We start from the raw sequence: 56,375 nt of genomic DNA on the forward strand, positions 1-56,375 counted from the left end.
GATCCGAAGCCCGCCTACGGCACACCTCCGGGCTATGGACCGCCATCCGGATACGGACCTGCGCCGGGCTACGGATCGCCGCAGCGCTTCGGTGGTTACGGACCCGTCAAACCAGGGATAATCCCGCTGCGGCCGCTGACCTTGGGCGACATTTTCAACGGCGCGGTCGGCTACGTCCGGGCGAACCCGAAAGCGACGCTCGGCCTGACCGCCATCGTCGTGGTGCTCATGCAGATCGTCACCAAGGTCGCATTCTTCGGACCTTTGGCCGCGGCCGACAGATTCTCCGGCGATCGACCCGGCGAACTGAGCTCGGCAGTCCTGGGTGCCTGGTCCGCGTCATTGATCGGCGGCATCCTGGTCAGCTGGCTGGGCGGCATGCTGCTGTCGGGAATGCTCACCGTCATCATCGGGCGGGCGGTTTTCGGGTCACCCATCACCATCGGCGAAACCTGGATCAAGATCCGCGGGCGCCTGCTGGCCCTGCTCGGCCTGGCGCTGCTGGAAGCCGTCGTTGTGGCGGCCGTTGCCGGCTTGGTCGCGGTGATCATCGGCGTGCTGGCGGCGATCGGCAGCGCCGCGGCGGCCGTAGTGCTGGGCATCCCGCTGGCGCTGACCGTCCTGGCGTTGGTGGTCTACCTGTACACGGTGGTGATATTCGCCCCGGTGCTGATCGTGCTGGAGCGGCTGCCGGTCATGGACGCGGTGACCCGATCGTTCAAGCTGGTTCGCAACGGCTTCTGGCGGGTGCTGGGAATCCGGGTGCTCGCGTTACTGGTGACATCCGTCGTCGCCAGCGCAGTCGCGGTGCCGTTCAGCATCGCCGGCCAATTCGTCCAAATCAGCTCGTCCGCCACGGCGTTCGTGGTCAGCACGGCGATTCTCTCGGTGGGGGCGGCGATCGGCGAGATCATCACCGCGCCGTTCAACGCGGGGGTCATCGTCCTGCTGTACACCGACCGCCGCATGCGTGCCGAGGCATTCGACCTGGTGCTGCAAAGCGGCGCCGCCCAGGGCCCCTACGCGGCCGCGTCCACCGACAACCTCTGGCTGACACGGCCCCTGTAAGGGCCGAGCGAGGACTAGCTGAGGATGCCTTCCATCGACATCGACCGCGATGCCGCGCATCGCGTCGCGCAGGACGAGCTCAACAAACCCATCTATTCGAAGGGCTCGCCCGGGCAACAATTCATCGACTGGGTCTTCGACGTGATTTACCGGCTGTTGCAGAAGATCTCCTCGGTTCCGGGCGGATGGTTCACCGCGACAGTGCTTTTCACCCTGCTCGCCATCGCAGTGATCGTCGGCATCCATATTCTGCGACGCACCATGCGCACCCGCCGCGGCGGTGACCACTCGCTGTTCGACACCGCCCAGCTGACCGCGGCCCAACATCGCGCGACCGCCGAAAGCTGCGCGGCCGAGGGCAATTGGGCCTCGGCGATTCGTCATCGGCTGCGCGCCGTCGCCCGCCAGCTCGAAGAAACCAAAGTGCTGACGCCCGCCCCCGGCCGGACGGCCAACGAGCTGGCCCGCGACGCCGGTGCCGCGTTGCCGCACCTGGTCAGCGAATTGAGGCAAGCGGCAATGGCGTTCAACGATGTCACCTACGGAGAACAACCCGGCACCCAGGCCGCCTACCAAATGGTCGCCGACCTGGACGACCACCTGCTGACCCGCTGGCAGGGCGGTCCGCTCGAGCCGGGCCGGCCCGCCGCAACCGAGTCGTGGGCGCAGGTGCGGTGATGTCGACGATGACCGGTGCGGGTCCCGAAGCCACGCCGCGGCGCTGGCGCTCCTGGCGCTGGGCGCTCGTCACGCTCCTGGTGCTCGCCGTCATCGCCGGCATCGACGCGTATCTGAACGCACCGCGACCCGGTCCCCGCATGGACCCGGCGTCAACCAACCCTGAGGGTGCGCACGCGCTGGTGGAGTTGCTGCGCGGCGCCGGAGTCGACGTCGTCGTGGCCCACAACATCGCTGACGTCGAAAATGCGGCACGCCCGGACGCGTTGATACTCGTGGCCGAGAGCCAAAACCTCACCGACACGCTCCTAGACCGGCTGGACAATGTCCATTCGGACCTGCTGCTGGTGCAACCGACGGCACGGACCCGCGGGGCCCTGCTGCCCGGCGTGCGGATATCGCACGCCAAAGGTTTTGACCTCGAACCGAATTGCACGATGCGCGAGGCTGTCCGGTCCGGGCCGGTCCGGTTCGGGCTGAGCAACACGTACGAGTCCGAAGACGGCCGCGCGATGACTCGCTGCTATGACGGCGCGCTGATCCGCTTCCGCAACGACGGACGCACCGTCACAGCCGTCGGCAACACCGACTTCATGACCAACGGCAGCCTGCTGCAATCGGGTAACGCCGCGCTGGCGATGAACCTCGCGGGCGACCGGCCCCGGCTCGTCTGGTACGCACCGCACGACGTCGAGGGTGAATCCTCGCCCAAGTCAACGCTTTTAGAGCTGCTTCCGTCCAAAGTGTTCTGGCTCGTCGGGCAATTGGCGCTGGTGGTGCTGCTGGTCGCCGCGTGGAAGGCCCGCCGCCCGGGCCCGCTGGTGGCCGAGGAGTTACCGGTGGTGGTGCGCGCATCGGAGACCGTCGAGGGCCGCGGCCGGTTGTACCGGTCCCGACGGGCACGCGATCGCGCGGCCGCCGCATTGCGCGCAGCCACGCTGGCGCGGCTGCTGCCGCGGCTCGGCCTCGGTGCGGGCGCTTCGCCGTCGGCGGTGGTGACCACCTCGGCCGGGCGCATCGGATCGGATCCGGCGTTCGTCTCCTACCATCTGTTCGGTCCGCCCCCGACGACCGACAACGACCTGTTACAACTTGCCCGTGCGCTCGACGACATCGAAAGGCAGGTCGCACGCCAGTGACACAACCCACTACCGCCCAATCCCCCACCGCTGAATCGGCGCGCGAGGCGCTGCTGGAGTTGCGCGGCGAGCTGGCCAAGGCCGTCGTCGGACAGGAGGGCGTGGTCAGCGGCTTGGTGATCGCGCTGCTGTGTCGCGGCCACGTGCTGTTGGAAGGCGTTCCGGGAGTGGCCAAGACGCTACTGGTCCGGGCACTGTCCGCGGCGCTGCAGTTGGAGTTCAAGCGGGTGCAGTTCACCCCCGACCTGATGCCCGGCGACGTGACGGGTTCGCTGGTGTACGACGCGCGCACCGCCGCGTTCGTGTTCCGGGCCGGTCCGGTGTTCACCAATCTGTTGCTGGCCGACGAGATCAACCGGACCCCGCCCAAGACCCAGGCCGCGCTGCTCGAGGCGATGGAAGAGCGTCAGGTCAGCGTCGATGGCGAACCGCAGCCGCTGCCCGACCCCTTCATCGTGGCCGCGACCCAGAACCCGGTGGAATACGAGGGCACTTACCAGTTGCCCGAGGCCCAGCTGGACCGCTTTCTACTCAAACTGAATGTGACACTCCCGCCCCGGGACGCCGAAATCGCCATCCTGCATCGGCACGCGCACGGCTTCGACCCGCGCGATCTGTCGGCGATCAAGCCGGTGGCCGGACCCGCCGACCTGGCGGCCGGCCGCGACGCCGTACGAAGCGTGCTGGTTGCCGACGAGGTGCTGGGCTACATCGTCGACATCGTCGGGGCCACCCGCTCCTCCCCCGCGCTGCAACTCGGCGTGTCGCCCCGCGGGGCGACCGCCCTGCTGGCGACGGCGCGCTCCTGGTCCTGGTTGTCGGGACGCAACTACGTCACTCCCGACGACGTGAAGGCGATGGCCCGCCCGACGCTGCGGCACCGGGTGATGTTGCGGCCCGAGGCCGAACTCGAAGGGGCCACGCCCGACGGCGTGCTCGACGGGATCTTGGCGTCGGTTCCGGTGCCCCGCTAGTGGTCCTGACCGGACGCACCGGGTTGGTCGCACTGATCTGCGTCCTGCCCATCGCGTTGTCTCCTTGGCCGGCAACGGCTTTCGTGGTCCTGTTGCTAGTGCTGGCGATCGCGGTGGCCGTCGACGCCGTTCTGGCGGCCAGCACCGCCAAGTTGCGCTACGTGCGTTCCCCGGACCGCTCGGCCCGCCTCGGGCAGCAGGTGGACTGCGACCTACTGATCCACAATGACGGACCTCGCCGGTTCCGCGGCCAGATCCGCGACGCCTGGCCGCCCAGCGCCCAGGCGCAACCGCGCATCCACCCCATCGACCTCCCCGCCGGGCAAGACCAGCACGTCCAAACCCGGCTCCAACCGGTTCGCCGCGGCGACCAGCGGGCAACGCTGGTGACCGCCCGATCCATCGGCCCGCTGGGGCTGGCGGGACGGCAGAGTTCGCGACCGGTGCCGGGGCAGCTGCGGGTGCTGCCCCCGTTTCTGGCCCGCAAGCACCTGCCGTCGCGGCTGGCCAAGCTACGTGAGATCGACGGCCTGCTGCCCACGCTGGTCCGCGGTCAGGGAACCGAATTCGACTCGCTGCGAGAATATGTCGTCGGCGACGACGTGCGCTCCATCGACTGGCGCGCCACCGCGCGTCGCGCCGATGTGGTGGTGCGCACCTGGCGGCCCGAACGCGACCGGCGGGTGGTGATCGTGCTCGACACGGGCCGCACGGCAGCGGGCCGGGTCGGCGTAGATCCGACCGCGTCGGATCCCGCGGGCTGGCCGCGGCTGGATTGGTCGATGGACGCCGCACTGCTGTTGGCGGCGCTGGCATCGCGCGCGGGGGACCACGTCGACTTCCTCGCCCACGATCAGGTGAGCCGCGCCGGTGTGTTCGGCGCCTCGCGCACCGAGCTGCTCGCCCAGCTGGTCGACGCGATGGCGCCCCTGCAACCGACACTTGTCGAATCCGACTGGCGGGCGATGGTTTCCACCATCGCGCTGCGCGCCCGCCGGCGGTCCTTGGTGGTGCTGTTGACCGACCTCAATGCGGCCGCCCTCGAAGAGGGCCTGTTGCCCGTGTTGCCGCAGCTGTCGGCCAAACATCGTCTGCTGCTGGCCGCGGTCGCCGACCCGCGCGTCGACCAGATGGCCGGGGGGCGCGCGGATGCCGCGGCGGTGTACGACGCGGCGGCCGCCGAACGCTCCCGCAATGACCGCGGCGCGATCGCCACGCGGCTGCGTCGCGGCGGGGTGGAAGTCGTCGACGCCCCGCCCACCGAATTGGCGCCCGCCCTTGCCGATCACTACCTGGCGATGAAAGCGACCGGGCGCCTGTAGGTGCCGGTCATCGGGCGGCCCCAGGCCGTTGACACGGCCGCTCAGCGAGTCGGAACGACGTCGGGCGACTCTTCTATATCACCGCTTTCACCTGCCTTCACAGCGCGGCGGCCGAAGTAGACGATGTAGGACAAGAACGCCACCTCGGCGATGACGCCGATGCCGACCCGCACGGACGTCGGAAGCGGGGACGGCGTCACCACTGCTTCGATCAACCCCGAGACCAGGAGCACCGCGACCAGACCGACCGCGACCGAGACGACGGCGCGGCCCTGTTCGGCGAGTACCTGACCGCGAGGCCGGTCGCCAGGGGAGATCACCGACCATCCGAGCCGCATTCCCGTTGCGCCCGAGAGGAATACCGCCGTGAGTTCCAGCAGGCCATGCGGGGCGAGCAGACCTAGCAGCAGGGCGCCCTTCCCGGCGGGAAACATCAAGCCGGCAGTGACGCCCAGGTTGGCGGCATTCTCCAACAACACCAGGGGAATCGGCAGTCCCAACACCACCGACATTGCGATGCATTGAGCGGACACCCACGAGTTGTTCACCCAGATCTGCAGCGCGAACGCCGCGGCGGGATGTTCGCTGTAGTACGACTCGACGTCGTGGTTGATCAATTGCTCGATGTCCGTGGGTGTTCCGATCAAGGACTGCACGTCCGGGCTGCCGGCGACCCACAGCGCGACGATCACGACCACGGCAAAGAACGCCGCCGCCGTACCCACCCACCAACGCCAGGTGCGGTAGGCAACTACCGGGAACGACACCGTCCAGAACCTCTTGATCGTACTGCTCAGGGGCGCATGAGCACCGGTCACCGCGGAACGGGCCCGCGCCACCAGGCTCGAGAGCCGACCGATCAACACCGAATCCGACGAAGCCGAACGCAGCATCGACAGGTGGGTGGAGACCCGCTGGTACAGGTCGACGAGTTCGTCGATCTCCGCACCGGATAGCGACCGGCGCCGCCCGATCAATTGGTCCAGGCGGTCCCAGGTAGGGCGATGGGCCAGCACGAACGCGTCGACATCCACCCTCGGCAGCCTAATCGCACCGCAGGCACAGCTCAGTGCGGCGGGCCACACACAACCCAACCTGTACCGTTCGGAGTTATGTCGGAGGTGGTGACCGGGGACGCTGTGGTGCTCGATGTGCAGATCGCCCAGCTGCCGGTGCGGGCGTTGAGCGCGCTGATCGATATCGCGGTCATGGTCATCGGTTACCTGCTCGGCCTGATGTTGTGGGCTGCCACCCTGACTCAATTCGATACCGCGCTGTCCCAAGCGATCCTGCTGATCTTCACGGTGCTGGTGGTGGTTGGTTATCCGCTGATTCTCGAAACAGCAACGCGGGGACGCTCGGTGGGCAAAATCGCGATGGGCCTGCGTGTCGTGTCCGACGACGGCGGCCCAGAACGCTTCCGCCAGGCGTTGTTTCGCGCCCTGGCATCGTTGGTGGAGATCTGGATGTTGTTCGGGAGCCCCGCCGTCATCTGCAGCATCTTGTCCCCCAAAGCCAAAAGGATCGGCGACATCTTCGCCGGCACGGTGGTGGTCAACGAACGCGGACCTCGCCTCGGGCCGCCGCCGATGATGCCGCCCTCGCTGGCGTGGTGGGCATCGTCGCTGCAGTTGTCGGGGTTGTCCGCCGGTCAGGCCGAGGTTGCGCGTCAATTCCTCTCCAGGGCAACACAACTCGACCGTCAGCTGCGCATACAGATGGGATACCGGATCGCCGGCGACGTGGTGGCCCGCATCGCGCCGCCGCCTCCTCCCGGCGCTCCGCCGGAACTCGTGCTCGCCGCGGTTCTCGCCGAGCGCCACCGCCGCGAACTGGCCCGGCTGCGGCCGGTCATGCCCGCGCCGGGGCAACCGCCGACAGGTTCGGCGCCGTGGCCACCGCCTGGCCCCGCATACCAGGGCCCCCCGGCTTGGCCAAGCCCGCCGTCGGGTGCGGTACCGCAACCGCCAGCACCGGCCACGGGGTGGCCGGGACGGCAACCCGGCCCCTCCGGCCCGCAAGAATCCGATGCGCCCGCCGGTTTCTCCCCGCCGAGCTAGCGCTAGCCGGCCACACTCGCCGCCATCAGCAGGACGTCGGCCACCAGCAGCGCCCAGCCGCACAGCGGAACCGCGATACCGCCCCGGCGTTTGGCGGTGAAGAACGAGATGACGATGACGACGACGGCGACCGCGGGCGCGCCGTAGAACGCGACGCCGAAGTTGATCCCGCCGTGGCCCAGGTTGGGACAGCTGCGATCGCTGCAGCCGTCGGTGCTCATTACAGCGCCGAGCGCGAAGAGCATCACGAGCGCGGCGGCGGGCACCGTCGCCAGCGCCAGCCCCCAGTTGATCCACGGCCAGGTGCTCCGGGTCCGGGCGCCATCGGGTCGCCCAGCTGCGGCCGAGCCGCCGCTACCCCTATCGACCTGCAAGTTGTTGTCGGGATCCATCCCGATAGTTCCTACCCGCCGTTCGGCGCATGCAAACCGCCCTGGCGGCCCGGATGGGGTCAGGAGTTCTCCAGTTCAGGCGCTCCCACCGAGATTGTTCCGACGTTCACCGTTGCATCGCGTTAGTTTTCGATATATCGTGATATTTCGTAGCGCACGACCGGTGCGCAACACACAAGCGTAAGGACAGAACAATGACAAACCCATTCACTCCCCCCGAGGGCCCCTTCGCCGGCCGACCCGGCTTCGGCTTCGGCTCCGGCCCGGTCGACCGGCGTGCCCTGCACGAGGCACGGCGCCAGGCCCGACGGCACTTCCGCGAGCATCTGCGCGATCATGCCGGTGGCCACGACGGCCCACTCGGATTCGGACCCGGTTTCGGACCGGGATTCGGTCCAGGCTTTGGTCCCGGCTTCGGCCCCGGTGGCCGGCGCGGCGGATGGCGCCGCGGCGGGCCGGGTCGCGGCAAGCGCGGCGACGTGCGAGCGGCCATCCTCAAGCTGCTCGTTGAGCGGCCGATGCACGGCTACGAGATGATCCAGCAGATCGCCGAACGGAGCAACGGACTCTGGAAGCCAAGCCCCGGCTCGGTGTACCCGACCCTGCAACTGCTCGACGACGAAGGTCTGATCAACGCGAGCGAAACCGAAGGCAGCAAAAAGCTTTTCGAGTTGACCGAACAGGGCCGCGCCGCGGCCGAAAAGATCGAGACCCCGCCGTGGGACGAGATCACCGAAGGGGCCGACCCCGGTCACATGAACCTGCGGGCCGCCGTGGGTCAATTGTTCGGCGCGGTCGGGCAGTCCGCCCACACCGCTTCGGCCGAGCAGCAGCAGCGCATCGTCGACATCCTCAACAATGCGCGGCGTGAAATCTACGGCATTCTCGGCGAAGACTGAGTGCCTCCGGCGGGCCCTGGATGAGGCGACGTCACGTCACGTCGACCCAATCCAGGGTCCGCTGCACGGCTTTTCGCCAGCCCGCGTAACCTGCGGCGCGCTGCTCGTCGTTCCAGGTGGGCGACCATCGCCTGCCCTCTTGCCAGTTGGCACGCAGGTCCGCCGGATCGGCCCAGAACCCCACCGCGAGACCGGCCGCATAGGCCGCGCCGAGCGCGGTCGTCTCGGCGACGACCGGCCGGACCACGTCCACCCCCAGCACGTCAGCCTGAATCTGCATGCACAGGTCATTGCCGGTGATACCACCATCGACCTTCAAGACCTCAAGGCGCACACCGGAATCCGCCGCCATGGCGTCGACCACGTCGCGACTTTGATAGCAGATCGCTTCCAGCGTCGCGCGCGCCAGATGCGCGTTCGTGTTGAACCGCGACAGCCCGACGATCGCGCCGCGCGCATCCGATCGCCAGTAGGGCGCGAACAACCCGGAAAACGCGGGGACGAAATAGACGCCCCCGTTGTCGTCGACCTGGCGCGCCAGCGATTCGCTTTGGGCGGCCCCGCTGATGATGCCCAGCTGATCGCGCAGCCACTGCACGGCCGCGCCGGTCACCGCGATCGAACCCTCTAGCGCGTACACGGGTTTGGTGTCACCGAACTGATAGCAGACGGTGGTGAGCAACCCGTTGTCGGACCGCACGATCGTCTCACCGGTGTTGAGCAGCAGGAAATTCCCGGTGCCGTAGGTGTTTTTGGCTTCCCCTTCGGACAGACACACCTGACCCACCATCGCCGCGTGTTGATCACCAAGAATCCCGGTGATCGATACCTCGCCACCGGCCGGCCCCGCGTCCGAGGTCACGCCGTAGGGCTGCGGCGACGACGACGGGCCGATCATCGGCAGCATCGCGCGAGGAATGGAGAAGATCGACAGCAGCTCGTCGTCCCAGTCCAACGTCTCCAGGTTCATCAGCATGGTCCGGCTGGCGTTGGTCACGTCGGTGGCGTGTACGCCGCCCCGGGGCCCCCCGGTCAGGTTCCACAGCACCCAGGTGTCGGGGGTGCCGAACAACGCATCGCCGCTTTCGGCTGCCGGACGCACGCCATCAACGTTCTCCAGAATCCATTGCAGCTTGGCGCCGGAAAAGTAGGTGGCCGGGGGCAGGCCGGCCTTGCGGCGGATTACGTCGCCGCGACCGTCGCGTTCCAGCGCCGAGGCGATCCGGTCGGTGCGGGTGTCCTGCCAGACGATCGCGTTGTAGTAGGGCCGTCCGGTCTTGCGGTTCCATACCAGCGTGGTCTCGCGCTGGTTCGTAATACCCAGCGCGGCAATGTTTTCCGAACTCAGATTGGCCCGGTTCAACACCGACATCAGCACCGAGGAGGTGCGCTCCCAGATCTCGACCGGGTCGTGCTCCACCCAGCCGGCCCGGGGCAGGATCTGTTCGTGCTCGAGTTGATGGCGGGCGACTTCGGCACCACCGTGATCGAAGATCATGCAGCGAGTGCTGGTGGTCCCCTGGTCGATGGCTGCGACGTATTCGGCGAACTCGGCCAACTGTTCTCCTCCACCCGTGAGCTCGGACACGTTTAGCGGCAAAAGTCCATCATGGTCTACCCGCGGGACGGACGATGCGGCGACTGCGACTCATGAGAGCTTGCGTTACCGGCGGTAACCCTGTTGCATCTGCGTTGTGGGCGAAGAGGTCAAGCGCACCACGTACGACAGCGCGCATCGGCGGGAATACCGCCGCAAGGTACAGCTGTGCCTGGACGCCTTTAAAACAATGCTGGCCCGCTCATGCTTTGAGTCCGAGCAACCGCTGACCGGCATGGAGATCGAGTGCAATCTTGTCGACGCCGACTACCAGCCGGCGATGTCGAACCGCCATGTTCTCGACGCCATCGGCGACCCTGCGTATCAGACCGAATTAGGCGCCTACAACATCGAATTCAACGTTCCACCGCACGCGCTGCCCGGGCACACCACATTGGATCTCGAGGCAGAGGTGCGGGCCAGCCTGAACGAGGCCGAAACCAAGGCCAGCGCCGCCGGCGGCGCCCACATCGTCATGATCGGCATCCTGCCCACGCTGATGTCCGAACACCTCGACCACGGCTGGATGAGCGAGTCGACGCGATACGCCGCCCTCAACGACTCGATCTTCACCGCCCGTGGCGAAGACATTCCCATCGACATCTCCGGTCCCGAACCGCTGAGTTGGCACACAGCCACGATCGCACCCGAATCCGCCTGCACCAGCATGCAATTGCACCTGCAGTTGGCGCCCGAGACGTTCGCCGCCAACTGGAATGCGGCGCAGATCGTGGCCGGCCCGCAGCTGGCGCTGGGCGCCAATTCGCCCTTCTTCTTCGGGCACCTGCTCTGGGCCGAAACCCGCATCGAGCTGTTCACCCAGTCCACCGATACGCGGCCCGAGGAGCTGAAAACCCAAGGCGTACGTCCGCGGGTGTGGTTCGGTGAGCAGTGGATCGGCTCGGTCCTGGACCTCTACCAAGAGAACGTCCGATACTTCCCGTCGCTGCTGCCCGAGGTGTCCGACGAGGACCCGGTCGCCGAGCTGGCGGCCGGGCGCATCCCGCAGCTTGCCGAACTGCGCCTGCACAACGGGACCGTCTACCGGTGGAATCGCCCGGTGTACGACGTGGTCGATGGCCGCCCCCATCTGCGACTGGAGAACCGGGTGTTGCCGGCCGGACCGACCGTCATCGACATGCTGGCGAACTCGGCCTTCTTCTACGGCGTGCTGCGCAGCCTGTCCGAAGCCGACAATCCGCTATGGGACAGCATGGATTTCGGTGTGGCAGAAGGCAATTTCCTGGCGGCGGCGCGCTACGGCATCGACGCCCGGCAGCACTGGCCGGGGACGGGTGAGCTAAGCGCCCGCGAACTCGTGCTCGACACGCTGCTGCCGGTCGCCGACGAAGGCCTGCAGCGCTGGGGCGTCGACCCCGAGGTGCGCGACCGGTTCCTCGGGGTCATCGAGGGCCGGGCCCGAGCCGGGCGCAACGGTGCCAGCTGGCAGGTGTCGACCGTGCGGGCATTGCAGGACGGCGGCATGAGCAGGCCTGCGGCGCTGGCGGAGATGCTTCGCCGGTACTGCGACCACATGCATGCCAACGAACCGGTGCACACCTGGGAGTAGCTTGGAAACCATGGCTGATCAAGTGATGGACTGGGACGGCGCGTATCGCGAGCAGGCCCACTTCGAGGGCCCACCGCCGTGGAACATCGGTGAGCCACAACCCGAACTCGCGGCGCTCGTCGCGGCCGGTAAGTTTCGCAGCGACGTGCTGGACGCCGGATGCGGGTTCGCCGAGCTGTCGCTGACACTGGCCGACCAGGGTTACACCGTGGTGGGCGTCGACCTGACACCGACGGCCATCGCGGCGGCTACCCAGGCCGCCCAAGACCGCGGCCTGACCACGGCCACCTTCGTGCAGGCGGACATCACGTCGCTCACCGGCTATGACGGACGGTTCTCCACCGTGGCCGACAGCACGCTGTTTCACTCGTTGCCGATCGAGGGGCGCGACGGCTACCTGAGGTCGGTACACCGGGCAGCCGCCCCGGGGGCCAACTACTACGTGCTGGTCTTCGCCAAGGGTGCCTTCCCGGCGGAGATGGAGACCAAGCCCAACGAGGTCGACGAGGACGAACTGCGCGACGCGGTGAGCAAGTACTGGGAGATCGACGAGATCCGGCCGGCCTTCATCCACGCGAACATCCCGCCGGTAGTTCCTGCCGACGCTCCCTTCGAATTTCCGCAGCACGATCGTGACGACAAGGGCCGGATGATGATGCCTGCCTACCTGTTAACCGCACACAAAGCCGGCTAACCGGTCGCGGTCGCCGCGGTGGCGGCGATGAGCGCCTCGGCGAAAGTTTCCAGGTCTTCGGCCGTGGCGTCCACGTGCGGCGAGATCCGCAGCACCGGTTGCGTCAGCTCCAGCGGCGCCCGCTGCACCCCGGCGAACGTGGTCAGGATCCGCCGCTCGGCGAGCAACCAGGCCCGCACCGCCTTCGGGTCGGCGCCGTCCTTTGGCGCCAAAGTGGTGATGGCACTGGGTTCTTCGACCTCCTCGACCACCGTCCAGCCGGTCACATCGGCCAGCACTGTGCGGCTCAGGCTGCCCACCTCGGCCAGACGCGCGCAAACCGCCTGTGGCCCGTACGCCAGATGCTCGCCCATTGCGAGCGAAAAACCCACGCGCGCGGCGACATTCGCCTCGCCGAACTCCAGCTGTTCGGCCACGGTCGGCGAGCCGCCCTTGCGAGCCCACTGCGGCGCGGCCAGCCGTGGGCGCAGGCTTTGCATCAGCTCGCGGCGCACCCCGAGCATCCCGACACCGCGCGGCCCGGCGATCCATTTGCGCGACGAGGAGTAGGTCACGTCGGCGTCCGCCGCGACGTCGACCTGGCCCAGTGCCTGCGCCGCGTCGACCACGAGCGGCAGCCCCAACTCCCGGCAGAGTTGGGCGACCATCGAAACCGGTTGCACCACACCGCAATGGCTGGCCACCGCGGTCAGGTGCACCAGGGCCGGCGGATCGGCGTCCAACGCCAGTGCCGCGTCGTCCAGCGCGATCCGACCGTCGTCCATGGCCGGCAACAGCTGCCGGTCGAACCCGTGCGCGGCCAGCAGGGCAAGGTTGGGCCCGTACTCGCCGGGCAGGCAAGCCACCGTAGCGCGCTCCGCCGGCCAGCTGCCCAGCAGCAGATCCAATGCGTTCAGCGAGCCGGTGGTGAAAACCATTTCGGCATCCGGCATTCCGGTCAGCGCGGCGAATGCGACGCGTCCTGCATCGAGCACCGGTGCCGCCGCCTCCGCCGCGACATAGCCACCGACCTCGGACTCATTGCGGGCGTGCTGCGCGGTGGCCTCGATCACTGCCAGGCTCTGCCGGGAGCACGCCGCGTTGTCCAGGTGCAGCCCCGCCATCGGCGGGCGGGCTGACCGCCATCGCTCGGCCAGCGCGTTGGCGCCGGTCACTTCACGGCCAACGACAACCCGAAGTCGCCCGCCTCGTCGGTCCACCACCGGGTCCGACGCAGTCCCGCCGCGGCCAATTCGCCGGTCACCTTGTCGGAGCGGAACTTACACGACACCTCGGTGAGCATCTCCTCGCCGGCCTCGAAGTCGACGATCAGCTCGAGCGCACCGACCCGCACCCGCTGGCGCCGGTCGGACCGCAGCCACATCTCGATGCGTTCTTCCGCGCCGTTCCACCGGGCCACGTGCCGATAGGCGTCGACGTCGAAGTCGGCATCGAGTTCACGGTTCACCACCGCGAGTACGTTGCGGTTGAACGCCGCCGTCACCCCGGCGGCGTCGTCGTAGGCGCGCACCAACCGCTCGGTGTCCTTGACCAGGTCCGTGCCCAGCAGCAGGCTGTCGCCGGGTCGCATCTGCGCGGACAGCGCGGCAAGAAACTCCGCGCGCGGTCCGGGCGTGAGGTTGCCGATCGTCGAACCCAGGAACACGAACAGCCGCTGCCCGCCTTGGGGGATCTCGGTCAGGTGCTCTTCGAAATCGCCGCATACAGCCTTGATTTCGACTCCCTCGTACTCCTGCTGGATGGCCGCGGCGGCGGTCGACAGGATGCTGGCGTCGACGTCGAACGGGACGAACCTGCGCAGCGAATCCCGCGCTCGCAGCGCGTCGAGCAGCACCCGCGTTTTCTCCGACGTGCCGCTGCCCAATTCCACCAGGGTGTCGGCCGCGCTGGCCGATGCGACTTCGGCCGCCCGGGCGCGCAAGATCTCGGCTTCGGCGCGCGTCGGGTAGTACTCCGGCAGCCGGGTGATCTGATCGAACAGATCACTGCCGACCGCATCGTAGAACCATTTGGGCGGCAATGCCTTCGGCGTCTTCTGCAGGCCGTCCAGCACGTCGCGGCGCAACGCGTGGTACGCGGAGTCGGCGGCCAGGTGGTTCGACAGCGACAGCGTCATCAAGATCCTCTCGACTGGTCCAGCGGCGTCAGCGCGACACCGTCGGAAGAGACTTCGACAAGGTGGCGGTCGGGCACGTCCTCCCAGTCGGAGTCGTTGTCATAGGGTTCACTGGCCAGGACCACACCGTCCGGGCGGCGCAGGATGGACAGCGTGTCACCCCAGGCCGTCGCCAGCATGCGAGAGCCGTTGGCGGCCAAGATGTTCAGCCGGGCGTTGGGGTCGGCGGTGGCTACCTCGGCGAGGGTGTCCCCCAATGCGTCGAGGCCGCGCTCGAAGATGGTGGCCGCCAATATCGCGCTGTCACAGACCGATTCCGCGGGCGCCGTCGTCGGTAACACGGCCCGGTCGACGATTCCGTTGTGCGACAACAACCACTGCCCGTCGGTGAACGGCGCACACGCGCTGGCCTCGATCGGCATGCCGACGGTGGCCGAACGCACCGCCGCCACCACGCAGTGACTGCGCAGCGCGGGCGCGACGGAATCGAACGACACGTCGCCCCACAGCGGCGCCTGACTGCGCCAGCGGCGCGGCACTCCGCCTCGCGCAAAGCCATGCGAGGAGGTGTCGAAAAACCCGACGCCCCAACCGTCGGCGTTGAGCAGGCAGTGTTTTTGCCGGCGCGGCGCATAGGACTGCACGCGCAGTCCGAACGGCGGGTCGAGCACCAACGAGGAAACCGTGACGTCCCTGCCCAGCCAGCCCAGGTGCCGGCACATCAGGCGCGATCCCCGGCGTCGGAAACGTCCCACGCCAATCGGACGCCGTTGAAGATCTGGCGCCGGTAGGGGTGATCCCAGTTGCGGAAGCTCGGCCGCATGATCCCTGCCTCCACGGCCCACGAGCCGCCGCGCAACACCCGGTAATCACCGTCGAAGAAGGGCTGCGAATACCGCTCGTAGAGCATCGGAGCGAACCCCGGCCAAGGCCGCAGCGGTGAGCTGGTCCACTCCCACACCTCGCCGAGCATCTGCTCGGCCCCGTACGCCGATGCGCCGCCGGGGTAGGCGCCGACGGGCGCCGGACGCAACGCGGTGCCGCCCAGGTTGGCCAGCGCCTCGTTCGGTTTGCTCTCGCCCCAGGGGTACCGGCGCCGCGTGTTGGTGGACGGATCCCAGGCGCAGGCCTTCTCCCACTCCATCTCGGTGGGCAGCCGCGCCCCGGCCCAGGCCGCGTACGCCTCGGCCTCGAAATAGCTGACGTGCTGGACGGGTTCGTCGGCGGGGATGTCCTCGACGTGGCCGAACCGGGTGCGGGTCGTGCCGTCGGAGCTCCAGAACTGCGGCGCGGTCAGGCCGGCGGCCTTTCGGTGCTGCCAGCCACGCTCCGACCACCAGCGCGGCTGGTCGTAGCCGCCGTCGTCGACGAACCCGCGCCATTCGCCGTTGGTGACCGGAACCCGCCCGATCCGGAACGCGGGCAGGTCGACGACGTGGGCTGGCCGCTCGTTGTCCAGCGAATGCGGTTCGCTCGTGGCGTCCACGCCGAGCACGAATTCGCCGCCGGGCACCAGCACCGACGTGCCGGCCAACCCCGCTCGACCGGCCGGCAGCACGGAGGCGTCCCGCAAAAGCGGTGCGCCGCTGCGCAAATTCAGTGCCTGCAGCATGGTTTCGTCATGCTGGTTTTCGTGGCTGACCACCATCGCGTACACGAACGCCGCCTCGTCGCCGGCGGGATCGTCGGGCAGCATGTCAAGCGCGTCGAGCACGGCGGACCGCACGGTTCGGCAATATGCCCGCGCCTCCTTCGGCGAAAGCAGCGGCAGCTCGACGCGGCTGGCGCGGGAATGCACGAAGGCGTCGTAGAGCCCCTCGACCGCCGGCGGCAGCATCCCGGGCCGCGCGGGATCACCACCGCGCAACAGCCACAGTTCCTCCTGCTGACCGATGTGCGCGAGGTCCCACACCAGCGGGCTCATCAACGGGTCGTACTGCCGGCAGAGTTCGGCGTCGTCGAAATCGACCAGCCGTAGCGTCCGCGCCCGCGTCCGGGCCAAGTCGTCGGCGATGCCCTCCCGTGACGTCACAGCTCCCCTTGAGCCAGTCGCGCCACCGTCGGCGCGAGGCCGTACTCGATCACCTGGTCGGAGAACTCGTCGCCGGGGCAGCGGCCCTGGTCGACAAGGCGGACCAACCGCTGCATCGAATCGCCCAGCTCGGCCGGGGCTTTCGCGGCGGCGACGGCCAGGCACGCGTTGGCCGCCGCGTACAGCCGCCGATCCCGCAGCCCCACTCGGGCCGCGGTGTCCCATGCGGTGGCAACCGGTTCGACCGCCTCGGCCGCGGTGTCGGCGGCGGCCGCGTCATCGAGCAGGACCGCCAGGGTGAACGCCACGGCGGGCCACAACGCGTCCGGCACGCTGTCCAAATAACGGATCTCCAGCCACTGCCTGGGCCGCACCGGCGGGAACAACGTGGTCAGGTGGTACTCGAGGTCAGCGACGCTGGGTCGGCGATCCGAAAGCAGCTCGCGGCCGTCGACCCAGTCGGCGAACGGCACCCAATGCGTGACGGCCTCGGCGTCGGGGTTGTGCACCAGCATCACCGGTGCCTTGAGCGCATACCGGGCCCAGTCGGTGCCCGGGTCGTCGCCGCTGGCCCCCAGGATGGGTCCGCAGCGCGCTGAGTCCATCCGGCCCCACACTCGCTGCCGGCTCGACACCCAGCCCGTGAATTCACCGCCCAGCATCGGCGAGTTCGCCGTTACCGCGATCATGGTGGGCCCCAACGCATGTGCCAGGCGCACCCGCGCCGCCCAGCCTTCCCGCGGCCCAGCGTCCACGTTGACTTGAATCGATGCGGTGGACGTCATCATCGCGGCACCCGCTTCCCCCGACTCGCTGGCCGCGAAGAACCGTTCCATGGCGCGATACCGGGCGCCGGGGTTGATGCGTTTGGGCGGCCGCAGCGGGTCGGCGCCGAGGAAGACCAGTCCCAGCCCGGCCTGAGCGAACGCCGGCTGCAGCACGGCCTGATCCCGGCGCATGGCGTCGATGGCGGGCAGCACGCCGTCGGCCGGCGGCCCGGACAGTTCGACGGCGCCACCCGGCTCCACGGTGACCCTGCTGCCCCCGGGTAACGCGGGGAGCGCATCGAGCACGCCGGCGATCTCGTTCCAGCTCGGTCTGCGGTGCGGATCGGCCGGGTCGTGGCAATGGGCTTCCAACTCCAGACCGATGCGGCCCAGCGGGGCGTCCACCAGACATCCCTCGGCGATGTACTGCGCGACGGCCGCGGAGTCGGCCAGCTCGGCGATGTCCAGCCCCGGGGCGGGGTCGGCACCGGCCACCCGCGACTCCGACTGCGAAGCCGCGGAGGTGATCGGCGCGAACGTCATATCACGATCCCTTCGGGTCCGGGCAAGCCTGTGCATGGACTTGCGGACCGCTTCCCTGCGGCAGCTAATCGAACGATAATCGGCACGATTTCGTCTAGTGCTTCATCTATCAGATGCCCCCGACATATTCCCTTCCCCGGGCCTCCGAATGCACGGGGAAGACGGATACACAGAACGCCCGATTACTGCCCCAGGGCGTTCTGCATCGCCCCGGCCAGCACGTTCACCGCGGGCCCGGCGTTGCCGGATTGGCACACTTTCGCTTGCAGCAACACATTTTCGCGCAGCCTGGTTTGATTGAAGCACCGGCGATCGGTGCCCGCCTCCTGCTTGGTCCAGTTCTCGTCGGCGGGGCCGGCCGGGCCGCCGTCGAACGACCAAACCTGGGTGCTGCCGTTGTCCAGGTGGAGCGCGGTCGTCTGTCCCGAACAGCCCACCGTTCGATCCACCACCCGATGAAATGCCCGGCCCGCGGCGTCATTGGTGGCGAACACCCCGACGGCCTGTTTGACCAGATGGGTCTGGTCGGTGGCCGACGTCTGGGTGAGGGCCCCGTTGAACGACGCCAGGTCCGGATCGTTGTACACCTCGGGCAAACCGATGTCGGCCCAGTTGTTGCACTCCGGGAGGTCCACCCAGTCGCCCTGCCCGGGCTGGGTGAACACCGACTCCCAGCCCATGGGTCCGCCGACGATGTTGCCGACCGAGCCTTTGCCCAGCACGGCGTAGTTCACCACGCCCGGCTCCGACGGGTGCGCGGCCGCGGTCGCCGCCACGGTGGTCGCGGCCAAGGCCAAGCCGACGGCCAACACGGCCCCTTCTATTTGGGCAACCTGCGAAACCCGCATGGGCATGCAGCGATCATGCCAGGCCCGCGGACGTGCGGTCAGCCCCCGCTGCCCCGGACGCCTTCCTCGACCTTCTTCCCGAGGTCGGGATCGACGTTGCGCCAGTACTCGAACACCCGGGAGAGCACCGGCTCCTTCACGCCCTGGGACACGTGGCCAATGATGTTGTCCGCCAAGCGTTCCCGGGCCGCGTCGTCGAGGACTTCGCGGACCATGGTGCCGGCTTGGCCCCAGTCGTCGTCCTCGGGGTGCAGCGTGTACGCCGACCGGACCATGTCACCGTCGGCATGCCAGCGGATCTCGGCGGCGCGTGCCGGCTCGGCGTGCGGCCCACCGTAGGAGTTGGGCGCATACACCGGGTCGGAGACGTTGTTGATCCGCATGGCCCCGTCTTTGGAGTAGCTGTTCACCTCGAATCTGGGGGTGTTGACCGGGATCTGGCGGTAGTTGGTCCCTAGCCGGGCGCGATGCGCGTCGGAGTACGAGAAGCCCCGGGCCTGAAGCATCTTGTCCGGGCTCAAGCCGGTGCCGGGCACGGTGTTGTTCGGCTCGAACGCGGCTTGCTCGATCTCGGCGTGGTAGTCGGTGACGTTGCGGTTCAGCGTCATCCTGCCGACGTCGATCAACGGGTAATCGCCGTGCGGCCACACCTTGGTCAGGTCGAAGGGGTTGAACCGGTAGTTCTTGGCTTCTTCGTACGGCATGATCTGCATCTTCAGCGTCCAGCTCGGGTGATCCCCGCGTTCGATCGAATCGAACAGGTCGCGCTGGTGGTAGTCGCCGTCCTCGCCGGCCAACCGGTCAGCGTCCTCCTGCGTCAGGAACTCGATGCCCTGATCGGTGATGAAGTGGTACTTCACCCAGAAGATCTCGCCGGCCGCGTTGATCCAGCTGTAGGTGTGGCTGCTGTAGCCGTTCATATTCCGCCAGGTCTTGGGGATTCCCCGGTCGCCCATCAACCAGGTCACCTGATGCGCCGACTCCGGGGAGAGACTCCAGAAGTCCCACTGCATGTTGTGGTCGCGAACATTGCTTGCCTGCAAGCGCTTCTGGGACCGGATGAAGTGCTGGAATTTCAACGGATCGCGCATGAAGAAAACCGGTGTGTTGTTGCCGACGAGGTCGAAGTTGCCTTCGCTCGTGTAGAACTTGAGGGCGAAGCCGCGCGGGTCGCGCCAGGTGTCTGGGCTGCCCCGCTCGCCGGCGACGGTGGAAAACCTGGCCAACATGTCGGTTTTGGTGCCGGGTTGGAAAACCGCGGCCCTGGTGTACCGGCTGACGTCATTGGTCACTTCGAAATGACCGAACGCGCCACCACCTTTGGCGTGCGGCTGACGCTCCGGGATGCGCTCGCGATTGAACATCGCCATCTGTTCGATCAGGTAATGGTCCTGCAACAGAATCGGCCCGTCTGGGCCGATCGTCAGCGACTGATCGTCGCTCGGCGCAGCAATACCGGCGTCATTGGTCGTGAAACGCTCCGTCATTACGCTCTCTCCTCGTCACCGGGCTGAAGGCCGAAGCACCGAGATCGCACCACCTCGCCGAAGCCGCCTAAACAGCAAGCATTTTCGGCACGTCGGTGAAAGTCCCGGATCTTCCGACCCGCAATCGAGTACCCCTCGTCTTGAGCTGGTCAAGAAAATGCGGGCACTCTAGATCGATTGCCCACTACGGGTTAGTACCCATTCCTGGCAGGACTTAAGTGAGCGCAATCAGGGACGCGGCGCGGGCGCACCGGGGGGCGGGGGCTGCCCGGGGCCGCTGACACCCGGGCCGGCATGCGGTCCGCCGGGACCGCCCGGACCGCTCGGGGGCATCGGAACGATCAACCCGGGTCCGCCGGGCCCATATCCCCCCGGTCCGTTGTCGGGTCCCGGACCACCGGGTCCGCCGTAATACGGTCCGTAGCCGCCGCCGGGGCCGCCATACTGCCCAGGCCCGTTACTCGGCCCGGGGCCGCCAGGTCCCCAGGGCCCATTGCCCGGTCCGGGATTGCCGGCGCCGCCGGGGTGGAACATGCCGTGATGATGCTGGCAGGGGTGCTGGTGCTTCCAGATGTAGGCACCGACAAAGAACAGCGACGTGAGGATGAAGACGACGCCGGCGACGATCACCACCCAGGCCGCCGCGGTGTACAGCCGCGGCGTTTCCACCCGGTGCGGGTGTGGTTGCGACGGCGGCTCAGCGACTTGTGTGGCGGGCGTCGGCGCGGTGGTCGGCTCAACTGGTGGTTCGGGTGTCTCGCTCATGCCTTGCATATTGCCCCGCATACCTGTGCCCTAACAGGTCTCGGCTACGAAAATGTTGTGAATCGAGACGCGTCGGTTAGGCCGCGGTGACCGCACCGAAAAGGGGCCCGGCGCTCGCGAGGAGCGCCGGGCCACTGGTTGATGAGGGTTTTTCAGTTGGTCAGCACGATGACGCTCGGGACCTGTCCCGGCGCGCCGTGGGCCGTGGCTGCCGAGTGGAAGACCGACGGCGGGAGCTGACCCGGGGCCATGCCGCTGGGACGCACGCCCGAGGTAGTCGGAGGAGCGGTCGTGGCACCCGGACCGTTCTGTCCGCCCTGTCCGCCCTGACCGCCGGGTGCGCCCGGGCCACCGAAGTTGCCGGGTCCACCAGGACCGCGGTGGTGAACCATCGCGTGGTGGTGCTTGTGGTGGTGGCCGTGATGGCCGCCGCGGTGGCCGAGGATGAAGCCGGTGAAGAAGATGACCGCGAGGATGAACACGATCCCGGCGACGATGGCGACCCACGCGGCGATTTGGAAGACCCGCGGGGCCCGGTAGGCCGCTACCGCTTCCGCGGCGGCCGGTGCAGTTGCGGTGGAGTGCCGCACAGTGGGGGTTTCAGATGTTTCACTCATGAGACAAATGATGAAGCCGTTAACAGTAGTGGCCGCTATGCGCTACTTATGTAGGAGCTGTGAACTAAAGCGCCCGGTCAGCGGGTGAAAACGCGCTATTCGGGCCGCAGCGGGTTGACCGCGAACTGGATCACGCGGTACGGCGCGGCGACCCGCGCCCGAGTGTCCCACTGGCTCACGAAAATTCGCAGCTCGTCGAGCGTCGAACCCGGCGAGATGTAGCCGCCATACGGTTGAGCGAGCCGGTTGTCGTAGGGCGGCGGCAGGCTCTCCGCCGGCTCGGGCCACTCGTCGTGCTGCACCACCGTGGTGACCGGCGCGTCGCCCAGCGACGTCGGATCGTCGGCCACCCGGACCTCCATGTTGCCGGTGACGGCGTTGAAATAGGACAGTACCGCCTTGCCGTCGATCTGCCGGATGCACAACTCTCCCACCGCGTCCGGCCACAGCGGTGTCGGCGGCTTGCCCCAGCCCCCGCCCGGGCCCGCCGCCCAACCCTGCCATCGCGACCGGTCGGTGAAAGTCTGCGGCGTGGCCCGATACAACAGCACCGGATCCCTGCGAGTGAAACTGTCGGCGACTATGTACACCCACCCGCTGGGTGACGCCGAGGTGGGAATCGGGTCGTAGTAGCCGCTGATCTGCGTCTGCGAGCCGCCCTGGTACGACGCGGGTCGCTTGGATCCAGGGATCGTCTGCCAGCCCGCGCGCGCCGGTTCGGCGGTCACCAGCCGGGATGTCTGCGGCTCGAGGTTCTTGGTCGTCGTCACCAACAGGTAGTTGCGCCGGTTGATCTGCACCACCCCGGCAGGTAGCTGCGAGGCGCCGGGCGGCGCGGGCTCGGCCAGGAGCGGATTGCTGATGCCGGTGACCCCGGTGTAGCGGACCCCGCCAGGGTCGTCGACGGACGAGGTGTCGACGCGCAACGCGACCGGCGCGTACCAACCGCCGAATCCGACCCCTTGCCCGGCGAAGCTGTCGCCGCAGACCTGGAGCAATTCGGCGGGAAACTCGACGAACTCGCACAGGTCGGTCGCGCCGATGCCGTAGTCCACGGTCGGCGTGCCGGTTCCGGCGCTGGGACCGATGCGCAACACCTGGCCGGGCGCCAGCGGTTGCAGCACGGGCTCAGGGGCGGGCGCCGCCGGGTCGGCGCGCGCGACGCTCATCCATTGCGGCAGAACCAATATTGCCGACGCGGCGAACAGTGAGCACCGCGCGGCCAAGCGAATGTGGGCGGTGCTCACCCGCTTGTCACCGCTGGGCGGCCAGCAGCTCGGCGATCTGAATGGTGTTCAGCGCCGCCCCCTTGCGCAGATTGTCACCGGAGATGAACAGTGCCAGACCGCGGCCCTCGGGCACCCCGGGGTCGTGCCGAATCCTGCCGACCAGGGATTCGTCGACGCCGGCGGCCGCCAACGGGGTCGGCACGTCGACGACCTTGACGCCGGGGGCGGTGTCGAGCAGCTCGCGGGCCCGCTGGGGTGACAGCGGCCGGGCGAATTCGGCGTTGATGGACAGCGAGTGTCCGGTGAACACCGGTACCCGCACACAGGTGCCGCTGACGGCCAGGTCGGGGATGCCGAGGATCTTGCGGCTCTCGTGGCGTAGCTTCTGGTCCTCGTCTGTCTCCCCGGAGTCGTCGGCCACCAGCGATCCGGCCAGCGGCACCACATTGAAGGCGATTGGCGCCACGTAGGTCTTTGGCGGCGGGAACTGCACCGCGCTGCCGTCGTGCACCAGCTCCTCGGCCCCGTCGATGACCGCACGCGCCTGCGACGCCAACTCCTCGACCCCGGCGATCCCGCTGCCGGACACCGCCTGATAGCTGGACACCACCAGGCGCTGCAGCCCGGCTTCCTCGTGCAGCACCTTGAGCACCGGCATGGCGGCCATCGTGGTGCAGTTCGGGTTGGCGATGATGCCCTTGGCCAGCGAGCGCGCGTCCCGGACGTCCCGGTCGAAGTTCACCTCGGATACCACCAACGGCACTTCCGGGTCCTTGCGCCAGGCCGACGAATTGTCGATCACTGTCACCCCGGCCGCGGCGAAGCGCGGCGCCTGCACCAGCGACATCGTCTTGCCTGCCGAGAACAACGCGATGTCGAGGCCGCTGGGGTCCGCCGTCGCGGCGTCCTCGACCTCGATCTCCTGGCCGCGGAATCCCAACTTGCGGCCCTGCGAGCGTGACGACGCGAAGAAACGCACCGACGTCGCGGGGAAGTCCCGCTCGTCGAGCAACCGGCGCATCACCTGACCGACCTGGCCGGTGGCGCCCACAACTCCGATGGCAACCATTTATCTACCCGTCCCCGCGTACACGGTCGCCGACTCCTCGCCGCCGAGCCCGAACGCCTCGTGCAACGCCACGACGGCCTTGTCTAGTTCGGTGTCGCGGCACAGCACCGAGATGCGGATCTCGGACGTGGAGATCAGCTCGATGTTGACGCCCACCTCGGCCAGGGACTCACAGAAGGTGGCGGTGACCCCGGGGTGGCTGCGCATGCCCGCTCCGATCAGCGACACCTTGCCGACGTGATCGTCGTAGAGCAGCTGGCTGAACCCGATCTCATCCCGAAGTGCGTCCAGTCTGGCCACCGCGGTGGGCCCGCTGTCGCGCGAGCAGGTGAAGGTGATGTCGGTCTTGCCGTCCTCGATCTTGGAGACGTTCTGCAACACCATGTCGATGTTCACGTCGGCGTCGGCGAGCGCCCGGAAGACCCGAGCGGCGTACCCCGGAATGTCGGGAATGCCGACGACGGTCACCTTGGCCTCGCTGCGGTCGTGCGCGACTCCGGTCAGGATGGGGTCTTCCATGGCTATGTCCTTGATCGTTCCGACGACTATGGTGCCTGGGTTTTCCGAATAGGAGGATCGGACGTGCACCGGCATGTTGTAGCGGCGTGCGTACTCGACGCAGCGCAGCATCAAAACTTTGGCGCCGCACGCCGCCATCTCGAGCATTTCCTCGAAGGTGACCGTGTCCAGCTTGCGGGCGTTGTGCACGATCCTCGGGTCGGCGCTGAAAATGCCGTCGACGTCGGTGTAGATCTCGCAGACGTCGGCGTGCAGCGCCGCGGCCAGGGCCACCGCCGTGGTGTCCGAACCCCCGCGTCCCAGCGTGGTCACGTCGCGGGTGTCCTGGCTGACACCCTGGAATCCGGCGACCAGCACGATGCGTCCCTCGTCGAGCGCGGTCTGTAGCCGCCCCGGGGTGACGTCGATGATCTTGGCGTTGCCGTGCGTGCCGGTGGTGATCACCCCGGCCTGCGAACCGGTGAACGAGCGCGCCTGCGCACCCAGCGATTCGATCGCCATTGCGACCAGTGCGTTGGAGATTCGCTCACCGGCGGTCAGCAGCATGTCGAGTTCGCGCGGTGGCGGCGCCGGACAGACCTGGTGGGCCAGATCCATCAAGTCGTCGGTCGTGTCGCCCATCGCGGAGACGACGACTACCACATCGTTGCCCTGCTTCTTGGTAGCGACGATGCGCTCGGCCACTCGCCGGATCCGGTCGGCGTTCGCCACTGAGGATCCGCCGTACTTCTGCACGACGAGCGCCACGTTGTTCCTGCCTCTCCGGCCCGGCATCAGGTTTCGGGTTTAAGTCCACAACAGAATACGTGCCACCGCATGGTGATTTACGTCGCGATACCGCCCCACCTTGTACTGAGCATTCGCTGCGGTCTCGGCGCAATTTCTGCCAACGCGCCAAAAGCGGTAAAGTTTCGGACGTGCAGCGGGTGCTCCTCCTCGGACGCCGCGACGGGGTCTGATCCAGACCGGCTTCCCGTCGCGGGTGTTCGCGATGCGCCGGTCTGAAGTTTCCCTTCTGAATCCCCGGAGCAATATCGTGACTTCCAATCCCGACGCATTCAGCTCGACACGAACCATCATTCAGCCCGCGGGCCCACCAGCGCCCCGACAAGCCGCCTGGAACCCGCAGCGGGGCTCGTCGATGCCGGTCAACCGGTACCGACCGTTCGCCGATGAGGTCGAGCCCATTCGCCTGCCCGACCGCACTTGGCCCGACCGTGTCATCGCTCATGCGCCGCTGTGGTGTGCGGTGGATCTGCGCGACGGTAATCAGGCGTTGATCGACCCCATGAGCCCGGCGCGCAAGCGGCGCATGTTCGATTTGCTGGTTCGCATGGGCTACAAGGAAATCGAAGTGGGATTCCCGTCGGCCAGCCAGACCGACTTCGACTTCGTCCGCGAGATCATCACCGACGGAGCGATTCCCGACGACGTCACCATCCAGGTGCTGACCCAGTGCCGGCCCGAACTGATCGAGCGCACCTTCGAGGCATGCGACGGCGCACCGCAGGCCATCGTGCACTTCTACAACTCGACCTCAATCCTGCAGCGCCGCGTTGTTTTTCGCGCCGACCGGGCCGCCGTACAGACGATCGCGACGGAGGGTGCGCGCAAGTGCGTCGAAGAAGCTACCAAGCGCCCGGGCACCCGGTGGCGGTTCGAGTATTCGCCGGAGTCCTACACCGGCACCGAGCTGGAGTACGCCAGGCAGGTGTGCGACGCCGTCGGCGAAATCATCGCGCCGACACCGGACAACCCGATCATCTTCAACCTGCCCGCCACGGTGGAGATGGCCACACCCAACGTCTACGCCGACTCGATCGAGTGGATGAGCCGCAACCTGGCCAACCGGGAATCGGTCATCCTGAGCCTGCATCCGCACAACGACCGCGGAACCGCGGTTGCCGCAGCCGAATTGGGCTACCAGGCCGGTGCCGACCGCATCGAGGGCTGCCTATTCGGCAACGGCGAGCGCACCGGCAACGTCTGCCTGGTGACGCTGGGGCTGAACCTGTTCTCCCGCGGCGTGGACCCGCAGATCGACTTCTCCAACATCGACGAAATCCGCCGCACCGTCGAGTACTGCAACCAGCTGCCGGTGCACGAGCGTCACCCCTACGGCGGGGACCTGGTCTACACCGCGTTCTCCGGCAGCCACCAGGACGCCATCAACAAGGGCCTGGACCAGATGAAGATCGACGCGGACGCCGCGGACTCCGACGTCGACGACATGCTCTGGCAGGTGCCATATCTGCCGATCGATCCCAAGGATGTCGGGCGCACCTACGAGGCGGTGATCCGGGTCAACTCGCAGTCCGGCAAGGGCGGGGTGGCCTACATCATGAAGGCCGATCACGGTTTGGCGCTGCCGCGGCGGCTGCAGATCGAGTTCTCCCAGGTGGTGCAGAAGCTCAGCGAAGGGGAAGGCGGCGAGGTGAGTCCCAAGGAGATGTGGGACGCCTTCTCCGAGGAGTATCTGGCGCCGATCGTGCCGCTGGAGCGGATGAAGCAGCGCGTCGACGCCTCGGAGGACGACAGCGGCGTCACCCGCCTCATTGCGACCGTCAAGATCAACGGCGCGGAGACCGAGATCAGCGGGGAGGGCAACGGCCCCCTCGCCGCGTTCGTCCACGCGCTGGGCGGTGTCGGTTTCGACGTGGCGGTCCTGGATTATTCCGAGCACGCCATGAGCGCCGGCGACGACGCGCAGGCCGCCGCCTATGTGGAAGCGTCGGTGGACGGTCGCACGGTGTGGGGGGTCGGCATCGCGCCGTCGATCACGTCGGCGTCGCTGCGTGCGGTCGTGTCGGCGGTCAACCGCGCCGCTCGCGGATGACCCCGTGCCGCTAAACCGCGAGCAAGCGCTCGAAGAATTCGCGATAGTGCATCAAGGCCAGGCGGAGGTCTTCAGTGGACGCTTGCTCCCCACGGGCCCACTGCTCCTCGAGTCGCGAGCGCATTGTGTTCTGGTTCCGGTGAGATGCGCCCAGCCCGAGATCGGGCGCGTCTCGATTGCCAGCGTTCAGAAGTAGTGCCGGCGGCCGCCGACGGCGCGTCCGGTGGATCCGAGGATCGCCAGGATCACGCCGGCGATGACGAGGATGATGCCGATGGTCCACAGCACCGCGATCTTGAGCAGAAATCCTGCGATCAGCGCGATGATGCCCAGGATGATCATGGTGGGCCTCCCTTTTGCGGTTGACGACTGGCTAACTGGTTGCGCCAGCGATGAATCCAGTCGATCACCCCAAAGGGGGGTAGCAATACACCCCTAGGGAGGTAATCTCGCCGCCATGCCGCCACCGTCTCCCCGCGCGCCGATCACGGTTGCGCTCGTCGATGACTACGACGTCGTCGTGAAGGGCGTGGCCAACATGCTTGACCCGTACCGCGATCGTGTCGTGATCGCAGAACTCGACTCCACCATGCCCGTCGCTGACCCCGTCGATATCGTCCTGTACGACTCGTTTGCCCAACCCGAATCCGACCACGAGGAGATAGGGGTTTTGGTCGCCAATCCTCGGGCACGCCGAGTCGTGGTCTACACGTGGAACTTTCACCCCGACCTCGTCGAGAGCGCCCGGCGCCACGGGGCCCAGGGATACCTATCGAAGACCCTGCCCGCGCGCGAGCTGGTCGCCGCGCTGGAGGCGGTGCATTCCGGTGAGGTAATCGTCAGCGACACAACCGGCCGGGCGCGCAGTGCTCCCGGGCTCGACTGGCCAGGGCGCGGCGAAGGGCTCAGCGACCGCGAGGCGGAGATCCTGGCGCTGATCACCCAAGGCAAGAGCAATGCCGACGTGGCTCGGCTGACCTACCTGAGCCCAAATACCGTGAAGTCCTACATCCGCAACGTCTACCGCAAGCTCGGAGTCGCAAGCCGCACCCAGGCCGTGCTGTGGGGCGTGCAGCACGGATTCACCCCCGACCACCACCGCATCGAACATTGGCGCGGCGGGCCCTGAAATAGCGAGGACGGCAAGCCGCTCGGGTCTGATCAGAACAGCGCCAGCTGCTGGTCCAGGCTGCTGGCGTCGGTGAATTCGTCCATGCTGGTGCCCCCGATGACGGCGCCGACGTAGTCCATGAACTGCGCGTCGCCGATCACCGGCACGCCCAGCTGCCGGGCGAGGTAGCCCTTGCCCTGCTCCGGGGCGGGATCGTTGCAGACCACCAGCGAGGTCTCCCGGTCGACGGCCTCGGTGTAGGCCAGCCCGGCGTGCAGAATGCGTTCCACGAGTTCCTCGTGGGTGCGTCCCACCTCGGCCGCCAGCGCCACCCGCATGCCCTGCACGAGTGGTCGGCCGCCCACGTACGGGCCCGGGTTGAGATACGGGCAGGGCATCCTGGACGCCAGCACCTTCAGCGGTCGCAGCTCGTCATGGGTGACGCGGCCGTTGGGCCAGCGACGCCGGGTGACGGGATGTATCGGCAACCAGATGTCGCCTGCTCGGGCCAGCTTGAGCGCGGAGGCCAGCACGCCGGTCAGCACCATCGCGTCGTCGAAGGCGTCATGGGGTCGCTCCTGGGTGACCCCCCAGTGCGCCGCGAGAGTCTCCAACCGCAGGTTGTCGATGCCGAGGTCGAGCCGTCGGGCCAGCTCGACGGTGCACATGACGCTGTCGACGGGCAGTTCGGTCTCGGCCAGTTCGGCTTCCGCGGCAAGAAACGCGTAGTCGAACGCCACGTTGTGGGCTACCAATGTGCGGCCGCGCAGCACCTCGGCCACGTCGCCGACGATGTCGGCGAACTGCGGCTGGTCCTCCAACATGGCGGCGGTCAGGCCGTGCACGTGGGTCGGACCTGGGTCCACGCCGGGGTTGAGCAGGCTCACCACCGAATGTTCGACGTTGCCGTCGGCGTCCAGGCCGAGCGCCGCAACGCTGATGATCCGTGCCTGCCCCGGCCGAAAGCCCGAGGTCTCGACGTCTACGACGGCCCATCCCGCGTCCGGCTCGCTGGCCGGCCGACCCCAGGACACCCCGCTCATGCACTGAGGATGGCACGGTCGACCGACATCACCTGTTCGCTGCGGGCCGTGTCGTACGGAATTTGATGACGGCGGCGGCACATCGCGCCCGGCGCCGAACGCCGCGCTTGCGATCGCCCGGAATTCGATGACGGCGGCGGCACGCATTTAAACTCTCCGCGTGGTCACCACCCGTGCCCGTCTGGCCCTCGCCGCAGGAGCGAGCGCGCGCTGGGCGTCGCGGGTGAGCGGGCGTGGGGCCGGGGCGATGATCGGCGGTCTCATCGCGATGACGCTGGACCGCTCGGTTCTCCGGCAACTCGCCGTCGGACGGCGCACCGTCGTCGTCACCGGCACCAACGGCAAATCCACCACCACGAGGATGACGTCGGCCGCGCTGGCGACGCTGGGAACGGTGGCCACCAACGCCGAGGGCGCCAACATGGACGCCGGCCTGGTCGCGGCGCTGGCCGGCAACCGCGGCGCACCCCTAGCCGCGCTCGAAGTCGACGAGATGCACGTCCCGCACGTTTCCGACGCCGTCGAGCCCAGCGTCGTCGTCCTGCTCAACCTGTCGCGCGACCAGCTGGACCGGGTCGGTGAGATCAACGTCATCGAGCGGACCCTGCGCGCGGGCCTGGCCCGGCACCCCACGGCGGTCGTCGTGGCCAACTGTGACGACGTGCTGATGACGTCCGCGGCGTACGACAGCCCCAACGTGGTGTGGGTGGCCGCGGGCGGGTCGTGGTCCAACGACTCGGTCAGCTGCCCGCGCAGCGGCGAGGTCATCGTCCGCGAGCGGGGTCACTGGTATTCCACGGGCGCGGACTTCAAACGGCCCAGCCCGCAATGGTGGTTCGACGACGACACCCTCTACGGCCCCGACGGCCTCGCCCTGCCGATGCGGTTGGCGCTGCCCGGCGCGGTCAACCGGGGCAACGCCGCCCAGGCCGTCGCGGCCGCGGTCGCACTCGGCGCCGATCCCGCCGAAGCGGTGGCGGCCGTCTCGACGGTCGACGAGGTCGCCGGGCGTTATCGGACGGTCCGCGTCGGCGCGCACGAGGTGCGCATCCTGCTGGCCAAGAACCCGGCCGGCTGGCAGGAGGCGCTGTCGATGGTGGATAAGCATGCGGCCGGGGTGGTCATCTCGGTCAACGGCCAGGTGCCCGACGGCGAAGACCTGTCGTGGTTGTGGGATGTGCGATTCGAGCACTTCGAAGAGACGGACGTCGTGGCCGCCGGCGAGCGCGGCACCGATCTGGCGGTGCGTCTCGGGTACGCGGGCGTCGAGCACACCCTGGTGCACGACACCGTGGGCGCGATTGCGTCGTGCCCGCCGGGGCGGGTGGAGGTCGTCGCCAACTACACCGCGTTCCTCCAGCTGCAACGAGCATTGGCACGCCATGGCTGACTCGGTGGTGCGGATCGGGTTGGTACTGCCCGACGTGATGGGCACCTACGGTGACGGCGGCAACGCCCTGGTGTTGCGCCAGCGGCTGCGGCTGCGCGGCATCGCCGCCGAGATCGTCGAGATAACGCTGGCCGACCCGGTGCCCGAATCGTTGGACCTCTACACGCTGGGCGGGGCCGAGGATTACGCGCAGCGCCTGGCCACCCGGCACCTGATCAAGTACCCCGGCCTGCAGCGCGCCGCGGAACGGGGCGCCCCGGTGCTGGCCATCTGCGCGGCCGTTCAGGTGCTCGGGCACTGGTATGAAACCTCGGCCGGGGAACGTGTCGACGGCGTGGGCATGCTGGACGCGACGACGTCACCGCAACAGGCGCGCACCATCGGCGAGCTGGCCACCAAGCCGTTGCTGACGGGCTTGACCGAGCGTCTCACCGGTTTCGAGAACCACCGCGGCGGCACCGTGCTGGGACCGGCGGCGTCGCCGCTGGGCGCCGTGGTCAAGGGCGCGGGAAACGCGGCCGGCAACGGCTTCGACGGCGCGGTACAGGGCAGCGTGATCGCGACCTACATGCACGGGCCTTGCCTTGCCCGCAATCCGCAACTGGCCGACCAGCTGCTGAGCACGGTCGTCGGCGCGCTGCCGCCGCTGCCCATGCCCGAGGTGGACTTGCTGCGCCGCGAACGCCTCGCCGCTCGCTAGGGCCGCTCAAGGCGAAACGTATGGTCGCAAGCACAACCGGTTCCGGGCAGCAAAGTTTTGGGTACGGGACCTGTCAATGAGGATCCGACGCAGGGGCGCGGGCACTGAGCCCCGGGATACCGATGCGGCGATGCGGCGGGACACCCTCGCGACTGCCATCGGCAATTTCATGGAGTGGTACGACTTCGGCGTCTACGGCTATATCGCGACCACCATCGCGCGGGTCTTCTACCCCGGCAATAGCGTCAGCGCGGTCCATCTCATCGCCACCTTTAGCACCCTGGCGGCGGCGTACGTAGTACGTCCGCTCGGCGGGTTCGTCCTCGGCCCCCTCGGTGATCGCGTCGGGCGCAAGCGGGTTTTGGTGATCACGATCGTGCTGATGGCGGTGGGGACCACCATGACCGGCCTACTGCCCGGCTACAGCACCATCGGCATCTGGGCGCCGATCCTGCTGCTGGTCGCCCGCGTCTTTCAAGGCTTGTCCACCGGCGGCGAGTTTGTCGGCGCGATGACCTATCTCGTCGAGCGGGCCCCGGACCGCAAACGCGGCAGGATGGTCGGGTTCCTGCCGCTGGGCAACCTGGTCGGGTTTGTGCTCGCGGGGTTGCTGGTGACCACTTTGCAGGCGTGGCTGCCCAGCCATTCCATGCTGGCGTGGGGGTGGCGGATCCCGCTGTTGCTGGGAGCTCCCTTCGGAGTCCTCGCCCTCTATTTGCGGCTGCGGATCGAGGAGTCACCGGCGTACAAACAGGTGAGCGGCAACACCGATGCGCCGGTTGACCGCGGCTGGCAGCAATTTCGGCACACGGTGGTGCAGCAGTGGAAGCCGATGGTGGTCTGCGCGGCAGTCGTGGTGGCCTCACAGGTCCCCGACTTCATGCTCACCGGCTACCTGCCCACATACCTCAAAGTGGTTGTGCACGTGGGTAACACGGCCGCGCTAGTGATCATCGTGGCAACGTTGGCGATCCTGATGGCCGCGGTGGTGTTCGTGGCCATGTTGTCCGACCGTATCGGCGTCAAGCCGATCATGTGGACCGGCTGCGGATTGCTCGTTGTGGCGTCGGTCCCGGCTTTTTTGCTGATGCGCTTCGGCGGTGCCTTTCCGTTGATCTTCATCGGTGTGCTGCTGGTCGGGCTGATGGAGCTGTGTTTCGACAGCACCACCCCCCAGGCCCTGCCGGCGCTGTTCCCGACCAGGGTGCGCAACGGAGCGCTGGCCATCGCGTACAACATCGCGCTATCGACCGTCGGGGGAACAACTCCGGTAATCGCTCAGGCGCTGATATCCGGCACCGGCAGCGCCATGGTGCCGGCCTACATGCTGGTCTTCGCGGGCCTGGTGGGCACGGTGGCCCTTCGATTCATGCCGGAAGTCGCCGGCAAGCCGCTGCCGGGATCTGGGCCTGCGGCCGAACGCGAGGCCGGCGAGCTGGCCGGCGCGTGAGAGGTCGCCGGCCCGCCGCCTCAGACCATGGCCCGGCGGCCGGCGAGCGCGCGACCGAGCGTCAGCTCGTCGGCGAACTCCAGATCACCGCCCATCGGCAGCCCCGACGCGATCCGCGTCACCGTCAGGCCGGGAATGTCGCGCAGCATCCGCACCAGGTAGGTGGCCGTCGCCTCGCCTTCGGTGTTCGGGTCGGTGGCGATGATCACCTCGGTGATGTCGACGTCATCGACCCGCTCCCCGATCCGGCTCAGCAGTTCGCGGATCCGCAGCTGATCGGGCCCCACGCCGGACAACGGATCGAGCGCACCGCCCAGCACGTGGTAGCGGCCGCGGAATTCGCGGGTGCGTTCGACGGCCTGGACGTCCTTGGGCTCCTCGACCACGCACACCTGCGTGCCGTCGCGGCGGGGATCCGCGCAGATCCGGCAGCGCTCGTTGTCGGAGACGTTGCCGCACACCGCACAGAACCGCACCCCGTCGCGGACCTTCGCCAGTACCGCGGTCAGCCGGTCAATGTCCGGCGGTTCAACCGAAAGCAGGTGGAAGGCGATGCGCTGGGCGCTTTTGGGTCCGATGCCCGGCAGCTTGCCGAGCTCGTCGATCAAATCCTGGACGGGTCCTTCGAACATGTCGGTCGCGGAGTCTAAAGCCCCTGCGCCGGCGCGGGCGGTTGCCCGGGCGGCGGGCCGAAGCCGCCGGCCAGCGAACCCAGCCGTTCCTGGGCCATCCGGGTGACCTGCTTGGAAGCGTCCCCCATGGCGCCGACGATCAGGTCCTGCAAGGTTTCGACGTCAGACGGGTCGACGACGGAAGGATCGATCTTCACCGCGACCACCTCGCCGCTGCCCTTGACGACGACCTCGACCAAGCCCCCACCGGCCTGACCGCGTACCTCGGCGTTCGCCAGTTGTTGCTGCGCCTCCATGAGCTTCTGTTGCATCTGCTGCGCCTGGGCCAGCAGCGCCGACATATCGCCTCCGGGTTGCATGACAATCCCCTCGCATCTTGGTCTCGAGTTGGTTTCGCTCGTGAGTCTCCGGCGATTCGAAACACCCAGCGTAGACCGCACGGCGCTAGCTTTGCGCCGTGGACCTACGAGTGAGCAGGCGTGTCGGCTTCAGGACGATCATCTGCATGATCGTTGCTGCGTCGGCCGTCGTCATCCCGAACGCAGTGGCAGCGCCATCCAGCATCGCCGGCATGGTGGTCTTCATCGATCCGGGCCACAACGGCTCCAATGACGGCTCCATCAACCGTCAGGTGCCGACCGGTCGCGGCGGTACCAAGGACTGCCAGACCAGCGGGACGGCCACCAACTCCGGCTATATGGAGCACACCTTCACCTGGGACACCGCGCTGCGGGTGCGCGCCGAGCTGAACGCCCTGGGGGTGCGGACCGCGCTGTCCCGCGCCAACGACAACGGCCTGGGACCCTGCGTCGACGAACGCGCCAACGCGGCCAACGCGCTGCGACCCAACGCGGTCCTGTCCATCCACGCCGACGGCGGCCCGCCGTCCGGCCGGGGCTTCCACGTCAATTACTCGGCCCCGCCGCTCAACCAGGTGCAGGCCGGCCCGTCGGTGCAGTACGCGCGGATCATGCGCGACCAGATGCAGGCCTCCGGAATCCCGCCGGCGAACTACATCGGCCAGAACGGCCTTTACGGCCGCTCGGACCTGACCGGCCTGAACCTGGCGCAGTACCCGTCGATCCTGGTCGAATGCGGCAACATGAAGAACCCCGCGGACTCGGCGCTGATGGAGTCCGCCGAGGGCCGGCAGAAGTACGCCGACGCACTGGTCCGCGGTGTCGCGGGTTTCCTCGCCTCGCAGGGCCAGGCGCGCTAAACCTGGGACGCTAGCTCAGCTCTCCAGTTCCTTCTTCAGGTTGGCCAACACCTCGCCCTGAATCCTCTTGAGCCCCAACGGCGCAAAGGTCTTCTCGAAGAAGCCCTTCACACCGCCCGCGCCGTCCCAAGTGGTCTTCACAGTGACGCTGGAGCCGGGTCCGGCGGGAGCAACCGTCCAGTTGATCACCATCGACGAGTTCGCGTCCTTCTCGATCACGGTGTGCCCGGCAACGTCGACGTTGGCCTGCACCTCGCGCACCCGCGATTTGGTGGCCTGCAGCTTCCATTTGGCAACCGTGCCGGCCCCCTGCCCACCCTGTAGCACCTGGTAGTCGCTGTACTGCGGGGAGAGAATTTTCGGGCGGACGTTCTGGTAGTCCGCGACGGCGGCCAGGGTTGCCGCGGGCTCCGCGTTGATCAAGATGGTGCTCTCTGCGCTCACCGGTGCCAAAGCGACCCCTCCTCATGATGATTTCCCCGACGCTGCCCTTCCGACGGGTGCACGGGCTGTTGTCGAAGACTAGGGTATATGTGGTGCCTGTCCCTGGATCTGCACTCTCGGCCCACAAGTCTGGCGTTGACCGGATGCTGTCAAGTTATCGATCCATTCCCCCGACGTCCGCCGTCCGGCTGGCCAAGCCGACGTCAAACCTATTCCGCGCCCGCACCAAACGTGATGCGCCCGGTCTGGACACGTCCGGACTGACCGGCGTCCTGAACGTGGATCCCGAAACCCGCACCGCCGATGTGGCCGGCATGTGCACCTACGCGGACCTGGTGACCGCGACGCTGCCGTATGGCCTTTCGCCTCTGGTAGTCCCGCAGCTGAAGACCATCACCCTCGGCGGCGCGGTCAGCGGCCTGGGCATCGAGTCGGCGTCGTTTCGCAACGGTCTGCCGCATGAATCGGTGCTGGAGATGGACATCCTCACGGGCGCTGGTGATTTGCTCACCACCTCGCGCACCCAGCACCCCGAGCTGTTCCGCGCCTTCCCGAATTCGTATGGGACACTTGGTTACTCGACCCGACTCCGGATCGAGCTTGAGCCTGTCGCGCCGTTCGTGGCACTGCGGCACGTCCGATTCCGCTCGCTGCCCGATCTGATCGCGGCCATGGAACGCATCATCGACACCGGCGGGCAGGGCGGGACGCCCGTCGACTACCTGGACGGCGTCGTCTTCAGCGCCGACGAAAGCTACCTTTGCGTGGGCCGGCGGACCACCACTGCCGGCCCGGTCAGTGACTACACCGGCCGGGACATCTACTACCAGTCCATCCGGCACGACGCCCCGGGCGTGGAAGCCACCAAGGATGACCGGCTGACCATAAACGACTACTTCTGGCGCTGGGACACCGATTGGTTCTGGTGCTCACGCGCATTCGGCGTGCAGAACCCGCGGCTGCGCCGCTGGTGGCCGCGGCGTTATCGGCGCAGCAGCGTCTATTCGAAGCTGATCTCCATGGACCGCCGCCTCGGGCTGTCCGACCGCATCGAGGCGCGAAACGGCCGGCCACCCCGGGAGCGGGTGGTGCAAGACGTGGAGGTGCCGGTCGAGCGCACCTGCGACTTCCTGGAGTGGTTCCTCGACAGCGTGCCCATCACGCCAATCTGGTTGTGCCCGTTGCGTCTGCGCGACCACCAAGGCTGGCCGCTGTACCCGATGCGGCCGGATCACACCTATGTGAACGTCGGCTTCTGGTCGTCGGTGCCGGCCGGGGCCACCGAGGGCGCCACCAACCGGACGATCGAAGCCAAGGTGGGCGAGCTCGGCGGTCACAAGTCGCTGTATTCCGAGTCGTTCTACTCCCGTGAGGACTTCGACGAGTTGTACGGCGGCGAGGCCTACAACACCGTCAAGAAAACCTATGACCCCGATTCTCGTTTACTCGACCTCTACGCGAAGGCTGTGCAACGACGATGACGACGACAAAAGAACCGCACCGCTCGCCGACCGGCAAACTGAGCATGGCCGAGATCCTGGAGGTCTTCGCCGCGACGGGGAGACATCCGCTGAAGTTCACCGCCTACGACGGCAGCACGGCCGGAAGCGAAGACGCCGAACTGGGTTTGGATCTCAGGACGCCTCGCGGAGCCACCTACCTGGCCACCGCGCCCGGCGAACTCGGCCTGGCCCGGGCCTATGTGTCGGGCGACCTGCAGGCGTATGGCGTGCATCCGGGTGACCCGTACCAACTGCTCAAGACGCTGACCGATCGGGTCGAATTCAAGCGGCCGCCGGCGCGGGTGCTGGCCAACGTCGTCCGTTCGATGGGCTTCGAGCGGTTGTTGCCGGTGTCACCACCACCCCAGGAAACCCGGCCGCGGTGGCGCCGGGTCACCGAAGGGCTGATGCACAGTAAGACCCGCGACGCCGAGGCCATCCACCACCACTACGACGTCTCCAACACCTTCTACGAACTGGTGTTGGGTCCGTCGATGACCTATACCTGCGCGGTGTATCCCCACGCCGAGGCGACGCTGGAGGACGCGCAGCAAAACAAGTACCGGCTGATTTTCGACAAGTTGCGGCTGCAGCCCGGTGACCGGCTGCTCGACGTCGGCTGCGGTTGGGGCGGCATGGTGCGCTACGCCGCCCGCCGCGGCGTCCGCGCGATCGGCGCCACCCTGTCGGCCGAACAGGCGAAGTGGGCACAGCGCGCGATCGCCGAGGAGGGGCTGGCGGAACTGGCCGAGGTGCGGCACTCCGACTACCGCGACGTCGGCGAGGCGCAGTTCGATGCCGTCTCCTCGATCGGACTGACCGAGCACATCGGCGTCAAGAACTACCCTGCCTACTTCGGGTTCCTGAAGTCGAAGCTGCGCACCGGCGGGCTGCTGCTCAACCACTGCATCACCCGCCACGACAACACCTCCACCTCGTTCGCCGGCGGATTCACCGATCGTTACGTCTTCCCGGACGGGGAGCTGACCGGATCGGGCCGCATCACCAGCGCAATCCAGGACGTGGGCTTCGAAGTGCTGCACGCGGAGAACTTCCGCCACCACTACGCGATGACGCTGCGCGATTGGTGCCACAACCTGGTCGAGCACTGGGACGTCGCGGTCGCCGAGGTCGGCTTGCCGACCGCCAAGGTATGGGGCCTGTACATGGCAGCATCACGGGTGGCGTTCGAGCAGAACAACCTTCAGCTCCATCACGTGCTGGCGGCCAACACCGACGCGGGGGGCGACGACGACCTGCCGCTGCGGCCGTGGTGGACCGCCTGACGCGCTAGCCGTTGTCGATGCGGCGGGCGCCCAGCTCGTTCTGCAACAGTTCGAGCGCGACCTCTTCGGGGTCGCGCCGCGGCGCCGACGGCTCGTCGCGGACCGCCTCGGCGAGCATGTGCTCCTCTTCGTCGCGGCGCGCGGAATCGACGTCGGGCGCGGGCTCGGCCACCGTGGGAGCCGCCGGCCCGGCTTCCCCGCCGGTGAGAGGGGATGACGCCGACGCCGGTGCGCCGGCCTCGCACCGCACCCGCCAATTGACGCCCAGCGCGTCTTTGAGCGCTTCGGCGATGACGTCGGCGTTGCGCTGTTCGCAGAGCCTCTTGGCCAGGGGCGCCGATTCATGGCTCAGCACCAACGTGTTGCCCTCGATGGCCCGTACGGTCGCCCCGGCCAGCATTACCTCGGTGGTACGGCTGCGCTGACGCACTTTTTCCCGCACCGTGGGCCACATGGTGCGCACCGCCGCGGCGTTGAGTTCGCCTGGGGCAGAAGCTGATTCGGCCGCCGGAGCCGGGGCCGGTTCGGGGGGCACCGCCGCAACCGGTGCCGGTTCGGGCTCCGGCTTCGGGTCGGATTTCGCTTCGCGTTTCGGTTCGGACTTGGGAGCGGCCGCCGCGGACGGCCGGGTGAACCGAACGGGTTGCTCCTCGGCCGGCGCCGGCGCGCTGCGAGGCGCCGCGGCGGGTGCTTCGGAGCCGGGGATCGACATGTCCAGCCGGGTCTCGATTCGCTCGACGCGTTGCAGCAGCGCCGATTCGGTGTCGCTGGCCGAGGGCAGCAGCAGCCGCGCACACACGACCTCGAGCAGCAGGCGCGGCGCCGTCGCTCCGCGCATCTCGCCGAGCCCCGCCTGCACCACCTCGGCGTAGCGGGTCAGGGTCGCCGGTCCGATCCGGGTCGCTTGCTCACGCATCCGCTCGAGCACGTCCTCCGGTGCGTCCACCACGCCACGGCTGGCCGCATCCGGGACGGCCTGCAGCAGGATCAGGTCGCGAAACCGTTCCAGCAGATCGGTGGCGAAGCGCCGCGGGTCGTGGCCGGCGTCGATCACCGACTCCACCGCCCCGAACAGCGCCGCGGCATCCGCGGCGGCAAGCGAGTCCACGGCGTCGTCGATCAGCGCCATGTCGGTGGCGCCCAGCAGACCCAGCGCCCGTTGATAGGTCACGTGCGCGCCCTCGGCGCCGGCCACCAGCTGATCGAGCACCGACAGGGTGTCGCGAGGCGAGCCGCCGCCGGCGCGGATCACCAGCGGGTAGACGGCGTCGTCGACGGCGACGCCCTCCTGCTCGCAGATCCGGCCGACCAAGGCCCGCATGGTCTTCGGCGGCAGTAGCCGGAACGGGTAGTGATGGGTGCGCGACCGAATCGTCGGCAGCACCTTCTCCGGTTCGGTGGTGGCGAAGATGAAGATGAGGTGCTCAGGGGGCTCCTCCACGATCTTGAGCAGCGCGTTGAACCCCGCCGTCGTGACCATGTGCGCCTCGTCGACGATGAACACCCGGTACCGCGACTGGGCGGGCGCGTAGAACGCGCGGTCGCGCAGCTCGCGGGTGTCGTCAACGCCCCCGTGGCTGGCGGCGTCGAGCTCCACCACGTCGATGCTGCCGGGCGCGTTGGGCGCCAGCGCCTGGCACGAGTCGCAAACCCCGCACGGGGTGGCCGTCGGGCCCTGAACGCAGTTCAGCGATCGGGCCAGGATGCGCGCCGACGACGTCTTCCCGCACCCGCGCGGACCGGAGAACAGATACGCGTGGTTGATCCGGCCGGCCTCCAGGGCGATCGACAGTGGTTCGGTGACGTGCTCCTGCCCCACCACTTCGGCGAACGTTGCCGGTCGGTACTTGCGGTAGAGGGCCACGGTCAGCAGGCTACCGGCGCCGGGTGACCAGGGCCCGCGGGGCGCCGAGTGTGAACGTAGGGCGCGATTTCGGCGATTTTCTCACCGTCAGTTCACACTCGACGCGGACGACGCCAGCAGCGACTCCGACGCCGCCAGCAGCGCGCAGGTCGCCAGGCCGTCGACGGCGTCGCGCAGGTCCGGCAGCGAAGGGAAGGTCGGCGCGATCCGGATGTTCGTGTCCTTCGGATCTTTCCGGTACGGGAACGACGCACCCGCTTCGGTGACCGCGATGCCGGCGTCTTTGGCCAGCGCGACGGTGCGCTTCGCCGTCCCGGGCAGCACGTCCAGGCTGATGAAGTAGCCGCCCCGGGGGTCGGTCCACGACGCGATCTTGGAGTCGCTGAGCCGCTGATCCAGGATTTCGGCGGCCAGCGCGAATTTCGGCGCCAGGATCTGCTGGTGGCGCAGCATGTGCAGCCGCACCCCGTCGGCGTCACCGAAGAAGCGCAGGTGCCGCAGCTGGTTGACCTTGTCGGGGCCGATCGACTTCTTTGCCGCGTATTGCAGGTACCAGGCGATGTTGCCCAGCGATCCGCCCAAGAAGCTCACGCCGGCGCCGGCGAAGGTGATCTTCGAGGTGGACGCGAGCACGTAGGGCCGATGGGGGTTGCCTGCCGCGGCCGCCAAGCCGAGCACGTCGACCTGCCGGACGAAGTCATGCGTCAGGGTGTGCACCGCATACGCGTTGTCCCAGAACAGCCGGAAGTCGGGCGCCGCGGTGCGCATCTGGACGAGCCGCAGGACCGTGTCCCAGGAGTAGGTGACCCCGGTCGGGTTGCCGAATACCGGCACCGTCCACATGCCCTTGATGGCCGGATCGACGGCAACGAGTTCCTCAATCAGGTCGACGTCCGGCCCGTCGGACAACATCGGGACGGGGATCATCTCGATGCCCATCGTCTCGGTGATGGCGAAGTGCCGGTCGTAGCCGGGAGCCGGGCATAAGAACTTGATGCTCGGTTCGTCCTTCCAGGGCCGCTGCGAGTCCACGCCGCCATACAACATCGAGAAGGCGACGAGGTCGTGCATCAGCTCCAGGCTGGAGTTGTTGCCCGCGATCAGGTTCTGCACCGGGATGCCGAGCAGCTCCCCGAAGATTGCCCGCAGCTCGGGCAGCCCGTGCAAGCCGCCGTAGTTGCGTGTGTCGGTGCCCTCGCTGTCGCGGAAGTCGTCCCCGGGCAGGCTCAGCAGCTGGTTGGACAGGTCGAGCTGGGCGGGCGCCGGTTTGCCGCGGGTCAGGTCCAGGGAGAGCTTCTTGGCCTGCAGGTCCGCGTAGTCCTGCTGGTGACGAGTGTTCGCGGCCGCGAGCTCGGCCGGGGTGAGCGACTCCAGCGACACCATGAACCCTTTCGCTATCGACGGCGGGAAACCAGTGGCGAGCGCAAGCGCGGCAAAGCCGGGCGAAGCGGGTCGGCACTCATGGAGATAGGGGACCCCGCGCACCCGACAGAGCCCATTGACCCTTGCTGCCTTCCGGCCCTGGGGGAGTTCACAGGATAGACGCCGCGCGGGGTCCAGCGAAGAGTCTAATACCTGCCCCGGCGTCGACGACGAGCAACTGGCGAGGGCCATCCGGCCCTCGGTTACCATGGCCACGGAGGATTCGCCTAGTGGCCTATGGCGCTCGCCTGGAACGCGGGTTGGGTTAACAGCCCTCGCGGGTTCAAATCCCGCATCCTCCGCCATTGGTCCGCCAAGCGGACACGGACGAATTGATACTGATTCGGGTCGGCCGCCTTTAGGCTGACGTGGATTCACCAGCACGAGGAGGGGTATGGGGCGCAAGGTCGCCATCCCGTGGCACGCGTTATTCTCGATCGCTGCCGGCTTCCTCTACTTCTTTTTCGTGTTGCCACGCTGGCCTGAGCTGATGGGTGACACCGCGCACTCGTTGGGGACTTCGCTGCGCATTGCGACCGGTGCGCTCATCGCGCTCGCGGCGCTGCCCGTGGTGTTCACGCTGCTGCGCACCCGCAAGCCGGAGTTGGGGACGCCGCAGCTGGCCCTGTCCATCAGGATCTGGTCGATAGTGGCCCACGTGCTGGCCGGAGTGCTCATCATCGGGACGGCGGTCAGCGAGATCTGGCTGAGCCTGGACGCCGCCGGACGGTGGTTGTTCGGCGTCTACGGGGCGGCCGCCGCGATCGCGTTGCTTGGAATTTTCGCGTTCTACCTCTCGTTCGTCGCCGAGCTGCCCCCGCCGCCGCCCAAACCGATCAAGGCGAAGAAGCCCAAGGAGCGCCGCGTGCGGCGTAAGAAGGGCGGCGAGGCCGACACCGAAGAAGCGGAAGAGGCCGAAGCCGACGAAGGCGCGACGGAAGAGGCGGAGACCGCCCCTGCCGAAGCCGAAGAGACCAAGGAAGCCGAGGAAGCCGAGGAAGCCGAGGCGGCGGCGACCCCCAGTGAAGTCACCGCCGAAACCGCCGACTCTGAGGCGGCACCGGAGCCGGCGACCGAGGCAGCGCCGGTCAAAGACAGCACCGAGACGGCCGATGCGACCGCCGACGAGGGCGACGAGTCGACGGCCAAGTTGCGCAACCGGCGCCCGACCGGCAAGGGGTCACACCGGATGCGGCGCAGGCGCACGCGGGCCGGCGTGGCTTTGGACGAAAACACTGACGAGGAATAGTCAGCGCCGTCGCAGCCGCTCCACGTAGGCGGCGATGCGTCGCAGCGTCTCGTCCGTGCCCCACATCTGGCGAACCTCGTCATCGACGCCGCGGGCCTGGTGAATCCGCGTCATCGTCGGGGCGTGCAACTGGGTCTTCGTCTGCCGGTAGGCGTCGGCCGGGATGCTGCCAAGGTCCGACGCTTCCGCCACGGCCGCCCCGACGAGATCGTCGGTGACGACGCGGTGGGCCAGGCCCCGGGCCACGGCCTCCGCACCCCGATAGTTGCGGCCGCCCAGCAGCACCTCATCGGCGTGGATCCCACAGGCGTAGCGCATGACCTCCAACGCCGCGACCGGGAACGGCACTCCGACGCGCACTTCGGCCGCGCCGATCTGCGCCTCGGGACTGATCAAGCGGCGGTCGCAGGCGCAGGCGAGCACGCAGCCGCCCGCGATCGCGGCGCCGTTGATCGCGGCGACGGTCGGCCCCGGATAGCTGAACATCGCATCGAACGCCGCGGACAGCGCGGGGACAAGCCGATCGGTGTAGGCGGTGCCACCCTGCACCACGCGGTTGAGGTCGACGCCGGCGCTGAAAGCGCGCCCGGCACCGGTGACGACCAGCGCGCCGGCGTCGGAACGCGCCAACTCGCGCACCGCCGAGGCCAGTTCTTCGAGCAGCTCGACATCCTGCGCATTGACTGGACCCGACGACAGGGTCAGCACCCGCACCGTCCCGACGGTGCTGATGTCGATCATGATCATTCCTCCGATCAGCGGCTGACGGCCGCGAGAACCACGGGAATGGGCGTGTTCTCGTCGGTGTGATAGCTCGCGCAGACACGGTGGTAGCCGTCGGCGATCTGCAAAGCAACCCCGACGAGGAAGTCGCCGCGCACCAGCAGGATGGGCGACAGGGGTAGGCCCTTTTCGATCTTGGTCAGGTCCGCGGCGACGTGGGGATTGTCCGCCGGGAGCAGGCTCAGCCGCGCGGCCCGCAGAATGTCTTTGGCCTTCCGGTGCGTCACCGTCCCGGATTTGAGCTTTTTGATCACCTTCTTCACGGTCTGCCGGTCCGCAAGCATGGTGAGGTAGTCCGCCGCCGCCGGAAAGTCATGAGAGTCAGGCTTTTCCAGCCATTTCACGCTGAGCATCTCGTTGCTCCCTTCGCCTGCTCGGACATCGACGCAGCCTACCGGTTAGGCCTCGTGAAATTTGGGATCGGTAGCAACCGCAGCGTTCTGTACTTGCGCCAGGACGACGCCATCGGGGCGGCGCACGAAGGAAGGAACCACAAGTGAAACGTCTTCTCGCAGCTGCGATTGGGACCCTGGGCTGTGCCGCGGCTTCGGCAGCTCTGGTGCGGTGCTCGGCGACATCCACCGGGATCGCGATCGCACCGCGATCGAGGTCCTGCATCGATACGTGGCGGATGCCGAGGTCGTTGCCACGCTGGCCAAGCAGCTCGACCGCAGTTGGCGCGACGTGCGGGCGCGCGAGGCCGTCATCGACTCGTTCCGCGCCGAGCTCAACACGGTCTTGGGGGCGGCGGGCAGCCATGGCGCCGCTGCGACGCGTCAGCGCGTCTGGTCGGCCATGATCACCGACCCAACCCCGTACAACATGGGCGCTCTGGCCCGCACCGACACCACGCGACTGCCATGGTCGATCATCGAGCTGGGTTTGAGTTCGATTGCGCCGCAGCGTCCTCCAGCGATTGCCCAGACTGCGGATGGCGACCGTCCGCTGGACCGCAGTGTCGTGGACCGGGTGCGCGCGACCCTGAGGCGCGCCTTGGATCGCGACGCTTTGCCCGAAATCCCCTTGCTTTGCGAGGAAGAAGTCGACCGGGCCTGCGCGCCTTGGGGGCTACTGGCCGAAGACAAACAAGCCACGTTGGTGGCCGGCATCGAGGTCGCGGTGCAGCTGGCTCCGCTGGATCCGTCCGCTTCTTGCCGCTACGAGCTCGCGACCCAGATCCGGGCGCGACCTGGTGCCAGGCTCGGTTGCCCCGCTGCGCAGGTTGGCCACCGGGCATTGGCTGCGCCGGTGGTGGCCGGCCAGGAGTCCGCGGCGTGGGACCACGATTGGTCGATGATGTCGGTGGTCGTCGGCGCCGAAACAGTGGAAGCCCCCGAGACACGGGAGCGGGTGCGGCGGTGGGCGCGGGCGCGGCAGAACCTGCCGCCCCAAGACGCCTTCCTGGCCGAAATATTGGCCGCAGAATCTGCCTATTAGGTCTACTAAGAACCCCGGTTCTTCCCTATGCTGAGCGAGTGCCAAACACCTATCGCGTCGTGCAGTGGAACACCGGAAACGTCGGCAAGAGCTCGCTGAAATCGATCGTCACCAACCCCACCCTGGAATTGGTCGGCTGCTACGCCTGGTCACCGGAGAAGGCCGGGCGCGACGCCGGCGAACTCGTCGGGATCCCACCGCTCGGCATCGCGGCCACCAACGACATCGACGAGCTGCTGGCGCTCAAGCCCGACTGTGTGGTCTACAACCCGATGTGGATCAACGTCGACGAACTGGTCCGCATCCTGTCCGCCGGCGTCAACGTGGTGACCACGGCCTCGTTCATCACCGGACACAACCTGGGCGAGGGCCGCGACCGCATCCTGGCGGCCTGCGAGAAGGGCGGTTCCACCATCTTCGGGTCGGGTGTCAGCCCCGGCTTCGCCGAACTGTTGGCCATCGTGTCGGCCATGGTGTGCAACCGGATCGACAAGGTCACCGTCAACGAGGCCGCCGACACCACCTTCTATGACTCGCCGGAAACCGAGAAGCCCGTCGGCTTCGGCCAGCCGATCGACCACCCCGACCTGCCGGCGATGGCCGCGAAGGGCACGGCCATTTTCGGCGAGGCCGTCCGGCTGGTGGGCGACGCGCTCGGAATCGAGCTGGACGAGGTGAAGTGTGTCGCCGAGTTCGCCCAGACCACCGAAGACCTGGTCATGGCCTCCTGGACCATCCCCGCGGGACATGTCGCGGGGACCTACATCAGTTGGCAGGGCATCGTCAACGGCAAGACGCTGATCGACCTCAACGTCCGGTGGAGAAAGGGGCAGACCCTGGAACCCGACTGGAAGATTGAGCAGGACGGCTGGATCATCCAGGTCGACGGGCAACCGACCGTCACCACCAAGGTCGGCTTCTTGCCGCCGCCGTACTTCGAAGCCACCACGCTCGAGGAATTCATGGACCTCGGACACATCATGACGGCCGTGCCCGCCATCAACGGCATCGCCGCCGTCGTCGCCGCGGCGCCGGGAATCGCCACCTACGCCGATCTTCCGCTGACACTGCCGCGCGGCAACGCCTACGTCGGATAGCCCCGATCAGCCCTCGCCCGCCGCCACGGTGTCGCGGACGCTGGCCCGTCGCCGCGCGGGCTTGGCGTAGCGGGCGCCCAGCGGCGGCACCGCGAGGGGACCTTGGTCACGGACCGCCTCGATGGCGTTGCGCAGCGGACGGGCAAGGCCCGCAAAGGATCCCATGTCGAACAGCAGCGGCGTCAGCAGCCGGTTGTGGACGAACCCGAAGGCGCTGCCGGTCTCGGGGTCGGCCCAGCCGAGCGTTCCGCCCAGGCCGACATGACCGAAGCCGCGGAGTAAACCGGGAACGGGCGACTCGTGGTAACCCAGATGAAAAGGCATGGGCACCACCATGTTCGCGTCGGGCCACTTGCGGCGCGCCTGCCCGGCCAGCCCGCGCACCAGGTCTTCGGACAGGAACTTCTTTCCATCGATGCGGCCGTCGTTGGCAAGGACGGCGAACATCTTGGCGAGCCCCCGGCCGGTGACTACGCCGTTGGCGGCGGGGATTTCACCATCCAGGAACGGGGTGTCACCCTTGATCAGGGAGATGACGCCGGGGAAGTACATCGCACCCAGCGCGCCGGAGAACGGCAGACCGGCCACGCGCGGTGCGATGAAGTTGATCACCGGCGCGCGCAGCCTGCCCTGCGGTATCAGGATTTGGGCCGGCGTCGTCGGTGAGCCTTCCGGTGGGCGGCCCAGATGCAACCCATCGGTGTTGAGCGGACGGGCCACCTCCTGGCGGATCAGCTCGCGCATCCCTTTGCCGGTCACCGCCCTGGCCAAGCCGGACAGCAGCCATCCGTACGTGAGCGCGTGGTAGGCCTGCACACCGCGCAGGTGGTCGACCGGCGCCGCTGCCAGTCGCTCCTCCATGAGCAGGTGGTCCATCAACTCCGTCTTGCTGACGCCGCGCAAGTGCGACAACCCGGACCGGTGCCGCAGGACGTCGCGAACCGTGATCTCGGCCTTCCCATTGGCGGCGAACTCGGGCCAGTAATCGGCTACGGGCGCGTCGTAGGACAGCAGCCCGCGGTCGGCGAGGCGGTGGATCACCGTCGACGCGACCCCCTTGGTCGCCGAGAACACCATGGCCCCGGTGTCGGCGGTCCAGCGCTGGGTGCCGGCCCGGTCCGACCATCCGGTCCAGACGTCCACGACGGGAATCCCATCGACGTAGACGCTCAACGCACCCCCGCCGAACCGGCGACCGGGAAACAGTTGGGAGAACACCCTGATGGCGCTCGCGAAACGAGGGTCGGCAGCACCGGACACACCGCGTGGCAAGCCAGCATCGGTGACCAGCAGAGTCGACGGCGTCACGGCGTCGCGACGCCCCGAGCGTTCACGAGGATTGAAGCTATCAGCCTGGGCCCGATTCGCCCCCTGACTTCACAGATCAGCGCGCGGCGCCGTCGAGTAGCGCGTCGAGGAGTCCGTCGAACTCGGTCGCGGGCGGGCCACCCGCCGGCATGCCGGTCAGCACCCGCAGCAGCAGGGTGCCGATCAGTGCGTTCGCGACCGAATCGAGATCCGCATCGGCGTGCAAGTGGCCGTCGCCGGCGGCCTGTCGCAGGCGGGCCAACAGCCCTGCGTGCTGGGGGATGCTGAGCTGTTGGTAAAGCGCCTCGTTGTCAAACGCGTTGGCGGCCGCAGCGGCGACCAGCGCGCGTATGAGTGCTGCGCTCGCCGGGTCGGCTATGAATTCGGCGTGCTCGACGAGCCAGGAACGCAGATCGGCTCGAAGGTCACCGGTGTTGGGGACTTCGAACGAGCCGCCTCGACCGTAGGCGTCCAGGACGGCATCTGCGACGAGTGGGGCTTTCGACGGCCACCGCCGGTACAACGTCTTCTTCCCCACTTTGGCGCGGGCGGCCACCTTTTCCATCGACAACTCGGCGTAGCTGCCCACTGCCAAGAGATCCCGGGTGGCCACCAGAATCACATCGTCAAGCTGCACGTCGCGCGGCCTGCCGCCCCTCATCTGAGGCATGAGGCGAGCTTAGATCAGGCCACGCCCTTCCTAAGGGTGCGCCGCATGCGGTAACTTCGCTTCCAGCCAGTAACGACACGGTCCGTGTCGTTACTGGCACACCACGGCCGCCGCGACGAGAGGATCCCGGTGAGCACACTGCCGCTGTCGGTGCCGCAGAGCTGGGATGACATCACACCGGCCTGGATGTCGGCGGCCCTCGCGGGGCGCCACCCCGACGCCGTGGTCGATGACGTGGCCGTCGCGCTCCGCGACGACGGCACCAACCGGCGCGCCCGATTGGCGCTGAGCTATTCGGCCGGCGGCGGTCCGGCCACCGTGTTCGTCAAGGCCGCCGATCCGGCTCACAAGGAGCTGATCCGGATGACCAGCGGGATGTTTCACGAGCCGCGACTATTCATGTCCGGTGTTCGCCTGCCGCTCGAACACCCCACGGTGTACAGCGCAATGATCGATGAAGACGCCTACGACTTCATCATGGTCATGGAGGATCTGAACGCGCGTGCGGCGGATCCGCGTGATTCGCTCCGGCCGCTGACCCTTGACCAGGCCGCCTCCGGGGTGCGCGCCCTGGGCCGACTGCACGGCCGATACTGGGGCGAGCGCGTACTGCGACATCCGGGTCTCTCCTGGCTCGAACCGTTCCTGCCCTTCGATGGCCTGCAATACGCTCCGCTGCCGTCGGCCCTGGAACTCCTCGATCGCGATACTCCCGCCGAGGTGCTGGGCCTGACCATCGACCATCTCGTCGAGTCAGTGTGGAAGCCCTACATCCGAACTCTGACCTCATCGCCGGAGACGTTGCTGCACGGCGATCCCCACATCGGCAACACGTACGTCACGCCACACGGCGAAGTTGGATTCCTCGACTGGCAGATGACGCGCCGGGGTAACTGGTCACTTGACCTCGGCTACTTCCTGCAGGGCGCCCTGACGGTTGATGATCGCCGCAGGCACGAAGGTGGCCTCCTCGACGAATACCGCGACGCGCTCGCGCTGTCCGCCGATGAGATTCCGTCCCGTGCAGAGGTTTGGTTGCGCTATCGCGCGTCGGTCGCTCACGGGCTGACCTTGTGGCTGTGCACGGCCAGCGCCGGCGGGGGACTCTGGCAGCGCGTCGAAGTCGCCGTGGCCCTGGCCCAGCGCTATGCCGTCGCTTTCGGCGACTTGGAGAGCGCGGCCGCGATCGGCGCGATCGCCAGCTGAATTCGCACGCCCGTCAGGAGATCGGCGGGTCCGGTGGCCCGGGCGTGATATCGCGTGGTTCTTCGGTGGGTGAATCCCTCAGATATCGCTTCAGCCGCAGCAGCTGATTGACCACCATGCCGATGCCGAGCAGCATCAACACCACCACTACTGCCACCACGATTGCGGTGCTCACCCGTCCATGATGACAGGGTGGGGTTTCGATAACTCCGGTTGCGGGGTAGCCAGCACGCCATGAGTAACGAAGACAAGGTGAAGAACAAGATCGACGACCTCGGGGGCCGGGCCAAGGAAGCCATCGGCAAGGCGACCGGCGACCACGACACCCGGGACGAGGGTAGGGCGGACCAGGCGAAGTCCAGCCTGAAGGACGCCGGCGAAAAGGTGAAGGACGCCTTCAAGAAGTAATGCGTATTCGCCCGGGTGCGGCCGTCGTGGCGGCGCGCCGGTTGGTTGTCGTGTCGGCGCTGTCGGCGGCGGTGGTGACGGGTTCGGTCGTTCCGAGCGCGCCCGCCCCGTCCGCGGCGGCCGAGCCGTGTCCCGACGTCGAAGTCGTTTTCGCCCGGGGATCCGGCGAAGCGCCCGGCCTCGGCGGGATCGGCCAGCCGTTCGTCGACGCGTTGCGATCCCAGGTGGGCGGCAAATCACTGCCCGTATATCCGGTCAATTACCCTGCCAGCACTGACTTTTCGAGCCCCGACTTTCCGCTGACTGTGATCGACGGCATCCGGGATGCCAGTTCGCACATCGAATCGACGGCGGTGGATTGCCCCAACACTAAAGAAGTGCTCGGCGGTTACTCTCAGGGCGCCGCGGTGGCGGGCTACACCACTTCGGCCGCCGTGCCTCCGGGCGTGCCCGCCTCCGCGGTGCCTCCACCGATGCCGCCGGACGTCGCGAAGCACGTCGCCGCCGTGACATTGTTCGGCACGCCATCGGGTCAGTTCCTGCGGAAGTACAACGCACCGCCGCTGACCATTGGGCCGCTGTACCAGCCGAAGACGCTCGAACTGTGCGCGCAGGGTGATCCGATCTGCGGTAACGCCGACACCGACAACTTCGCCGCGCACACGTCGTATCCGGTTAACGGCATGACAAATCAAGCTGCCGGCTTCGCCTCCAGCCACCTCTAGGTTCGCAGTCCTGCAGAATGAGCCCATGCGGGTTCTCGTCACGGGTGGTACCGGTTTCGTCGGCGGGTGGACCGCCAAGGCCCTCTCCGATGCGGGGCACTCCGTGCGGTTCCTGGTCCGCAACCCCGACAAGCTGCAAACCACCGTCGCCAAGCTCGGCGTCGACGTGTCGGACTTCGCCGTCGCCGACATCACCGACCGCGTCGCGGTGCGCCAGGCGTTGCAGGGATGCGACGCCGTCGTGCACAGCGCCGCTCTAGTCGCTACCGACCCACGCCAGACGCCCCAGATGCTCGCCACAAACATGCAGGGCGCGCAGAATGTGCTGGGCCAGTCCGTCGAACTCGGCCTGGATCCCATCGTGCACGTGTCCAGCTTCACCGCGCTGTTCCATCCGGACCTGGAGATGCTGACGGCGGACCTGCCGGTGGTGGGCGGGGCGGATGGATACGGCACCTCCAAGGCACAGGTCGAGATCTATGCCCGGGGGCTGCAGGATGCGGGCGCGCCGGTCAACATCACCTATCCCGGCATGGTGCTCGGCCCGCCGGTCGGTGACCAATTCGGTGAGGCGGGCGAGGGTGTGCGGGCGGCCGTGCAGATGCACGCGATCCCCGGCCGCAGCGCCGCGTGGCTGATCGTCGACGTCCGCGATCTGGCCGCGCTCCATGCGGCGTTGCTCGAGCCCGGGCGCGGGCCGCGCCGCTACACCGCCGGTGGCCATCGGGTGCCCGCGGCCGACCTCGCGAATCTGATCGGCGAGGTCGCCGGGACGCCGATGGTCGCCGTCCGGATTCCGGACACCGCGCTGCGCGTCGCGGGCGCGGTGCTGGATCGGGCGAACCGTTTCCTGCCCTTCGAAACGCCGTTCACCTGGGCGGGAATGCAGTACTACACGCAGATGCCGGCGTCGGACGATTCGCCGAGTGAACGAGACCTCGGCATCACCTATCGGGACCCCAAGGAGACCGTGGCGGACACCTTCGAGGCGATGCGCGAGGGCGGCTAGCTGCGGCGCGCCTCAGCCGGCGGGCTTGATTTCGAGGCCGACGTGCACCTTGTCGATGCCGCCGCGGACGATCGAGTGCGCGTAGAACCACGGCGCGTGATACCAGTACCGCTTGAGGACGGCGTTGTAGACGCGTCGCGTCTCGGACTTCGGTAGCACCCGGGCTTTCGCTTCGACCTCTTCGCTCTTGGGCTTGCCCAGCGCCCCGCTCCTGGCGATCGTCACCCTCGGAGTGTTGTTGATCCGCTTGGTTTTCCACGAACCGTCGTCGGTGATCACCAACAGCGTGTCGTCGCCGTCGGGCACGCCCCAGATCGCTGTCGGTTTCGGACGCCCATCCTTGGTGAATGTCGTCAACAGCAAGTACTTGGACTGAATAACGTCCTTGAAGCTGGCGGCCACGCGTGTCCCTATCTATGAACGGATTGCCCCAAGCTATGCCCGATAGTTAAGATACTTAGACTCGGCCGGTAATGACGGCAAGTCATGACGTCGCCGCCGAAATGGATTGGCTGGCGGTGTAACTGTCGATTCCCTCGGTACCGAGTTCGCGCCCGTAGCCACGGTTCTTGACCCCGTCGAACGGTGCCGCCGGATCCATGATGTAGCCCTCGTTGACGCCGAAGGTGCCCGGCCGCACCCTGGCCGCCACGCTGTAAGCGCTCGGCGTCGCCGGTGAATATCGATCCCGCCAGCCCGTATTCGGAGTCGTTGGCGATGCGAATTGCCTCGTCCTCGTCCCGGTAGGAGATGACGGTCAGCACCGGACCGAAAATCTCTTCGCGGGCGATCCGCATGTCATTGGTGGCATCGCTGAACAGCGTCGGCCTTACGTACCAACCGTTTTGGATCCCGTCGGCGGACCGGCGTCGAAAGCCGAGCGCGCTGTCCGGAGTGGGTGCTCGACGACGAGATGTTGACGATGCGACCCCACCCGGCCTCGATCATGTCGGGCAGCACGGCCTGAACGGTGTGGAAGACGCCATGCAGATTGACGTCAATCACCTTGGACCAGTCCGAGAATGACATGTCCATGAACTCCTTGAAACCTTCGGCGGCATTGACCAGCACCAGGATCGGGCCGAGGGCCTCGCGGATCGCCGCAATCGCGCCGTCGACCTGGGCGCGGTCCGTGACGTCGGCGATGTACCCGAAATCGTCGTCGGTGGCGGAAAGATCGATGACGGCAACCCGCAACCCGTCACTGCGCAACCGTTCGGCGACGGCGCGGCCAATCCCCGATGCACCCCCGGTCACCACAGCCGTCTTCACGCCCAACTGCGAGCCACCTTCCTGAGCGATCGCCCAACCCGATGAGCTTCCCATGCCTATCACCCCGCGTCAACGACGGTCAAGTAACGGGCCTTGAATATCGAATGCCGCGCAATTTAGGGTCCGTTGATGGACAGGCCCCCGTTCCGCTTCGCGGTGCAAGCGACCAACGCCAGCAGCGGACGGGAGTGGCGCGACACCGTTCGCCGGGTCGAAACCCTCGGATACTCAACGCTTTTCCTCGCCGATCACTACCTGGGACCCGGTCCCGCGCAACGCGAAGCGCGCACCCCACGCCAAGACCTGGCACCCATCGCGGCGATGGCGGCGGCCGCCGCCTGGACCGAGACCTTGCGCATCGGTTGCCGCGTCTTCTGCATCGATTACCACGTGCCCGCGGTGCTGGCCAAGGAAGCGGCCACGCTCGATGTGCTCTCCGGCGGGCGGCTCGAATTCGGCATCGGCGCCGGCTGGAGCGGAGTCGAGTACGCGGCGATGGGGCTCGAGTTCGACAGGCCCGGACGACGAATCGCCAAGCTGGCCGAGGTTGTCGCGCTCATCAGGGCCCATTGGCGAAGCCAGGAACTCGACTTCTCGGGTGAGTTCGTCGAAGTACGTGGTTACGCGGGCCGGCCGAGGCCGGTGCAATCACCCCATCCGCCGATCATCATCGGCGGCGGCGGGCGGCGCGTGCTGACGCTGGCCGGACGCGAAGCCGACATCGTCAGCATCTCGAGCGTGCCGTTCGTGGCGCGGGACGCCGACGGCCTTGACCCCCAAGCGGTAGCCGAGCGCCGGATCGGCTTCGTGCGTGCCGCCGCCGGCGAGCGCTTCGGCAGCCTGGACGTCGAGAGCTCCCCGTACTTCACCGAAATCACCGACGATTCAGGTGCGGTGCTGACGCGGCTGGCGTAGTCGACGGGCATCGCCGTTGATCTGCTACGCGACCATCCAAATGTGCTGGTCGGTTCGGTGGATCACGTTGTCGAGACGCTGCATTCGCGCCGGGAAAGTCAGGGCGTCAACTATGTCACGGTGCAGCAGTCACAGTTCGAATCCTTCGCACCCGTGGTGGTCCGCCTGCACGGCCGGTGAACCTTGACCACCGCGACCGGAGGTGCAAGCATGTCAGCTACCCGGTTTGGGCGATCGCTCAAACCAGCGGGCTGACAGTTTCTCGGAAATGAGACGGCTCAATGGCAAAGCGAACCAGGTACAGCGAATACCACGATCAGTACGCCAATTACCGGCTCGAGCTCGGCCAAGACGGCATCCTGTTCATGCAGTGCCACACCAACGGCGGCAGCCTGGTGTGGGATTGGCGGGCACACGATCAGATGTCGGACGCGTTCGCCGATATCGCCGGGGACCGCGAAATCAAGGTACTCATCCACACCGGGACCGGCGAGAACTACAACGCCAACTGGGGACGCATGCCCAACGGCGATCTGGTCGAAAAGCCCGACTATCTGCTCATGCCCGGCACCCGCGGATTGTTGAAGCTCGACGAAAAAGCCTGGTATGCGCGCCATTTAATTTCCAACGTGCTCGACGTCGACGTCCCGATGATCAGCGCCGAGAACGGACCGTGCAACATTCACTCCGAGGTGCCCTTGCTCGGCGACATCGTCTTGGCGTCCGAAGACGCATACTTCCATGACGCCTCGCACTTTCCGCGCGGGCAGGTGCCCGGCGACGGCCAACACGTCATCTGGAGCTTTCTGGCCGGCCATACCCGCGCCCGCTACTTCCTGTTGACCGGCATGAAGCTGGGCGCGCAGGAAGCCAAGCAGTGGGGGGTCGTCAACGAGGTGCTGCCCAAGGGCCAATTGCTGAACAGGGCATGGGAACTCGCCCGCGAACTGGTCAAGCGTCCGCCTCTGACACTGCGTTATTCACGCCAGTTGTTCACCAACCCACTCAAGCGGGCCTTCATCGACGAACTCGGCCACGGCCTGGCCCGGGAAACCTACGCGCAGCGTGCCTTCTTCCCGTTCGGAGGCGAGATGGCGCCGCTGGACCGAGCCTGGGACCAGGAGCCCTGGAAGAACTCGGCGCCCAAGGGCGGGCAACGCAGTGAAGAGGTCCCCTCGTGACCGGCATCCAGCAGCGCCTGTCGACGGGGCGGGGCAAGTTCACCACCGACTATCCCGAGCTGGGGGCCGCGCCCGATCTTGAACCGTTTGTCGCCGACTGGGCCTTGCCGACCCGGGCCGAACGCTACGGGGCGCGGCTGTCCAAGCCCTACGACGACCTCGTCAGGTTCTACCACGCCATCGCCCCCCGGGCCGAGGAGGCGATCGCGTATCTAAATGGGCGCGATATCAACGCATTACCGGACGATGCGACCAGGCTGCTGCACCTGCTGTACTCGATGATCCTGGTCTCGTACGCCGTCAACGTGTTCAAGCAGAATTGCATCCCGGATTCCGGCGCCGCCTTCTTCGAGATGGTCGCCGAGCCGGCCGTGTGATAGGACCACTACGTGACGGCATCTGAACGACCCAAGGCGCGCGACTCGACGACGCGCGACCTGCTGGTGGCCGCGACGAGTCAGATCATGCTCGAGGAGGGCTACGCCGCGGCCACGTCGCGCCGGGTGGCCGCCAAGGCCGGCGTCAAACCGGCGCTGGTGCACTACTACTTCCCCACGATGGACGACCTGTACCTGGCCGTCTTTCGCCTCGGCGCGGCCGTTTACCTGGAGCGCCAGCAGGCGGCGCTGGCGTCGGATCGGCCGTTGCACGCCTTCTGGGATACCCTCATCGAGCCCAAGGACACCAGGCTGCTGCTCGAGTTCATGGGGCTTGCCAACCACCGCAAGGAGATTCGCGCTGAGATCGCCGCATGGTCGGATCGCTGGCGTGAGCAGCAGATCACTGCGCTGAACTTCATCATCCGCGAACACGACGTCGACACCGACGAGTATCCACCCGCGGCCATCGCGGTCTTCATCGCCTCTATTGGCCGCACCCTGATCTTGGAAGAAGGGCTGGGATCGTCCGGGGGCCACGAAGCGGCCATCGCCTTGGTCAACCGGCTGCTGGACCGGTTCGAGATGCCCACCCCGAAGAAACGCAAAACCACCTGACGCGGCTAAGCCTGGTCGGTCAGGGCACCGAGTGTGGGGCCTACGCACGCGACGCGGCGTGAAATAGTGCTTACGCACGATCGGCTAGTTTCACGTAGCCGGTCTCAGGGCAGCACGACCCGCAGCCGCTCCCAGCCGCGCACGGTCGACGTCGACGCCAATTGCGCGGTGTCGTAGTCGATGTCCCATTCGGGCCACCGGTTGAGGATCTCGTCGAGCGCGACGCGGCCCTCGAGGCGAGCCAGGTTGGCGCCCAGGCAGTAGTGCACGCCTTTTCCGAAGGTGATGTGCGAGATGTTGTCGCGACGGATGTTGTAGGTGTCCGGATCGGTGTAGCGGCGGTGATCGCGATTGGCGGCACCGAACAGCAGCAGCATCGCGCTGCCGGCCGGGACGATCGTGCCGTAACACTCGAAATCCTTTGCCATCCAACGCGCGACGTGCGGACCGGTGGGTTCGAACCGCAACGTCTCGTCGATGGTACGGGTCAGCAGCGACCGGTCCTGGTAAACCTCGCGACGTTGGTCGGGGTGCTCGGCGAGCACCTTGGCCAGCCAGCCGATCAGCCGGCCGGTGGTTTCGTTGCCCGCACCGGCCACCACCTGCGTGTAGTGCAGCACCTCTTTGCGAGTCAGCTTGCGGTGCACCCCGTTCTCGTCATCGAATTCGACGTTGAGCAGCGTCGTCATCAGGTCATCCGAGGGGTTTTTGGAACGCCAGTCGACGTAGTCGGCATAGATCCGGCCGTCGGCGATGGAGTCGGCGTTGGCGACCTTCAACGGCGCCCCCGGCTTGGTACGCAGGTTGGCGTCATTGGCGTCGCGCACCGAGATCTG

57 protein-coding genes, 1 tRNA gene, 1 other RNA gene and 3 pseudogenes (1 of these 62 running past the window's edge) are annotated in these 56,375 nt (G+C 67.5%); 30 read left to right on the forward strand and 32 right to left on the reverse strand.

Annotated elements, in window-relative coordinates:
* From A5753_RS05235 to A5753_RS05255, 5 genes are all read left to right on the forward strand, one after another.
* Positions 1-1,068: hypothetical protein (locus A5753_RS05235; RefSeq protein WP_067124144.1), on the forward strand; the 1,068-nt coding region annotated here is incomplete at its 5' end.
* 24 nt (positions 1,069-1,092) lie between these two features.
* Entirely contained in the window at positions 1,093-1,746 is a 654-nt protein-coding gene (locus tag A5753_RS05240; RefSeq protein WP_067124146.1) for a DUF4129 domain-containing protein, read from the forward strand.
* Between the two features lie 8 nt (positions 1,747-1,754).
* Entirely contained in the window at positions 1,755-2,885 is a 1,131-nt protein-coding gene (locus A5753_RS05245) for a DUF4350 domain-containing protein (RefSeq protein WP_369829293.1), read from the forward strand.
* Complete coding sequence (locus tag A5753_RS05250) at positions 2,882-3,859, forward strand: MoxR family ATPase (RefSeq protein WP_067124148.1); 978 nt, start codon at positions 2,882-2,884, stop codon at positions 3,857-3,859. Before A5753_RS05245 ends, A5753_RS05250 begins: the two co-directional genes overlap by 4 nt.
* Positions 3,859-5,181, forward strand: coding sequence for a DUF58 domain-containing protein (locus tag A5753_RS05255; protein ID WP_067124150.1), 1,323 nt, complete (start codon positions 3,859-3,861; stop codon positions 5,179-5,181). Before A5753_RS05250 ends, A5753_RS05255 begins: the two co-directional genes overlap by 1 nt.
* Before the next feature lie 41 nt (positions 5,182-5,222).
* Here A5753_RS05255 and A5753_RS05260 read toward each other — a convergent pair whose 3' ends face one another.
* Positions 5,223-6,215 carry a stage II sporulation protein M gene (locus A5753_RS05260; RefSeq protein WP_067124153.1) on the reverse strand — a complete coding sequence of 331 codons (993 nt, stop codon included), beginning with the start codon at positions 6,213-6,215 and terminating at the stop codon, positions 5,223-5,225.
* Positions 6,216-6,293: 78 nt separating this feature from the next.
* Here A5753_RS05260 and A5753_RS05265 point away from each other — a divergent pair, with 78 nt between their 5' ends.
* Positions 6,294-7,241, forward strand: coding sequence for an RDD family protein (locus tag A5753_RS05265; RefSeq protein WP_067124155.1), 948 nt, complete (start codon positions 6,294-6,296; stop codon positions 7,239-7,241).
* A 2-nt stretch (positions 7,242-7,243) separates the two neighbouring features.
* On the opposite strand, the gene A5753_RS05270 is transcribed toward A5753_RS05265, so the two are convergent.
* Positions 7,244-7,633, reverse strand: coding sequence for a hypothetical protein (locus tag A5753_RS05270; protein ID WP_067124157.1), 390 nt, complete (start codon positions 7,631-7,633; stop codon positions 7,244-7,246).
* Between the two features lie 194 nt (positions 7,634-7,827).
* Here A5753_RS05270 and A5753_RS05275 point away from each other — a divergent pair, with 194 nt between their 5' ends.
* Entirely contained in the window at positions 7,828-8,532 is a 705-nt protein-coding gene (locus tag A5753_RS05275; RefSeq protein WP_067124159.1) for a PadR family transcriptional regulator, read from the forward strand.
* A gap of 31 nt (positions 8,533-8,563) precedes the next feature.
* Here the strand turns inward: A5753_RS05275 and glpK are convergent, their stop codons facing one another.
* On the reverse strand, positions 8,564-10,090 hold the full coding sequence (gene glpK, locus A5753_RS05280; RefSeq protein WP_067124244.1) for a glycerol kinase GlpK: 1,527 nt from the start codon (positions 10,088-10,090) through the stop codon (positions 8,564-8,566).
* Positions 10,091-10,226: 136 nt separating this feature from the next.
* Between glpK and A5753_RS05285 the strand changes: the two genes are divergently transcribed.
* The gene (locus A5753_RS05285) at positions 10,227-11,699 is read left to right on the forward strand and encodes a glutamate--cysteine ligase (protein ID WP_067124161.1); all 1,473 of its coding nucleotides are present in this window, start codon (positions 10,227-10,229) and stop codon (positions 11,697-11,699) included.
* A 10-nt stretch (positions 11,700-11,709) separates the two neighbouring features.
* On the forward strand, positions 11,710-12,393 hold the full coding sequence (locus tag A5753_RS05290; protein WP_067124246.1) for a class I SAM-dependent methyltransferase: 684 nt from the start codon (positions 11,710-11,712) through the stop codon (positions 12,391-12,393).
* On the opposite strand, the gene egtE is transcribed toward A5753_RS05290, so the two are convergent.
* The 12 genes from egtE to A5753_RS05350 all read right to left on the reverse strand — a co-directional run bounded on the left by egtE (position 12,390) and on the right by A5753_RS05350 (position 25,132).
* Positions 12,390-13,496, reverse strand: a complete 1,107-nt coding sequence (gene egtE, locus A5753_RS05295) for an ergothioneine biosynthesis PLP-dependent enzyme EgtE (RefSeq protein WP_231990004.1) — start codon at positions 13,494-13,496, stop codon at positions 12,390-12,392. The genes A5753_RS05290 and egtE overlap by 4 nt on opposite strands.
* A gap of 47 nt (positions 13,497-13,543) precedes the next feature.
* Positions 13,544-14,509 carry an L-histidine N(alpha)-methyltransferase gene (egtD, locus tag A5753_RS05300; protein WP_067124165.1) on the reverse strand — a complete coding sequence of 322 codons (966 nt, stop codon included), beginning with the start codon at positions 14,507-14,509 and terminating at the stop codon, positions 13,544-13,546.
* Positions 14,509-15,231: an ergothioneine biosynthesis protein EgtC gene (egtC, locus tag A5753_RS05305; protein WP_067124166.1), complete on the reverse strand. Its 723-nt coding sequence runs from the start codon at positions 15,229-15,231 to the stop codon at positions 14,509-14,511. Before egtC ends, egtD begins: the two co-directional genes overlap by 1 nt.
* Positions 15,231-16,541 (reverse strand): ergothioneine biosynthesis protein EgtB, encoded by a 1,311-nt coding sequence (egtB, locus tag A5753_RS05310; RefSeq protein ID WP_067124168.1) that lies wholly within the window; start codon positions 16,539-16,541, stop codon positions 15,231-15,233. The genes egtC and egtB overlap by 1 nt, the downstream gene beginning before the upstream one ends.
* Complete coding sequence (gene egtA, locus A5753_RS05315; protein ID WP_067124170.1) at positions 16,538-17,851, reverse strand: ergothioneine biosynthesis glutamate--cysteine ligase EgtA; 1,314 nt, start codon at positions 17,849-17,851, stop codon at positions 16,538-16,540. Before egtA ends, egtB begins: the two co-directional genes overlap by 4 nt.
* A gap of 182 nt (positions 17,852-18,033) precedes the next feature.
* The gene (locus tag A5753_RS05320; protein ID WP_369829294.1) at positions 18,034-18,699 is read right to left on the reverse strand and encodes a sensor domain-containing protein; all 666 of its coding nucleotides are present in this window, start codon (positions 18,697-18,699) and stop codon (positions 18,034-18,036) included.
* Positions 18,700-18,737: 38 nt separating this feature from the next.
* A complete protein-coding gene (locus tag A5753_RS05325) occupies positions 18,738-20,186 on the reverse strand; it encodes a catalase (RefSeq protein WP_067124174.1) in 1,449 nt (482 codons plus the stop codon).
* Positions 20,187-20,414: 228 nt separating this feature from the next.
* The gene (locus A5753_RS05330) at positions 20,415-20,951 is read right to left on the reverse strand and encodes a hypothetical protein (RefSeq protein WP_067124248.1); all 537 of its coding nucleotides are present in this window, start codon (positions 20,949-20,951) and stop codon (positions 20,415-20,417) included.
* Between the two features lie 152 nt (positions 20,952-21,103).
* The gene (locus tag A5753_RS05335) at positions 21,104-21,541 is read right to left on the reverse strand and encodes a hypothetical protein (protein WP_197694590.1); all 438 of its coding nucleotides are present in this window, start codon (positions 21,539-21,541) and stop codon (positions 21,104-21,106) included.
* Positions 21,542-21,663: 122 nt separating this feature from the next.
* Complete coding sequence (locus A5753_RS05340) at positions 21,664-22,815, reverse strand: DUF4185 domain-containing protein (RefSeq protein WP_067124178.1); 1,152 nt, start codon at positions 22,813-22,815, stop codon at positions 21,664-21,666.
* Positions 22,816-22,822: 7 nt separating this feature from the next.
* On the reverse strand, positions 22,823-23,866 hold the full coding sequence (locus A5753_RS05345) for an aspartate-semialdehyde dehydrogenase (RefSeq protein ID WP_067124180.1): 1,044 nt from the start codon (positions 23,864-23,866) through the stop codon (positions 22,823-22,825).
* Positions 23,867-25,132, reverse strand: a complete 1,266-nt coding sequence (locus tag A5753_RS05350; RefSeq protein ID WP_067124181.1) for an aspartate kinase — start codon at positions 25,130-25,132, stop codon at positions 23,867-23,869. It lies immediately after the preceding gene.
* 286 nt (positions 25,133-25,418) lie between these two features.
* Between A5753_RS05350 and leuA the strand changes: the two genes are divergently transcribed.
* Entirely contained in the window at positions 25,419-27,221 is a 1,803-nt protein-coding gene (gene leuA / locus A5753_RS05355) for a 2-isopropylmalate synthase (protein WP_197694591.1), read from the forward strand.
* A gap of 186 nt (positions 27,222-27,407) precedes the next feature.
* Here leuA and A5753_RS24515 read toward each other — a convergent pair whose 3' ends face one another.
* Entirely contained in the window at positions 27,408-27,563 is a 156-nt protein-coding gene (locus tag A5753_RS24515; protein ID WP_197513806.1) for a DUF6131 family protein, read from the reverse strand.
* Between the two features lie 115 nt (positions 27,564-27,678).
* Here A5753_RS24515 and A5753_RS05360 point away from each other — a divergent pair, with 115 nt between their 5' ends.
* Positions 27,679-28,350 (forward strand): response regulator transcription factor, encoded by a 672-nt coding sequence (locus A5753_RS05360; RefSeq protein WP_067124184.1) that lies wholly within the window; start codon positions 27,679-27,681, stop codon positions 28,348-28,350.
* A gap of 32 nt (positions 28,351-28,382) precedes the next feature.
* Here A5753_RS05360 and A5753_RS05365 read toward each other — a convergent pair whose 3' ends face one another.
* Positions 28,383-29,375, reverse strand: a complete 993-nt coding sequence (locus tag A5753_RS05365) for a DEDDh family exonuclease (protein WP_067124186.1) — start codon at positions 29,373-29,375, stop codon at positions 28,383-28,385.
* 160 nt (positions 29,376-29,535) lie between these two features.
* Between A5753_RS05365 and A5753_RS05370 the strand changes: the two genes are divergently transcribed.
* The 3 genes from A5753_RS05370 (at position 29,536) to A5753_RS05380 (ending at position 32,915) form a co-directional block, all read left to right on the forward strand.
* Positions 29,536-30,765, forward strand: a complete 1,230-nt coding sequence (locus tag A5753_RS05370; protein WP_067124188.1) for a Mur ligase family protein — start codon at positions 29,536-29,538, stop codon at positions 30,763-30,765.
* 4 nt (positions 30,766-30,769) lie between these two features.
* The gene (locus A5753_RS05375) at positions 30,770-31,465 is read left to right on the forward strand and encodes a type 1 glutamine amidotransferase (protein WP_156655957.1); all 696 of its coding nucleotides are present in this window, start codon (positions 30,770-30,772) and stop codon (positions 31,463-31,465) included.
* A 130-nt stretch (positions 31,466-31,595) separates the two neighbouring features.
* Positions 31,596-32,915, forward strand: a complete 1,320-nt coding sequence (locus A5753_RS05380) for an MFS transporter (protein ID WP_067124192.1) — start codon at positions 31,596-31,598, stop codon at positions 32,913-32,915.
* 20 nt (positions 32,916-32,935) lie between these two features.
* On the opposite strand, the gene recR is transcribed toward A5753_RS05380, so the two are convergent.
* Positions 32,936-33,547: a recombination mediator RecR gene (gene recR / locus A5753_RS05385; RefSeq protein ID WP_067124194.1), complete on the reverse strand. Its 612-nt coding sequence runs from the start codon at positions 33,545-33,547 to the stop codon at positions 32,936-32,938.
* A 14-nt stretch (positions 33,548-33,561) separates the two neighbouring features.
* Entirely contained in the window at positions 33,562-33,906 is a 345-nt protein-coding gene (locus A5753_RS05390) for a YbaB/EbfC family nucleoid-associated protein (RefSeq protein WP_082971177.1), read from the reverse strand.
* A 98-nt stretch (positions 33,907-34,004) separates the two neighbouring features.
* On the opposite strand from A5753_RS05390, the gene A5753_RS05395 reads away from it, so the two are divergent.
* Positions 34,005-34,766 carry an Rv3717 family N-acetylmuramoyl-L-alanine amidase gene (locus A5753_RS05395; RefSeq protein WP_067124199.1) on the forward strand — a complete coding sequence of 254 codons (762 nt, stop codon included), beginning with the start codon at positions 34,005-34,007 and terminating at the stop codon, positions 34,764-34,766.
* Between the two features lie 15 nt (positions 34,767-34,781).
* Here the strand turns inward: A5753_RS05395 and A5753_RS05400 are convergent, their stop codons facing one another.
* Complete coding sequence (locus A5753_RS05400; protein ID WP_067124201.1) at positions 34,782-35,219, reverse strand: SRPBCC family protein; 438 nt, start codon at positions 35,217-35,219, stop codon at positions 34,782-34,784.
* 80 nt (positions 35,220-35,299) lie between these two features.
* Between A5753_RS05400 and A5753_RS05405 the strand changes: the two genes are divergently transcribed.
* The gene (locus tag A5753_RS05405) at positions 35,300-36,691 is read left to right on the forward strand and encodes an FAD-binding oxidoreductase (protein ID WP_067124252.1); all 1,392 of its coding nucleotides are present in this window, start codon (positions 35,300-35,302) and stop codon (positions 36,689-36,691) included.
* Complete coding sequence (locus A5753_RS05410) at positions 36,688-37,998, forward strand: class I SAM-dependent methyltransferase (RefSeq protein ID WP_197694587.1); 1,311 nt, start codon at positions 36,688-36,690, stop codon at positions 37,996-37,998. The genes A5753_RS05405 and A5753_RS05410 overlap by 4 nt, the downstream gene beginning before the upstream one ends.
* A gap of 4 nt (positions 37,999-38,002) precedes the next feature.
* Here A5753_RS05410 and A5753_RS05415 read toward each other — a convergent pair whose 3' ends face one another.
* The 3 genes from A5753_RS05415 to ffs all read right to left on the reverse strand — a co-directional run bounded on the left by A5753_RS05415 (position 38,003) and on the right by ffs (position 41,424).
* Positions 38,003-39,862, reverse strand: a complete 1,860-nt coding sequence (locus tag A5753_RS05415; RefSeq protein ID WP_067124202.1) for a DNA polymerase III subunits gamma/tau — start codon at positions 39,860-39,862, stop codon at positions 38,003-38,005.
* Between the two features lie 87 nt (positions 39,863-39,949).
* On the reverse strand, positions 39,950-41,242 hold the full coding sequence (locus A5753_RS05420) for an aminotransferase class I/II-fold pyridoxal phosphate-dependent enzyme (protein ID WP_197694592.1): 1,293 nt from the start codon (positions 41,240-41,242) through the stop codon (positions 39,950-39,952).
* Between the two features lie 85 nt (positions 41,243-41,327).
* Positions 41,328-41,424: signal recognition particle sRNA small type (gene ffs, locus A5753_RS05425), an RNA gene on the reverse strand.
* A 76-nt stretch (positions 41,425-41,500) separates the two neighbouring features.
* On the opposite strand from ffs, the gene A5753_RS05430 reads away from it, so the two are divergent.
* Positions 41,501-41,589 (forward strand) — tRNA-Ser (locus A5753_RS05430).
* 89 nt (positions 41,590-41,678) lie between these two features.
* Entirely contained in the window at positions 41,679-42,533 is an 855-nt protein-coding gene (locus tag A5753_RS05435) for a hypothetical protein (RefSeq protein WP_067124206.1), read from the forward strand.
* Here A5753_RS05435 and A5753_RS05440 read toward each other — a convergent pair whose 3' ends face one another.
* Together A5753_RS05440 and A5753_RS05445 are read right to left on the reverse strand one after the other, a co-directional pair.
* Complete coding sequence (locus A5753_RS05440; RefSeq protein ID WP_231989999.1) at positions 42,534-43,274, reverse strand: enoyl-CoA hydratase/isomerase family protein; 741 nt, start codon at positions 43,272-43,274, stop codon at positions 42,534-42,536.
* Positions 43,275-43,288: 14 nt separating this feature from the next.
* Positions 43,289-43,669 (reverse strand): hypothetical protein, encoded by a 381-nt coding sequence (locus tag A5753_RS05445; protein ID WP_067124210.1) that lies wholly within the window; start codon positions 43,667-43,669, stop codon positions 43,289-43,291.
* 199 nt (positions 43,670-43,868) lie between these two features.
* Between A5753_RS05445 and A5753_RS05450 the strand changes: the two are divergent.
* Positions 43,869-44,504, forward strand: a pseudogene (locus A5753_RS05450) (hypothetical protein); the annotation flags it as partial.
* A 287-nt stretch (positions 44,505-44,791) separates the two neighbouring features.
* Positions 44,792-45,850 carry a dihydrodipicolinate reductase gene (locus A5753_RS05455; RefSeq protein WP_067124212.1) on the forward strand — a complete coding sequence of 353 codons (1,059 nt, stop codon included), beginning with the start codon at positions 44,792-44,794 and terminating at the stop codon, positions 45,848-45,850.
* A gap of 6 nt (positions 45,851-45,856) precedes the next feature.
* Here A5753_RS05455 and A5753_RS05460 read toward each other — a convergent pair whose 3' ends face one another.
* Positions 45,857-47,158, reverse strand: coding sequence for a serine hydrolase domain-containing protein (locus A5753_RS05460; protein WP_067124214.1), 1,302 nt, complete (start codon positions 47,156-47,158; stop codon positions 45,857-45,859).
* 76 nt (positions 47,159-47,234) lie between these two features.
* Entirely contained in the window at positions 47,235-47,828 is a 594-nt protein-coding gene (locus A5753_RS05465; protein WP_067124216.1) for a TetR/AcrR family transcriptional regulator, read from the reverse strand.
* A 186-nt stretch (positions 47,829-48,014) separates the two neighbouring features.
* Here A5753_RS05465 and A5753_RS05470 point away from each other — a divergent pair, with 186 nt between their 5' ends.
* Positions 48,015-49,034, forward strand: coding sequence for a phosphotransferase (locus tag A5753_RS05470; RefSeq protein WP_369829295.1), 1,020 nt, complete (start codon positions 48,015-48,017; stop codon positions 49,032-49,034).
* Between the two features lie 13 nt (positions 49,035-49,047).
* Here the strand turns inward: A5753_RS05470 and A5753_RS24520 are convergent, their stop codons facing one another.
* A complete protein-coding gene (locus A5753_RS24520) occupies positions 49,048-49,209 on the reverse strand; it encodes a hypothetical protein (RefSeq protein ID WP_197694588.1) in 162 nt (53 codons plus the stop codon).
* A gap of 59 nt (positions 49,210-49,268) precedes the next feature.
* Between A5753_RS24520 and A5753_RS05475 the strand changes: the two genes are divergently transcribed.
* From A5753_RS05475 to A5753_RS05485, 3 genes are read left to right on the forward strand one after another with little or no spacing between them, the layout of a single operon-like run.
* On the forward strand, positions 49,269-49,442 hold the full coding sequence (locus A5753_RS05475; RefSeq protein WP_067124218.1) for a CsbD family protein: 174 nt from the start codon (positions 49,269-49,271) through the stop codon (positions 49,440-49,442).
* Positions 49,442-50,167, forward strand: a complete 726-nt coding sequence (locus tag A5753_RS05480) for a cutinase family protein (protein ID WP_067124220.1) — start codon at positions 49,442-49,444, stop codon at positions 50,165-50,167. Before A5753_RS05475 ends, A5753_RS05480 begins: the two co-directional genes overlap by 1 nt.
* A 25-nt stretch (positions 50,168-50,192) precedes the next feature.
* Positions 50,193-51,176 (forward strand): SDR family NAD(P)-dependent oxidoreductase, encoded by a 984-nt coding sequence (locus A5753_RS05485; RefSeq protein WP_067124222.1) that lies wholly within the window; start codon positions 50,193-50,195, stop codon positions 51,174-51,176.
* 12 nt (positions 51,177-51,188) lie between these two features.
* On the opposite strand, the gene A5753_RS05490 is transcribed toward A5753_RS05485, so the two are convergent.
* The 3 genes and pseudogenes from A5753_RS05490 to A5753_RS05495 form a co-directional block, all read right to left on the reverse strand.
* A complete protein-coding gene (locus A5753_RS05490) occupies positions 51,189-51,578 on the reverse strand; it encodes a PPOX class F420-dependent oxidoreductase (protein ID WP_067124224.1) in 390 nt (129 codons plus the stop codon).
* An 82-nt stretch (positions 51,579-51,660) separates the two neighbouring features.
* A pseudogene (locus A5753_RS23630) lies at positions 51,661-52,018 on the reverse strand (aldehyde dehydrogenase family protein); the annotation flags it as partial.
* A 46-nt stretch (positions 52,019-52,064) separates the two neighbouring features.
* Positions 52,065-52,448 (reverse strand): annotated as a pseudogene (locus tag A5753_RS05495) (SDR family NAD(P)-dependent oxidoreductase); the annotation flags it as partial.
* Between the two features lie 129 nt (positions 52,449-52,577).
* On the opposite strand from A5753_RS05495, the gene A5753_RS05500 reads away from it, so the two are divergent.
* From A5753_RS05500 to A5753_RS05515, 5 genes are all read left to right on the forward strand, one after another.
* On the forward strand, positions 52,578-53,363 hold the full coding sequence (locus A5753_RS05500) for a TIGR03621 family F420-dependent LLM class oxidoreductase (protein ID WP_231990000.1): 786 nt from the start codon (positions 52,578-52,580) through the stop codon (positions 53,361-53,363).
* Positions 53,364-53,405: 42 nt separating this feature from the next.
* Positions 53,406-53,543, forward strand: a complete 138-nt coding sequence (locus tag A5753_RS24745; RefSeq protein WP_231990001.1) for a hypothetical protein — start codon at positions 53,406-53,408, stop codon at positions 53,541-53,543.
* A 101-nt stretch (positions 53,544-53,644) separates the two neighbouring features.
* Complete coding sequence (locus tag A5753_RS05505; protein ID WP_067124226.1) at positions 53,645-54,544, forward strand: enoyl-CoA hydratase/isomerase family protein; 900 nt, start codon at positions 53,645-53,647, stop codon at positions 54,542-54,544.
* Positions 54,545-54,603: 59 nt separating this feature from the next.
* A complete protein-coding gene (locus A5753_RS05510; protein ID WP_067124258.1) occupies positions 54,604-54,921 on the forward strand; it encodes a hypothetical protein in 318 nt (105 codons plus the stop codon).
* Positions 54,922-54,933: 12 nt separating this feature from the next.
* The gene (locus A5753_RS05515) at positions 54,934-55,539 is read left to right on the forward strand and encodes a TetR/AcrR family transcriptional regulator (protein ID WP_255361349.1); all 606 of its coding nucleotides are present in this window, start codon (positions 54,934-54,936) and stop codon (positions 55,537-55,539) included.
* Positions 55,540-55,643: 104 nt separating this feature from the next.
* Here A5753_RS05515 and A5753_RS05520 read toward each other — a convergent pair whose 3' ends face one another.
* Positions 55,644-56,375: the 3' portion of a cytochrome P450 gene (locus A5753_RS05520; protein ID WP_067124228.1), read on the reverse strand. Its footprint extends 471 nt past the window's final position; only the last 732 of its 1,203 coding nucleotides appear in the window; the start codon falls outside the window, past its right edge; its stop codon occupies positions 55,644-55,646.

Source organism: Mycobacterium sp. 852002-51971_SCH5477799-a (assembly GCF_001667145.1).
Classification (GTDB): domain Bacteria; phylum Actinomycetota; class Actinomycetes; order Mycobacteriales; family Mycobacteriaceae; genus Mycobacterium.

Bases quoted from the DNA above. Each gene is read 5' to 3' on its own strand.
- A5753_RS05360 (WP_067124184.1), top strand. From the start codon at position 27,679: ATGCCGCCACCGTCTCCCCGCGCGCCGATCACGGTTGCGCTCGTCGAT.
- A5753_RS05410 (WP_197694587.1), top strand. From the start codon at position 36,688: ATGACGACGACAAAAGAACCGCACCGCTCGCCGACCGGCAAACTGAGC.
- egtE (WP_231990004.1), bottom strand. From the start codon at position 13,496: ATGGCGGGGCTGCACCTGGACAACGCGGCGTGCTCCCGGCAGAGCCTG.
- A5753_RS05330 (WP_067124248.1), bottom strand. From the start codon at position 20,951: ATGAGCGAGACACCCGAACCACCAGTTGAGCCGACCACCGCGCCGACG.
- A5753_RS05475 (WP_067124218.1), top strand. From the start codon at position 49,269: ATGAGTAACGAAGACAAGGTGAAGAACAAGATCGACGACCTCGGGGGC.
- A5753_RS05435 (WP_067124206.1), top strand. From the start codon at position 41,679: ATGGGGCGCAAGGTCGCCATCCCGTGGCACGCGTTATTCTCGATCGCT.
- A5753_RS05505 (WP_067124226.1), top strand. From the start codon at position 53,645: ATGGCAAAGCGAACCAGGTACAGCGAATACCACGATCAGTACGCCAAT.
- recR (WP_067124194.1), bottom strand. From the start codon at position 33,547: ATGTTCGAAGGACCCGTCCAGGATTTGATCGACGAGCTCGGCAAGCTG.
- A5753_RS05380 (WP_067124192.1), top strand. From the start codon at position 31,596: ATGCGGCGGGACACCCTCGCGACTGCCATCGGCAATTTCATGGAGTGG.
- egtC (WP_067124166.1), bottom strand. From the start codon at position 15,231: ATGTGCCGGCACCTGGGCTGGCTGGGCAGGGACGTCACGGTTTCCTCG.
- A5753_RS05290 (WP_067124246.1), top strand. From the start codon at position 11,710: ATGGCTGATCAAGTGATGGACTGGGACGGCGCGTATCGCGAGCAGGCC.
- A5753_RS05245 (WP_369829293.1), top strand. From the start codon at position 1,755: ATGACCGGTGCGGGTCCCGAAGCCACGCCGCGGCGCTGGCGCTCCTGG.
- A5753_RS05500 (WP_231990000.1), top strand. From the start codon at position 52,578: ATGGACAGGCCCCCGTTCCGCTTCGCGGTGCAAGCGACCAACGCCAGC.
- A5753_RS05465 (WP_067124216.1), bottom strand. From the start codon at position 47,828: ATGCCTCAGATGAGGGGCGGCAGGCCGCGCGACGTGCAGCTTGACGAT.
- A5753_RS05325 (WP_067124174.1), bottom strand. From the start codon at position 20,186: ATGACGGAGCGTTTCACGACCAATGACGCCGGTATTGCTGCGCCGAGC.
- A5753_RS05240 (WP_067124146.1), top strand. From the start codon at position 1,093: ATGCCTTCCATCGACATCGACCGCGATGCCGCGCATCGCGTCGCGCAG.
- A5753_RS05440 (WP_231989999.1), bottom strand. From the start codon at position 43,274: ATGATCGACATCAGCACCGTCGGGACGGTGCGGGTGCTGACCCTGTCG.
- A5753_RS05365 (WP_067124186.1), bottom strand. From the start codon at position 29,375: ATGAGCGGGGTGTCCTGGGGTCGGCCGGCCAGCGAGCCGGACGCGGGA.
- A5753_RS05345 (WP_067124180.1), bottom strand. From the start codon at position 23,866: ATGGTTGCCATCGGAGTTGTGGGCGCCACCGGCCAGGTCGGTCAGGTG.
- egtD (WP_067124165.1), bottom strand. From the start codon at position 14,509: ATGACGCTGTCGCTGTCGAACCACCTGGCCGCCGACTCCGCGTACCAC.
- A5753_RS05320 (WP_369829294.1), bottom strand. From the start codon at position 18,699: ATGCGGGTTTCGCAGGTTGCCCAAATAGAAGGGGCCGTGTTGGCCGTC.
- A5753_RS05265 (WP_067124155.1), top strand. From the start codon at position 6,294: ATGTCGGAGGTGGTGACCGGGGACGCTGTGGTGCTCGATGTGCAGATC.
- A5753_RS05480 (WP_067124220.1), top strand. From the start codon at position 49,442: ATGCGTATTCGCCCGGGTGCGGCCGTCGTGGCGGCGCGCCGGTTGGTT.
- A5753_RS05390 (WP_082971177.1), bottom strand. From the start codon at position 33,906: ATGCAACCCGGAGGCGATATGTCGGCGCTGCTGGCCCAGGCGCAGCAG.
- egtA (WP_067124170.1), bottom strand. From the start codon at position 17,851: ATGACGTTCGCGCCGATCACCTCCGCGGCTTCGCAGTCGGAGTCGCGG.
- A5753_RS05275 (WP_067124159.1), top strand. From the start codon at position 7,828: ATGACAAACCCATTCACTCCCCCCGAGGGCCCCTTCGCCGGCCGACCC.
- A5753_RS05470 (WP_369829295.1), top strand. From the start codon at position 48,015: ATGTCGGCGGCCCTCGCGGGGCGCCACCCCGACGCCGTGGTCGATGAC.
- A5753_RS05270 (WP_067124157.1), bottom strand. From the start codon at position 7,633: ATGGATCCCGACAACAACTTGCAGGTCGATAGGGGTAGCGGCGGCTCG.
- A5753_RS24515 (WP_197513806.1), bottom strand. From the start codon at position 27,563: ATGATCATCCTGGGCATCATCGCGCTGATCGCAGGATTTCTGCTCAAG.
- A5753_RS05445 (WP_067124210.1), bottom strand. From the start codon at position 43,669: ATGCTCAGCGTGAAATGGCTGGAAAAGCCTGACTCTCATGACTTTCCG.
- A5753_RS05485 (WP_067124222.1), top strand. From the start codon at position 50,193: ATGCGGGTTCTCGTCACGGGTGGTACCGGTTTCGTCGGCGGGTGGACC.